Origin of the sequence: Dokdonella fugitiva (genome assembly GCF_014138265.1) — a bacterium.
In the GTDB taxonomy this organism is placed as follows: Bacteria; Pseudomonadota; Gammaproteobacteria; order Xanthomonadales; family Rhodanobacteraceae; genus Dokdonella_A; species Dokdonella_A fugitiva_A.
Map to the genome: position 1 here is coordinate 57409 of NZ_JACGXL010000001.1, position 55988 is coordinate 113396.

The following is a 55988-nucleotide window of genomic DNA, read 5'->3' on the forward strand; positions in this document are numbered from 1 at the left end:
TTTGCTCCATTCGGCGGCACGGACGCCGTCGGCGGCCTCGGTCTGGCGCAGGTCCACGACACCGTGCGGCGCATCGGCGGCCGCGCCGACTTCGAGTCGCGCACCGGCGAGGTGTCCGGCTTGCGCCTCGTGCTGCCGCTCGCGGCGTCCGCGCAGGTCGCCTGAGCCGTCAGTCGGCCTTGTCGTCCTCGGGGCCGCTGCCGACGACGTCGTCGCCGATCAGGCCTTGTTCGCGATAGCGCAGCAGGCGGTTGTAGATCGTCTTGGTCGTGATGCCGAGCGCGCGCGCGGCGCGGCGCTTGTTGTTGCTGCTCGCGGCGAGCGTCTTCAGCAGCATCTCGCGCTCGACGTCGTCGAAGCTCATGCCGACCGCGAAACGGATCGAACCGTCGCTTTCCGCGACCGCGCGCGGCGTCGCGTCTTCCGCGATCGCGACCGTGTCCTGGTCGGCGAGGATGTACGCACGCTGCACGGCGTGGCGCAGTTCGCGCACGTTGCCGGGCCAGTTGCGGTCGCCGAGCCGGCGCAGGCTGTCCGCGTCGAACACGCGCGCGGTGCCGTAGCGGCGGTTGAGGCGATCGAGGAAATGCCGCGCGAGCAATGGGATGTCCTCGCGCCGCGCGCGCAGCGGCGGGATCGTCAGCGGGAACTCGCCGAGCCGGTAGTACAGGTCGGGGCGCAGGTGGCCGTTCGCGACCGCGAGTTGCGGATCGCGGTTCGACGCTGCGACGATGCGCACGTCGACCGGGATCTCGCGCGCGCCGCCGACGCGCGTGAGCGTGCGCGTCTCGATCACGCGCAGCAGGTACACCTGCAGCACGAGCGGCATCTCGGTCACTTCGTCGAGGAACAGCGTGCCGCCCTGGGCCTGTTCGAAGAATCCATTGTGCGCCTGCGCCGCGCCGGTGAACGCGCCGCGCTCGTGGCCGAACAACTGGCTGCTGAGCAGGTCCGGCGCGATCGCGCCGCAGTTGACCGCGATGAAGCGTCCGCCGCGTCCGCCGAGCTCGTGCAGGGCCTGCGCGACGAGTTCCTTGCCGGTGCCGCTTTCGCCGTGCACGAACACGGCGACGTCGAGCGGCGCGACGCGGCGGATCTGTTCGAACAGCGCGCGCATCGGCGCGCTCTGGCCGACCATGCCACCGACCGGGGTGGCCGCGCGCGGCAGGCGGGTCGCGGCGCGCTCGCGCGCGTCGCGCATGAGCCGCGAGAGCGCATCGATCGGCACCGGCTTGACGAGGTATTCGACGACCGGCTTGCGCACCGCGCGCACCGCGCTCTCGATCGACGGGAAGCCGGTGGCGATCGCGATGCGGCCCTGTTCAGCGAGGTCGATCTCGTCGACGAGGTCGAGGCCGTTGCCGTCGGGCAGCGACAGGTCGACCAGCAGCAGGTCGAAGCGCTGCTCGTCGACGCAGCGGCGCGCGTCCGCGAGCGTCGCCGCCTGCGTCAGCGTGCAGCCCTCGAGCTGCGAGACCTCGGCGACGATGCCGCGGAAGGCGTCGTTGTCGTCGACGACGAGGACGCGCGCGGCGTTCGGCTGATCCATCGGTGATCCTCTGCGAGACGATACGTCGCGTCGTGGCGCGCCCCCCGTCGAACATACCGCATTCCGCCGCGGCGACGCGCATGGGTGTCCGCGCGATTCATGTTTCGTTGGCAAAAAAAAGACTGCCCGGAGGCAGTCTCGAAAGGACCGAGGTTCGGATGCGGGGCGCGCGCGGGAAGGGCGGGTCCAGGCATCAGGGGGGAGGGGAACCTCGGGTGCTCCAAAAGCGTGGATGGATGGTTCAGGCGGCGGCCGCGTGCGCGTCGAATGCGTCGACGGACGCGACGTCGGGTTCGTGCTCGAGCGCGCTCCAGCGGTTCACGTTGCAGGCGGGGTAATGCCACCAGCGCGTCGCGAACTCGCCGTGCCGGTACTGGCCGCGCAGCGGCACGCGACGCTCGCGAATCGTGAACTGGACGGCTTCATCCTCGCCCGGCAGGCCTTGCGCGGTCGTGGTCCAGATCCCCATGTCCCTCTCCGTTGGACGGATGAAGCCGCCCTCGTGCGAGGTGAAGCACGCGCCGTGCCAGTCGCGCGTACGCAGCGCGTGATGCATCAATTGCGCGTGCGCCGCGCCTCCGCGGAACGCGGGGTGGTGCGTTCATGCACGATCGGAAGTGGGAAATTTCTACACACTGCGCGAACCTTTTTTCGCGATGTGCGCGACGCCGCGAATGAGTAAGCTAGGGGAGCCCTCATGCCGCGCGCGCGCCTGCGCGCGTCGCGCGAGGGCCATTCATCGGCGCGCGCATTCAGGGGGTTCGCATGGCGACTCGACGCAAGGCGGCAGCCGCGGTGGCGGCCGTGCCGGTCACGCCCGAAGGCGACGAGGCGGCACTGCCGCCGGCGCCGACCGGCTCCGGCGACATGCTGCGCGAACTGTTGCGCGTGATGCAGGCGGTGCGCGACGGCAACTTCGGCGTGACGATGCCGGGCGACTGGTCGGGCATCGAAGGCAAGCTCGCCGACACGCTCAACGAGATCGTCATGAACAACCGCCGCATGGCCGACGAGCTCGAGCGCGTCGGCGCTGCGGTCGGCAAGCGCGGTCGCACCAGCGAACGCGTCGTCGGCGCGAGCCGGCGCGGCGCGTGGCAGGCGATGGAGCGTTCGGTCAACACGCTCATCGACGACCTGCTCTGGCCGACCGAGCGCATGACGCTGGCGATCTCCGGCGTCGCGCGCGGCGACCTCACGCGCTTGATCGACCTGCAGGTCGACGGCCGCGCGCTCGAGGGCGAGTTCCTGCGTTCGGCGACGATCGTCAACACGATGATCGAGCAGCTCAGCGTGTTCAGCGCGGAGGTGACGCGCGTCGCGCTCGAAGTCGGCACCGCGGGCCGCCTCGGCGGCCAGGCGCAGGTCAAGGGCGTGTACGGCGTCTGGAAGGATCTGACCGACTCGGTCAACCAGATGGCGTCGAACCTCACCGCGCAGGTGCGCAACATCGCCGAGGTCACGATCGCGGTCGCGAGCGGCGACCTGTCGCGCAAGATCACCGTCGACGTGCGCGGCGAGATCCTCCAGCTCAAGGAGGCGATCAACACGATGGTCGACCAGCTGCGCGGCTTCGCCTCGGAGGTCACGCGCGTCGCGCGCGAGGTCGGCACCGACGGCAAGCTCGGCGGCCAGGCGATCGTGCCGGGCGTCGCGGGCACCTGGAAGGACCTGACCGACTCGGTCAACGCGATGGCGACGAACCTCACCTCGCAGGTGCGCAACATCGCCGAGGTGACGACCGCGGTCGCGCGCGGCGACCTCTCGCGCAAGATCACCGTCGACGTCAAGGGCGAGATCCTCGAGCTCAAGGACACCATCAACACGATGGTCGACCAGCTCAACGGCTTCGCCGCGGAAGTCACGCGCGTCGCGCGCGAGGTCGGCACCGAAGGCAAGCTCGGCGGCCAGGCCGCGGTGCCCGGCGTCGCGGGTACCTGGAAGGACCTCACCGACAACGTCAACTCGATGGCGTCGAACCTGACCGGCCAGGTGCGCAACATCGCCGAGGTCGCGACCGCGATCGCGAACGGCGACCTGTCGCGCAAGATCACCGTCGACGTTCGCGGCGAGATGCTCGACCTCAAGGAAACGCTGAACACGATGATCGAGCAGTTGCGCTCGTTCGCGTCGGAGGTGACGCGCGTCGCGCGCGAGGTCGGCACCGAAGGCAAGCTCGGCGGCCAGGCGCAGGTGCCCGGCGTCGCCGGCACCTGGAAGGACCTCACCGACAACGTCAACTCGATGGCGTCGAACCTCACCGCGCAGGTGCGCAACATCGCCGAGGTGACCACCGCGGTCGCGCGCGGCGACCTGTCGCGCAAGATCACCGTCGACGTGCGCGGCGAGATCCTCGAGCTCAAGGTCACGATCAACACGATGGTCGACCAGCTCAACGGCTTCGCCGCGGAAGTCACGCGCGTCGCGCGCGAAGTGGGCACCGATGGCAACCTCGGTGGCCAGGCGATCGTGCCCGGCGTCGCCGGCACCTGGAAGGACCTCACCGACTCGGTCAACGCGATGGCGACGAACCTGACCGTGCAGGTGCGCAACATCGCCGAAGTGACCACTGCGGTCGCCCTCGGCGACCTCTCGCGCAAGATCGTCGTCGACGTCAAGGGCGAGATCCTCGAGCTGAAGAACACCATGAACACGATGGTCGACCAGCTCAACGGCTTCGCCGCTGAGGTCACGCGCGTCGCGCGCGAGGTCGGCACCGAAGGCAACCTCGGTGGCCAGGCGCAGGTGGAGGGTGTGTCCGGCGTCTGGAAGGACCTCACCGACAACGTCAACTCGATGGCATCCAACCTGACGACGCAGGTGCGCAACATCGCCGAGGTGACCACCGCGGTCGCACGCGGTGACCTGTCGCGCAAGATCGCGGTCGACGTGCGCGGCGAGATCCTCGAGCTGAAGAACACGATCAACACGATGGTCGACCAGCTCAACGGCTTCGCCGCCGAAGTGACCCGCGTCGCGCGCGAGGTCGGCACCGAGGGCAAGCTCGGCGGCCAGGCGACCGTGCCCGGCGTCGCCGGTACCTGGAAGGACCTCACCGACAACGTCAACTCGATGGCGTCCAACCTGACGACGCAGGTGCGCAACATCGCCGAGGTCGCGACCGCGGTCGCGCGCGGCGATCTCTCGCGCAAGATCGCGGTGAATGCGCAGGGCGAGATCCTCGAGCTGAAGAACACGATCAACACGATGGTCGACCAGCTCAACGGCTTCGCCGCGGAAGTCACGCGCGTCGCGCGCGAGGTCGGCACCGAAGGCAAGCTCGGCGGGCAGGCGACCGTGCCCGGCGTCGCCGGCACCTGGAAGGACCTCACCGACAACGTCAACGTGATGGCCGCCAACCTGACCAACCAGGTGCGCGGCATCGTCAAGGTCGTGACCGCGGTCGCCAACGGCGACCTCGGCCAGAAGCTCACGGTGGAGGCGAAGGGCGAGGTCGCCGCGCTCGCCGACACGATCAACAGCATGACCGACACGCTCGCGATCTTCGCCGAGCAGGTGACGACGGTCGCGCGCGAGGTCGGCGTCGAAGGCCGCCTTGGCGGCCAGGCGAAAGTGCCCGGCACGGCGGGCACCTGGAAGGACCTCACCGCGAACGTGAACCTGCTCGCCGAGAACCTGACCAACCAGGTGCGCGCGATCGCCGAGGTCGCGACCGCGGTGACGCAGGGCAACCTCACGCGTTCGATCCAGGTGGAGGCGCGCGGCGAGGTGGCCGACCTCAAGGACAACATCAACGCGATGATCGGCAACCTGCGCGCGACGACCGAGCGCAACACCGAGCAGGACTGGCTGAAGACCAACCTCGCGCGTTTCAGCGGCATGATGCAGGGCCAGCGTGACCTGCTCGAGGTCGTGCGCACGCTGCTGTCGGAACTCGTGCCGCTGGTCGACGCCCACCAGGGCGTAATGTACGTGATGGAAGACGACGGCAGTGCGCTGTTCCTGCAGCAGATCTACGGCTACGCCGACGACCCGCCGGGCGGCGTCGCGCGGCGCTACCGGCTCGGCCAGGGCCTGGTCGGCGAGTGCGCGCAGCTGCGCCGCAGCCTGCTCCTGACCGAGATCGCCGACGAGCGCATTCGCATCGCCTCCGGCCTCGTCGAGGCGGCGCCGCGCAGCGTGATCGTGATCCCGGTGCTGTTCGAGAACGAGGTGAAGGCGGTGATCGAGCTGGCGAGCCTCGGCGAGTTCAAGCCGTCCCACCTCGCGTTCCTCGAGCAGCTCACCGGCAGCATCGGTATCGTGCTCAACACGATCGAGGCGACGATGCGCACCGAGGGCCTGTTGTCGCAGTCGCAGCAACTCGCCGGCGAACTGCAGGCGCAGCAGAAGGAACTGCAGCAGACCAACGACGAACTCGCGCTCAAGGCGAAGCTGCTGGCGCAGCAGAACGCCGAGGTCGAGCGCAAGAACCGCGAGATCGAACAGGCGCGCAGGGCGCTGGAGGAGAAGGCCGCCGAGCTCGCGCTCGCGTCGCGCTACAAGTCCGAGTTCCTCGCCAACATGTCGCACGAGCTGCGCACGCCGCTGAACAGCATCCTCATTCTCGGCCAGCAGCTCGCCGACAACGCCGAGGGCAACCTGAGCGGCAAGCAAGTCGAGTTCGCGCACACGATCCACGCCGCGGGCACCGACCTGCTCAACCTCATCAGCGACATCCTCAACCTGTCCAAGATCGAATCGGGCACGGTCACCGTCGACACCGAGGAGCTCGCGTTCGCGCAGCTGCGCGACATGATCGAGCGCAACTTCGCGCACGAGGCGGAACGCCGCAAGCTGCGGTTCGTCACCCATTTCGACGGCGCGCTCGGTGCGGCGATGGTCACCGACCCGAAGCGCCTGCTGCAGGTGCTGAAGAACCTGCTGTCGAACGCGTTCAAGTTCACCGACCACGGCACCGTGTCCTGCGACGTGCGCGTCGCCCACTCGGGGTGGACGCCGGACCACGCGGTACTGAGCACGGTGCCCGTGGTCGTCTCGTTCGCCGTGCGCGATTCGGGCATCGGCATCGCGGCGGAGAAGCAGCGCATCATCTTCGAGGCGTTCCAGCAGGCGGATGCGGGCACGTCGCGCAAGTACGGCGGCACCGGCCTCGGCCTCGCGATCAGCCGTGAACTCGCCAACCTGCTCGGCGGCGAGATCCAGCTGCGCAGCGTGGTCGGCGAGGGCAGCACGTTCACGCTGTACCTGCCGCTGCGCTACGTCGGCCCGACGGTCCCGCTCGACGGCATCTCCGTGGAACGGTCGGCGACGAGCGTGTCGCTGCCGCCGCAACTGCCGCCGCCGCGCAGCGAGGACGTCGACGACGACCGCACCGCGATCGTCGCCGGCGAGCCGGTGCTGCTGATCGTGGAAGACGACCCGCACTACGCGAAGGTGCTGCTCGACCTCGCGCGCGAGAACGGCTTCAAGGGCATCGTCGCGATGCGCGGCATCGAGGCGATCGCGCTCGCGCGCAAGTACCTGCCGACCGCGATCTCGCTCGACATCTTCCTGCCCGACGTGCTCGGCTGGACCGTGCTGAGCCGCCTCAAGCAGGACTCGGCGACGCGCCACATCCCGGTGCAGGTCGTCACGATCGAGGACGAGCGCCAGCAGGGACTCGAGCGCGGCGCGTTCTCGTTCATCAACAAGCCGGTCACGACCGAAGGCCTCAAGGCCGCGCTCACGCGCATCAAGGACTTCGTCGCGCCGCGGCCCAGGCGCCTGCTCGTGGTCGAGGACGACGACAACGAGCGCATGAGCATCGTCGAGCTGATCCGCCACGACGACGTCGAGATCGAGAGCGTGTCGAGCGGCACCGCCGCACTCGAGGCGATCCGCGCGGAACGCTTCGATTGCGTCGTGCTCGATCTTCGCCTGCCGGACATCTCCGGATTCGAGTTGCTCGAGCGCATCCACGCCGATCCCGTACTGCGCGACGTCCCGGTGGTCGTGTTCACCGGCAAGGAGCTCAGCGACGACGAAAGCGCGGCGCTCAAGCGCGTCGCCAAGAGCGTGGTCATCAAGGGCGTGCAGTCGCCGGAACGGCTGCTCGACGAGACCGCGCTGTTCCTCCATCGCGTGATCGCCGATCTGCCGCCGCGCCAGCAGCGCATGCTGCAGAGCCTGCACGAGACCGACGAAGTGCTCGCCGGCAAGCGCATGCTCGTCGTCGACGACGACGTCCGCAACATCTTCGCGCTATCGAGCGTGCTCGAGCGCCATGGCATGCGCGTCTCGACCGCGTCGACCGGGCAGGAAGCGATCGACCTGCTGCAGGCGACCCCCGACGTCGCGCTCGTGCTGATGGACATCATGATGCCGGAGATGGACGGCTACGAGACAACGCGCGCGATCCGCAGCGACGTGCGCTTCCGCTCGCTGCCGATCGTCGCGCTGACCGCGAAGGCGATGCGCGGCGACCGCGAGAAATGCCTCGAGGCGGGCGCGTCCGACTACCTCGCCAAACCCGTCAACACCGACCAGCTGCTGTCGGTCCTGCGGCAATGGCTGCACCGTTGACCACCATCGCCGACGCGCCGGCGGACCGCGCGCGCATCCTGCTCGTCGACGACCAGCCGGCGCGCCTGCTCACGTACGAGGCGATCCTCGCGCCACTCGGCGAGGAACTCGTCGCGGTGCAGTCGGGCGAGGAAGCGCTGCGCCGCCTCATGGAAACCGAGTTCGCGGTGATCCTGCTCGACGTGAGCATGCCGGGGCTCGACGGTTTCGAGACGGCCGGCCTCATCCACGCGCATCCACGCTTCGAGAACACGCCGATCATCTTCGTCACCGGCGTGCACGTCGGCGAGCTCGACCGCCTCGAAGGCTATCGCCTCGGCGCGATCGACTACGTGCAGATCCCGCTCGTCCCAGACATCCTGCGCAGCAAAGTCGCGGTGCTGGTCGAGCTGTACCGGCGTCGCCGCGAACTGCGCGCTCTCGCGCAGAGCCTTGCCGGCGAGAACGCGAGCCTCGCGCAGGCGAACCTCGCGTTGCAGACCGAACGTGCGCGCGAGTACCAGGCGCTGTCGGAGACGCTCGCCGCCGCGAATGCGAAGCTGTCCGAGACGAACAGCGCGCTCGAGACCGAGGTGGCGGAACGCCGCCACGCCGAGCAGGTCTCGCTGCAGCTCGCGACGAGCCTGCGCAAGCTCGACCGCCGCAAGGACGAATTCCTCGCGACGCTCGCGCACGAGTTGCGCAATCCGCTCGCGCCGATCCGCAACGCGGTGGCCGTGCTGCGCGGCGGGCAGGCCGGCGAAGCCACGGTCGCGCACACGCTCGAAGTCGTCGATCGCCAGGTACGCCAGCTCGTGCGGCTCGTCGACGACCTGCTCGACGTGTCGCGCATCAGTTACGACCGCATCGAGCTCAAGTGCGAGCGCGTGGAGGTCGGCGCCGTGCTCGCCGCCGCGCGCGACATGATCGCGCCGTCGATCGAGCAACGACGCCAGGTGCTCACGCTCGACCCGCCGCCCGAACCGCTGTACGTGCACGGCGACCCCCATCGCCTGACCCAGGTCGTCGGCAACCTGCTCAACAATGCGAGCAAGTACACGCCACCTGGGGGCAGCATCGGCCTCGCCGCGCGCCGGGACGGCGAGCGCGCGCTCGTCGCCGTCGTCGACGACGGCATCGGCCTCGCCGCGGAGGACTTGCGCAACGTGTTCGACCTGTTCGTGCAGGTCGATTCGGCGCGCGAGCACGCGCAAGGCGGGCTCGGCATCGGCCTGACGCTGGTCAAGCGGCTGGTCGAGATGCACGGCGGCAGCGTCGTCGCCGAAAGCGAGGGACGTGGCCGCGGCGCGCGCTTCACGGTGAACCTGCCGGCCCTCGCGGAGCAGCCGCAAACGGCCGAGTCGCAGGCCGCGGCGCCGTCGCCCGGCGCGCCGCGCAGGGTCGTGGTCATCGACGACAACCGCGATGCGGCGGACATGCTCGCGCTGACCTTGCAGATGCTCGGACACGAGACGCGGAGCGTCTACGACCCGTTGCTCGCGCTCGACGTGATCACGGGGTTCGCGCCGCACGTCGCCTTCGTCGACCTCGGCATGCCGCGACTCGGTGGCATCGAACTGGCCGGGATGATCCGCGCGCGCTTCGGCGGCGCGATCCGCCTCGTCGCGTTGACCGGCTGGGGCCAGCCCGCCGATCGCGAGCGCACGCGCGAAGCCGGCTTCGACTTCCACTTCGTGAAGCCGATCGACCTCGCCCAGGTGGAGAAACTCTGCGCCTGCGAATGAGCGCCGGCGTCAGCCGCCGGCGACGAGGCGTCGGTACTGCGCCATGTGGCGGATCGCTTCGCGCGGCTGGTCGAGCTCCTCGCACAGGAGCGCGAGGTTGTAGTGCGCGTCGGCCATCCGCGGGTCGAGGCTGAGTGCCGCTTCGTAGGCCTTCTGCGCCTGTGGCTTGCGATCGAGGTCGTCGAGCAGCACACCGAGGTTGTAGTGGAGCAGGGCATCGTGCACGCCGCTATGAAGCGCATCGAGGTAGGTGCGTACGGCTTCCTCGTAGCGGCCGAGCTCGTGCAGCAGGCGGCCCTTGTTGATGCGCGCGTCGACGCGCAACGGGTCCGCCGCGATCGCCGCATCGTAGGCGCGCAGCGCCGCGCTGCTGTCGCGACGTTCGAGCGCATCGTCGTCGACCGTTTCGTCGCGCGCCGCGGCATGCGCAGGCGCAGGTTCGATCACGCGCAGCGAACCCGCGTCGGGATCGCCTTCGAACGCGAGCAGGTACTGGCCCGACTCGGCGGCCCAGCGCGTGCCGCCTTCGCGCACGACGACCTCGTCGGCGACCGCGCCGATGCTGAGTCCGGACAGCGGCATCTCCTCGGGCAGGCGGCCGCGCAGGTCCTTCAGTGCGCGCACGATGCGCCGCTGCGGGATGTTCGCGGCCGCGAGTGCCTGCGCCGTGCGCAGCACGATGAGATCCTGGAACGAGAACTGCCAGGCGTTGCGCGATCCGCGTGCTGGCGTGACGAAGCCCGCGGCGATGAGCGCACGGATCGTGCTGCGAGGCAGGCGTAGTAGTTTCTCGACGTCGCTGACGCCGTACGAATGCATCGCGTCCTACTTCGCCTTGCGTGCGGCCTTGCGCTTGGGAGCGGTTTCCTCGGCGGCTTCCGCGCGCTTGGCCGGCTTGCGCGCGGGTTTCGCCGCAGCCTTGGCCGCGGTGCCCTTCGAAGGCGCCGCGCCGCCCTTGCGTTCGAGGCTCGCGCGCAGCGCTTCCATGAGGTCGATGATCTGTGCGCCGCCCTGTTCGGGTTCCTCGGCGAGCGTGATCTGGTGCCCCTCGACCTTCTGCTGCACGGCCGCCTCGATGCGCTGGCCGACTTCGTCCTTGTACTCGCGCGGGTTCCACGTGCTCGAGCTCTGCTGGTCGATGAGCTGCTGCGCGAGCTTGAGTTCGGCGTCCTTGACGTCGGTCGTCGCGATGTCGATCTCGCTGATCGGGCGTACTTCGTTGGCGTACAGCAACTGCTGCATGACGAGGCCGTCCTCGACCGGGCGGATCATCACGATGTACTGCTTGCCGCGCGTCGCCCAGCGCCCGATCGCGCAGCGCTTGGACGCGCGCAGCGCCTTGGCGAACAGCGCGTACGGTTTGGCGCCGCCCTTGTCAGGCGCGAGGTAGTACGCCTTGTCGAAGTAGACCGGATCGACCGCGGAGATCGGTACGAACTCGGCGATGTCGGCGGCGTGGCTGCCGGCCTCCTCCAGCGCCTTCAGTTCGTCCGGGGTGAACTCGACGTACTGGTCCTTGGCGAACTCGTAGCCCTTGACCATGTCCTCGCGCGCGACCGGCACGCCTTCGAGCGCGCAGATCATCTGCTGCTTCAGGCGCGAACCGCAGCCCTTGTGCAGCAGGTTGAAGGAAATCTTCTGGCTCGCCTCGGTGGCGGAATAGAGCTTCACCGGAATCGAAACGAGACCGAACGAGATGCTCAGCGACGCGATGGATCGTGCAGCCATGATGATCTCCGTTTCCCAGCGCCTGACCCGTCCCGCAGGCCGGGACCGGTCGTGTCGATCGTGCACGCAAATGCGTGTCCGGAAGCTTACCGGTGGGTGCGAGCGAGGTGACGGAAACCGCCTCAGTCGTGTTTCGAGCCGAGTGCGCGCTCCAGATCCTGCTTGCGTTCGAGTACGTCCGCCCAGCGATCTCCCTTTTGAATCAATGTCTTTACCACACTTGTTAGGGTAAAGTCGAGGGGGTGGGCCTTTTCCAGTTCAGCCCAGCTCAGCGGCATCGACACGGGCGCGCCGGCCACGCCGCGTGGCGAATAGGCGGAATTGAGCGTCTTGCCGCGCACGTTCATGTTGTGGTCCATGAAGATCTTGCCGGTGCGCTTCTGCACGCTCCACTCCATCGTGATGTCCTTCGGCCGGCGCTTGAGCAGGTGCCGGCTCACGAGTTCGGACACGCGGCGCGCGTCGTCGAAGTCGAGCGTGCGCTCGATCGGCACGAACACGTGCAGGCCGGTCTTGCCGGACGTCTTCACGATCGGCTCGAGCTTCATTTCGCCGAGCAGCTCGCGCAGCGCGAACGCGACTTCCTTGCCTTTCTCGAAGGCGACGGTGTTGAGCTCGGGCTCGGCGCCCTTCGCTTCCTTGCCCGAGTAGATGTACGGGTCGATGTCGAACACGACGTAGTCGGGATAGTTCAGCACCGACGCTTCGAGCGCCTCGAGCGAACTCGAGAAGTCGGTCGACTTCGACAGCGAATCGGCACCGACCTTCGCGCGCGAATGCCAGACGTGGAATTCGAGCGTGCCCGATTGCGCGAGCCAGAGCAGGGTCGGCAGGTCGTTGCACAGCAGGTAGTCGTGGCGTTCGTCCTTGTGCTCGGAGAACACCGTGATCGTGCGCGTGAACGCGGGCCGCGCCTGGTCCCAGTGCTTCTGGAAGAAGCGCTGGCCGCCGATGCCGTCCGGCATGCGGATCATCGTCAGCGGCCGGTCGGCAAGGTGCGGCAGGATCAGTGGCGACACCTGCGCGAAGTAGCGCAGGAGGTCGCGCTTGGTCAGCGCGGGCTGCTTGAGTGCCGGGTCGGCCGGCCAGTAGACGCGATCGAGGTGGGTGAGGCGGATGCGCTCCGCGCCGACCGCGAGTTCGAGCGTGTTCTTCGGCTGCTCGAGCTGGACGAGCACGTCGGCGATGCGCGGATCGTCCGGCGTCGCCGCGGCACCACGGGTCGCGCGCGCTTTCGCGCGCGGCTCGGCCGGTCCGCCCCGCGCGCGTTTGGCCGTTGCGGGCGACGCCTTCGCCTCGCGTACAGGCGCGCGCGGGGCGTCCGCTGGCGACTGCGGCTCGCTGCGCCGTACCGTCCGCGGATCGATGTCGTCGCGCAGGCGCAGGAAGATCGGTGCGCGCAGGGAGCCGTCTTCGGTCCAGCGCTGGTATTCCACTTCGGCGACGAGTTCCGGCTTGACCCAGGTGGCCGGCCCGTTGGTCACGGGTTTCGTCGCGAACGGACAGGTGCGCGTGCGCAGCGGCTGCACGCGGGCTTCGAGTTCGGCGAGCGAGCGGTCGTCGAGGCCGGAGCCGACGTGCGAAGCGAAGCGCAGTTCGTCGCCGTCGTGATAGCCGATCAGCAGCGAACCGAGCGATTCGCGCGAGCCCTTGCCGCGCGTGTAGCCTCCGATCACGAACTCCGCGCTCTGCACGGGCTTCACCTTGAGCCACGCAGGCACGCGCTTGCCGGCTTCGTAGCGGCTGTCCTTGCGCTTGCCGATCACACCTTCGAAACCACTCGCGAGCGCGGCCTGTTCGAGCGTCGGCCCGTCCTCGTCCGCGTGCACGAGCTGCACGAGCGGCGAGGGCAGCAGGCACTGCGCGAGATGGCGGCGGCGGTCGGCGTACGGCATGCGGCGCAGATCGATGCCTGCGAAATGGAGCAGGTCGAAGGCGAAGAACAGCGTCGGCGCCCCCTTGTCCGCGGCGGCGATCTCGCGTTCGCCCTTCAGCTGGAAGCGGTTCTGCAACGCGTTGAACGACGGCCGGCCGTCGGCGTCGAAAGCGACGAGCTCGCCGTCGAGGACGAGGTCCTGCGGGCCCTGCTGCAACAGCTCGGCGGCGAGGCGCGGGAAGGCCGGCGCGAGTTCGAGGCCGCGCCGCGAGCGCATGCGCACGCCGCGCTGGTCGACGTAGACGAGCACGCGGTAGCCGTCGAGCTTGGGTTCCCACAGCCAGCCCGGATCGCGGAACGCCATGGTGCCTGTCTCGGCCTGCATCGGCGCGAATGGCGCCGGCATCGCGGCCAGCGCACCGCCGGGCACGAGGCGCGACGCCGGCATGCGCCGCACCGGGACCACCTTGAGGTCCTTCGCCTCGACGCCGGAGAGCACCGAGCGCGACTGTGCCTCGAGATCGTGCGAGCCGGCGAAGCGGTCCTTGTGCTTGATCAGCAGCCAGGTCTTCGCATCCTTCGTGCGCACGAGCGCGAACGACCCCTTGAGCTTCTCGCCGCGCAGCTGGATGCTCAGCTTGCCGGCTGCGAGGCCTTCGCGCACGCGACGCTGTGCCTCGACGCGATCGCCGAACGCGGTGCCGCCCTCGTCGGGGCTGTACACGCCGCAGTCCCACACGATCACTTCGCCCGCGCCGTACTGGCCCGGCGGGATCACGCCTTCGAACGAGCCGTAATCGTACGGGTGGTCCTCGACGAACACGGCGAGGCGCTTGTCGTTCGGGTCGAGCGACGGGCCGCGCGGCACCGCCCACGACAGCAGCACGCCGTCGCACTCGAGGCGGAAGTCGTAGTGCAGTTGGCGCGCCGAATGCTGCTGCACGACGAACAGCAGCGGACCGCCGGCGCCGTCGCGCACCTCGGGTTTCGGCTCGGGGGTGGTTTCGAAGCGGCGCTTCGCGGAATATTCGCCGAGTTTCGCCATGTCTCTATCGTGTCGAACGAGGACCGGACCATGACAGCACGACTGTGGGCGGGGGCGAGCGGCTACTCGTTCAAGGAGTGGAAGGGGAGCTTCTACCCCGAAACGATGAAGCCCGACGGCATGCTGGCCTGGTACGCGGAACGCCTGCCCACGGTCGAGATCAACAATACCTTCTACCAGATGCCGAAGGCCGCAGTGCTGGAAACCTGGGCCGCGACGACGCCCGCCGCGTTCCGCTTCGCGATCAAGGCGCCGCGGCGCATCACCCACGACGCGCGCCTCAAGGCGGACGCGGCGGCCGATTCGCTCGCCTACCTGTACCGCACGCTCGAATCGCTCGGCGCGAAGCGCGGTCCGGTGCTGTTCCAGTTGCCGCCGTTCATCCGCAAGGACCTCGTGCGGCTCGGCGAATTCCTCGCGCTGTTGCCGCCCGATCATCGCGCCGCCTTCGAGTTCCGCCACGACAGCTGGTTCGACGACGACGTGTATTCGCTGCTGAGCGGTGCCGGCGCCGCACTGTGCCTGTCAGAGCGCGAGGACGATGCGCCGCCGCCGCTCGTCGAAACCACCTCGTGGGGCTACGTGCGCCTGCGCCTGGAGGTCTACTCGGACGACGATCTCGCGCAGTGGGCGCAACGCCTGCGCGCAACCGCGTGGACGGACGCGTACGCGTACTTCATGCACGAACCGACCGCGCCCGCGTATGCGGCGGCACTGTTGCGCGGCGTGGACGCGTCGAATGGCTGAGCCAGGCGCAAAGGTGAAGGGGAAGGCCGGCGACGCGGGCAATGCGAGCCTGGCAGGCGCCGGCGACGCCGTCGCGCTGTCGATCGAAACCGCTGCAGGGGCGGTGTCCGGGCTCGCGTACGCGCCGGCCGATGCGCGCGCGGCTTATGTGTTAGCGCACGGTGCCGGTGCGGGCATGGCGCATCCGTTCATGGCGGCAGTCGCGCGCGGCCTCGCCGAACGCGGCATCGCGAGCCTGCGCTACCAGTTCCCGTACATGGAGCGCGGTTCGAAGCGGCCCGACACGCCGAAGGTCGCCCATGCGACCGTGCGCGCGGCGGTCGCGGAAGCGGTGCGACGATGGCCGCGCCTGCCGCTGTTCGCGGGCGGCAAGTCGTTCGGCGGACGCATGACGTCCCAGGCACAGGCGCTCGAGCCGCTCACCGGCGTGCGCGGGCTCGTGTTCTTCGGGTTTCCGTTGCATCCGGCCGGCAAACCGTCGGACGAACGCGCGGCGCACCTGCACGACGTGCGCGTGCCGATGCTGTTCCTGCAGGGCACGCGCGACGAACTCGCAGCGCCCGAACTTCTGCGGCCGCTGGTCGAGCGTCTCGGTGATCGCGCGACGCTGCATGACCTCGTGCAGGCCGACCACTCGTTCCACGCCGTCGCGCGCAGCGGCCGTTCCGACGACGAGGTCAGGCACGAACTGCTCGAGACGTCGGCTGCCTGGATGAAGGCCTGGTCGCGCTGATCGATCAGGTTCCCGCTGCGCCCGGCCCTGGTCCGATCGAGGGACCGTCGTAGAAATAGACGGCGCCCTGTTGCACGTTGCTGCCGATCTTCTTGGTGTACGCGCCGACGACCGCGGTCGTGCCGTCGATCGCGCCGTAGTAGCCGAACACGTCGTTCGGAACACCGTCGCTGGCGGTGAGGCGCTGCGTCTGCACGAACGTACCGGACTTCAGCTTGAACACGTAGGCGGCGCCGCGATAGTCCTTCTCGGCATACGCTCCGATCAGCGCCCAATCACCCGCGAAACTCACCGAGGCACCGAACAATGCGCGCGGTACGGCGTCGTCCGGGGTGAACTTCTGCACGAGTACCCACCCCGTGTCCTGCAACTCGTAGCGGTAGACCGCACCCTGGTTGCCATTGACGACAGCGCCCTGCGAGCCGATCAGTGCGGTGTAGCCCTGCAGTGCGATCGAGACGCCGAAGTTGTCGCGAGCGGCACCGCTGGGATCGGAGATCTTGCCGGCAGGCACCCACGTTCCATTGTCCAGGCGATACGGATAGACGATGCCTTGCCCGACGTTTCCGCCGAGCGTCGCCGAACGCGCGCCGACGAGCAGCAGGTCAGGCGACGCCGCGAGCGCGGCGCCGAAGGAATTGGTGACGTCCGCAGGCGCCGGATTGTCGAGGATCTGGGTCTGGACCCAGGTGTCGCCGGTGCGGTTCGAGCGACGGAACACGTAGACCTTGCGCGGCAGGTATTCGCCGTGACTGTTCGCCCCGCCGGCGCCGACGAACGCGTACTCGCCGTGGAAGGCGACGGCCGTTCCGAATGTGCCGAAACGTACCCCGTCGCTCGCGATGAGCAATTGCGTCTCGACCCAGGCCCGGGCACCCGCCCTGCGCACGAAGACGTGCACGGCGCCTTGCCAGAGGTTGCCGTCGATCGTCGCGTTCGGTGCGGCCACCAGCGCTAGGTCGCCGTGCAGCGCGACGGCCGCTCCGAATGCGTCGCCGGCGATGCTGTTCTTGCCGACAAGCTTTTGCCGTTGATGCCAGCTGCCGGCGGACCGGTCGAACACGTAGACCGCGCCCTGCGACGGATGTCCGTCGACATTCGCGTTCTTCGCACTGGCGAAGGCCGTCGATCCGGAGATCGCCACCCACGAGCCCAGCCACGCCAGGGGCGTGCCGTCGGAAGCGGTGGCCTTCTGTTCGGCCCAGGGAGCTGCAGCTTGCGGAGAGTTGGGCATGGTGCACTTTTTGCGGCAATTGCCGTTGCACGGCGGAACCGGAAGCCTAGGCGACACCTCCGGTGCTGGCAAGCGCGCGCGCCGTGCCCGCACGGGCGCTGGAATGAAACAAGGCCCCGCGATCGCGGGGCCTCTTGGTGCGGTGCGGCGCGGACGCGGATCAGGCGACGTTCGGTTCGCTGAACGCCTCGATCTCGCCCTTGAACGCCTCGACCGGGATGCAGGCGCACATGACGTTCTTGTCGCCGTAGACGTTGTCGACGCGTGCGACCGGCGGCCAGTACTTCTGCTGCTTGAGCACGGGCAACGGGAACGCGGCGAGTTCGCGCGGGTAGGCGTGCGTCCATTCCGACGCCGACACCTGCGTCGCGGTGTGCGGCGCGTGCTTGAGCGGGTTGTCTTCGCGGTCGAGGCGGCCGTCCTCGATCGCGCGGATTTCCTCGCGGATCTCGATCATCGCGTCGATGAAGCGGTCGAGTTCGTGCATCGATTCGCTCTCGGTCGGCTCCACCATCAAGGTGCCGGCGACCGGGAAGCTCAGGGTCGGCGCGTGGAAGCCGAAGTCGATGAGGCGCTTGGCGACGTCCTCGGCGCTGATGCCGGTAGCGTCCTTGATCGGGCGCAGGTCGAGGATGCACTCGTGCGCGACGAGCCCGTTGCGTCCGGTGTAGAGCGTCTCGTAGTGCGGGGCGAGGCGCCTGGCGATGTAGTTCGCGTTGAGCAGTGCGACCTGGGTCGCCTTGCGCAAACCCTGCGCGCCCATCAGGGTCACGTACATCCAGCTGATCGGCAGGATCGAAGCGGAGCCGAAGTTCGCCGCCGACACCATGCCGACATCGCCTTCGCCGCCGAGCGTCCGCGGCAGGAACGGTGCGAGGTGCGACTTCACCGCGCACGGGCCCACGCCGGGACCGCCGCCGCCGTGCGGGATGCAGAACGTCTTGTGCAGGTTGAGGTGCGAGACGTCCGAGCCCCACTTGCCGGGCTTGGCGACGCCGACCAGTGCATTCATGTTGGCGCCGTCGGTGTACACCTGGCCACCATGCTCGTGGACGATGCGGCAGATCTCGACGACGTCCTCCTCGAACACGCCGTGCGTGGACGGGTAGGTCATCATGATCGCGGCGAGTCGGTCGCTGTACTTCTCGGCCGCGCGGCGGATGTCGGCGACGTCGACGTTGCCGTTCGCATCGCACTTCGTCACGACCACCTGCATGCCGCACATCTGCGCCGAGGCGGGATTGGTGCCGTGCGCGGATTCGGGGATGAGGCAGATGTCGCGCTTGTCGTCGCCGCGCGAGCGGTGGTAAGCGCGGATCGCGAGCAGGCCCGCGTATTCGCCCTGCGCGCCGGAGTTCGGTTGCAGGCTCACCGCGTCGTAGCCGGTGCACTCGACCAGCATCGCCTCGAGGCCGTCGACGAGCTCCTTGTAACCCTGCGTCTGCGCCGCCGGCGCGAGCGGGTGGATGCGGCCGAATTCGGGCCAGGTGACCGGGATCATCTCGGCGGTCGCGTTGAGCTTCATCGTGCAGGAGCCGAGCGGGATCATCGTGCGATCCATCGCGAGGTCCTTGTCGGCGAGCGCGCGCATGTAGCGCAGCAGTTCGTGCTCGCTGTGGTGCGTGTTGAACACCGGATGGGCGAGGAACGCGGATTCGCGCTCGAGCGCGACCGGCAGCGCATCGGGTGTCGCCGCGTCGAGTGCGTCGATGTCGTCGATGCGCGCGCCGAACAGCGTCGCGAGCTGCACGACGTCCTCGCGCGTGGTGGTTTCGTCGAGGCTGAGTGCGAGGCTGCCGGCGTCGAGCGGGCGCAGGTTCATGCGCGCGGCTTGCGCCTTCGCGTGCACCGCGGCGGCGTCGATGCCGCTCACGTGCAGCGTGTCGAAGTGGTCGCCGCCGACGGTCGCGCCGGCGTTGCGCAGTGCCGCGGCGAGGATCGCCGCGAAGCGATGCACGCGGCGCGCGATGCGCACGAGGCCTTCGGGGCCGTGGTAGACCGCGTACATGCTCGCCATCACCGCGAGCAGCACCTGCGCGGTGCAGATGTTCGAGGTCGCCTTTTCGCGGCGGATGTGCTGCTCGCGCGTCTGCAGGGTGAGGCGATAGGCGGGTTTGCCCTCGGCGTCGACCGACACGCCGATGAGGCGGCCCGGCATCGAGCGCTTGTAGGCGTCGCGGCAGGCCATGAACGCCGCGTGCGGGCCGCCGTAGCCGAACGGTACGCCGAAGCGCTGCGAGTTGCCGACGACGATGTCCGCGCCCCATTCGCCGGGTGCGGCGAGCAGGGTCAGCGCGAGCAGGTCGGTCGCGACCGCGACGAGGCCGCCGCGCGCGTGCACCGCGTCGGCGACCGCCTTGTAGTCGCCCACGTGGCCGAACGTGTCCGGGTATTGCAGCAGCACGCCGAACGCGTCGGTGCCGGCCGCGTCCTCGTCCTTGCCGACGACGACCTCGATGCCCAGCGGCTCTGCGCGCGTGCGCACGACCTCGATCGATTGCGGATGCACGCCGGCCGAGACGAAGAAGCGGTTCGACTTCGACTTGCACGAGCGCTTGGCGAGCGTCATCGCCTCGGCGCAGGCGGTCGCCTCGTCGAGCAGCGACGCGTTGGCGATCTCCATGCCGGTGAGGTCGGCGCACATCGTCTGGAAATTGATCAGCGCTTCCATGCGGCCCTGCGAGATCTCGGCCTGGTACGGCGTGTAGGCCGTGTACCAGGCGGGGTTCTCGAGGATGTTGCGCAGAATGACGTTCGGCGTGTGGGTGCCGTAGTAGCCCTGGCCGATCCACGACTTGAACACCAGGTTGCGGTCCGCGATCGCACGGATCTTCGCGATCGCCTCGACTTCGGTGAGCGGCGACGGCAGCGCGAGCGGGCCGGACGCCTTGATCGAGGCGGGCACGATCGCGTCGGTCATCGCGTCGAGCGAGGCGTGGCCGATCGTGCGCAGCATGTGCGCGATCTCGGCGTCGTTCGGGCCGATGTGGCGCTCGATGAACGCGGCGTGGTGCTCCAGCTCGCGCAGGGACGTCTTGGGTGTCTGGGTCATGGCAAAAGGGGTCCGCTAGGTCGCGTGCGAGGCCGCACGCCGGGCGCCCCTCTGTCCTTTTGCCTGAGAGTTTGGAAACCGGCTCGCGCGAGGCGGCGGCTTCGTGCCCCTTCGGCGCCGGCTCCGTCCCCGCAGGGCGGCCGGTCTCTCCAGAGTGTCCGTGCGCGGTGGTACAGGGCCTGAGCGATTACGGGCGTTTGCGCCTTCGGCAGCGGCGCCATGCGCCGCTTCTCCCACCGCGAACCGTGGACGCGCGAAGTATAGCGGGTTCCGCTCCCGCAATCGCGTCCGCGGGGGCCGGGGGCGGCGTTCTCCTTCGTCAGGGTGCGCGCCGGTAGACGATGAAGCCGGAGCGCTCGGCGACGTGGTCGTACAGGCGCCGGGCGACCGCGTTGGCCTCGTGCGTCTGCCAGTACACGCGTGCGCAGCCGGCGCGGCGGGCGAAGCCGCAGACGGCGTCGATGAGTGCGCTCGCGACGCCGCCGCCGCGCGCAGCCTGCAGCGTGTAGAGGTCCTGCAGGTAGCACGAAGAGGCGGTCGAGATCGTGCTCGCGTGGAGCACGCAATGGGCGAGGCCGAGCAGGTCGCGTTCGCGCTCGGCGACGAACGCATGCACGGGTTCGGCGGGATCGAGGAAACGTGACCACGTAGCCTGCGTCGTCGTCTCGTCGAGCGCGGTCTCGCCGCTGCGGCCGTAGAACGCGTTGTAGGCGTCCCAGAGCGGGCGCCAGCCGTCGTAGTCGTCGGCACGTACGGCGCGGAGGATCAGTTCGGGCATGCTGGCTCGGGATTTTCCGCCGTGGAACAAGCGGTTCGAGCACGACGTTCGCGTGGATCGCGAGGTTGGACAAGATCCAGTCCGCGCCAAACCATGGGCACCGCGGGCCGGGCGCCCGCTTGAAACCCGTGCCGCCACCCCCACGCTCCAAGGCAAGGAGGGGCCTACCATGTACGCCCGCATCAACCGCAGCAAGGTCGAAGCCGCGTCCGCGTGCTTCCCCGGCTGCCGGCCCGGCGCCGCGACATCGATCGCGTCGCCCATCGCCCGCGTCGCCACGACGCATGGCCGTCGCTGCCGCGACGGCGAACCCGGCAAACCCATCTAGCCGCCGAACCTAGCGCAGCGCCGCGCATCGGTCGATGCGCCGTGCGCGCTGCGCAGCCCGGATCCGTCCGCGCGGCCGTCGTGGCCACGCGTCCGGTGCGCGGCGCGATCGTCGCCGCGATCTCCCAAGGAGTACTTCCATGATGCAATTGGATGTCACGCTGATGCAGGGCCTCGCCGCCGCGGCGATCCTGCTCGGCCTGCTGCTGCTCTACTCGAGCATCGTGTACGTGCCGAACAATCGCGTCGGCGTGCTGGAACGGCTGTGGTCCACGCGCGGTTCGGTCGAGCAGGGCATCGTCGCGCTGAAGGGCGAAGCCGGTTACATGCCGGACCTGCTGCGCGGCGGCTTCCACGTGCTGTTCCCGTTCCAGTATCGCGTGCACAAGATCGACCTCGTGGTCGTGCCGCAGGGCGAGATCGGCTACGTGTTCGCGCGCGACGGCAAGCCGCTCGAGCCGGGCCAGTCGCTCGCCGGCAACGCGACCGCGGCCGAATTCGAGGACGTACGCGCGTTCCTCGCGCAAGGCGGCCAGAAGGGCCCGCAGCGCAAGGTGCTGCGCGAAGGCGTCTACGCGATCAACGCGACGCAGTTCGTCGTGCTCACGCGCGCGGTGACGTACGCGCTCGAACTCGCGCGCAGCGACGCCGACACGATCGTGGCGATGCGCACGCAGATCGAATCGCGCGACGGCTTCCATCCGATCGTGATATCCGACGCGAAGGACGTGCTCGGCGTCATGACCGTGCACGACGGCCCGGGCCTGCCGCCGGGCGAACTCATCGCGCCCGCGGTCGGCCAGGATCGCCGCGACGTCGCGCGCTACCAGAACCACTTCCAGGACGCCGACCGCTTCCTCGCCGCGGGCGGCTACCGCGGCCGCCAGTACCAGGTACTCGTCGACGGCACGTACTACGTGAACCGCCTGTTCGCGAGCGTCGAGTTCATCGAGAAGACGATGATCCCGATGGGCATGGTCGGCGTCGTCGTCAGCTTCACCGGCCGTCGCGGCGAGGATCGCAGCGGCGCCGAATACCAGCACGGCGAGCTCGTCGCGGAAGGCGAACGCGGCGTGTGGGAAGCGCCGATGATGCCGGGCAAGTACCCGTTCAACCGCTACGCGGGTTCGATCGTCAAGGTGCCGACGACGAACTTCATCCTGAAATGGGAGTCGGGCCAGTCCGGTTCCGATTTCGACCGCAACCTCAAGGAGATCTCGCTGATCACGCGCGACGCGTTCGAGCCGACCCTGCCGCTGTCGGTGGTCGTGCACATCGACTACAAGAAGGCCGCGCGCGTGATCCAGCGCTTCGGCGACGTGCAGAAGCTCGTCGAGCAGACGCTCGACCCGATGGTGTCGGCCTACTTCAAGAACACCGCGCAGACCAAGACGCTGATCGAGCTGCTGCAGCAGCGCGCGGACATCCAGGGACAGGCGCTCGCCGACATGAAGGAGAAGTTCGCGACCTACAACCTCGAGCTGCAGGAAGTGCTCATCGGCACGCCGCGTTCGGCTGCGGGCAACAACGACCAGATCGAGAACATCCTCGTGCAGCTGCGCGACCGCCAGGTCGCGCGCGAGCAGGTCGAGACCTACGCGCGCCAGGAGGAAGCCGCGATCAAGGAGCGCACCTTGCGCGAAGCGGAAGCGGTCGCCGAGCAGCAGAAGGGACTCACGCAGTCGCGCATCGCGATCGAGGTTGCCGAGAACAAGGGTCTCGCCGAAGTGAAGACGCAGACGCGGCAGGGCGAGGCCGACGCGGCGAAGATCCGCAGCGTCGCGGTCGCCGACGCCGAACGCATCCGTGCGATCGGTGCGGCCAACGCGAACCGCATCCAGCTCGAAGGCGAGGCGACCGCGCATGCGGCGCAGAAGCAAGTGGAAGCCTACGGCGGCCCGGAGATCCGCCTCGCGCAGGAAATCACCGCGCAGATCACCCGCGCGATCGCCGAGGCGAAGCTCGCGGTCGTGCCGCAGGTGCTCGTCGGCGGCGGTGACGGCCGCAACGCCAATGCGATCGAGGCGATCACCGCGATGGTGATGGCCGCGGGACAGGAGCTGCGCAAGCGCTCCAACGGCGAGGCGCCGCGCAGCGCCGCGTGAGTGCGTGGCGCGGCAGGTGGCGGCGCCGGTGCAATCCGGCGCCGCCGTCAGCGCGCGACGTGGTCGCGGAAGAAGTCGATGAAGTGGCGCACCTTTGCGGGCGGCTGGCGCGTCGCCGGGTAGACGAGGTGGATGCCGCCGCTCGGCAGCTGCCAGTCGGCGAGCACGCGCTGCAGCGTTCCGGCGGCGACGTCGGACTCGGTGGCGAAATCGGTGATCACGGACACGCCGCCGCCGCCGCGCAGCAGGCCGAGCAGCGCCTGCGGCGAGTTCGCCTGCGCGGTCGCGCGCACGCGCACCGTCGCGCTGCGGCCGCCTGCCTTGGCGAAGCGCCAGGTGAGCGGGCTGCGCAGCAGGCGCAGCGCGATCCAGCGGTGCGCGGCGAGCTGGTTGGGGCGTCGCGGCGTGCCCGCCTCGGCGAAGTACGCCGGTGAACCGACCACCCATTGCGCGAATTCGCCGAGCCGCACCGCGCGCATCGACGAATCGCGCAGCCAGCCGAAACGAACCGCGAGGTCGATGCGTTCGCCGACGAGGTCGAGCACGTCGTCGCTCGCGACGAGTTCGACGACGAGTCGCGGATGCGCGCGCTGGAATGCGGCGAGCGCCGGGCCGACGACGCTCGCCGCGTAGTCGGTCGGCGCGGTGATGCGCAGCGTGCCGCTCGGCTGCGACGCGGCTTCGTCGACGCCGCCGAGCGCACCGTCGAGGTCGCGCAGCAGCGGCGCGATCGTGTCGTACAGCCGGCGCCCCGCGTCGGTGAGTTCGACGCGGCGCGTCGTGCGCGTGAACAGCGCGCCGCCGAGTTCGCGCTCGAGCCGCGCGACGTGATGGCTGAGCTGGGTCTTGCCGGTCGCGAGGCGGTCGGCTGCGAGCGTGAAACCGCCGGCTTCGGCGACGGCGACGAACCAGCGCAGGCGATCGAGCGACGGCGGCTTCGAGCGATGCATCGGCGGCGGGCATTGTCCAATACGGATGCACAGATAATCACGTTTGTCCGGGTTTATCCAGCGTCGGGCGCGCTCCACACTGTGCGCCACCATCAACCGACGGAGATCACCATGAAGACCGTACTCATCGGCGCGACCGGCTACGTCGGCGGCGCCTTGCTCAAGGAACTGCTCGACCGCGGCCACAGCGTCGGCGCGATCGTTCGCGACGCCGCGCGCCTGCCGCCGCCGCAGCCGCGCCTGGCCGTGCTGAAGGCCGACCCGTTCGATCCGGCATCGATCGCGGCCGCGGTCGCCGGCCACGACGCGGTGATCAGCGCGTACAGCCCGGGCCTCGCCGATCCGCACCTGTACGAACACCATGTCGCCGCGATGACGGCGATCGTCGACGGCGTTGCGCGGTCGGGCGTCGAACGCCTGCTCGTCGTCGGCGGCGCCGGCACGCTCGAAGCGGCGCCGGGATTGCAGCTCGTCGATACGCCGGAGTTTCCGGCGCAGTGGAAGGCGACCGCACTCGCGACGCGCGAGAGCCTCGCCGTGCTGCGGCGGAGCGCGCTTCGCTGGAGTTTCCTCGCGCCGGCCGCGCACCTCGAGCCGGGCGAGCGGACCGGCCGCTTCCGCCTCGGCGACGGCGCGCTGCTCGTCGATGCCGACGGGCAGAGCCGGATCAGCCTGCAGGATTACGCGGTCGCGATGATCGACGAACTCGAGATGCCACGGCACGAGCGTCGCCTGTTCAATGTCGCGTACTGATCCGTTCCCCGGGGAGCCACCGCCGTGAAACTGCCGACCATCCGCCATCGCCACGTCGACGTCGACGGCGTGCGCGTGTTCTACCGCGAAGCCGGCCCGGCCGACGCGACGACGCTGTTGCTGCTGCACGGGTTCCCTTCCTCGTCGCAGCAGTTCCGGCGCCTCATCGATGCGCTCGGCACGCGCTGGCGCGTCGTCGCGCCGGACTACCCGGGCTTCGGACACAGCGACGCGCCGACACCCGCGTCGGCCGGTGGATCGTTCGCCTACACGTTCGATCGCCTCGCCGAAGTCATCGACGCGTTCTGCGCACGGCTCGGGCTCGGACGCTGCTTCCTCTACCTGTTCGATTTCGGCGGCCCGGTCGGCATGCGCCTCGCCGAGGCGCATCCGGAGCGCGTCGCCGGGCTGATCGTGCAGAACGCGAACACGTACGAAGAGGGGCTGAGCCCGATCGCGCGCGAGCTCGTCGCGATGCGCGCGGGCGTCGACGGCGCCGAGGACAAGCTCGCGGGCATCCTGACCGTGGCGATGACGCGGGCGCAGTACGAAGGCGGCGCCGCCGACATCGAGCACGTCGCCCCCGACGGCTGGCTGCTCGACCAGCATTTCCTCGACCGGGCCGGGCGCGCGCGCATCCAGATCGATCTCGCGCTCGACTATCACCGCAACGTCGAGCGCTATCCGGCCTGGCAGGCCTGGTTGCGCACGCATCGCCCGCCGATGCTGGTCGTCTGGGGGCGCAATGACGCGTTCTTCCTCGAACCCGGTGCGCGCGCCTATCTTCGCGACGTGCCCGATGCGGAACTGCACCTGTTCGACACCGGCCATTTCGCCCTCGAGGAGGAAGCGCCGCGCATCGCCGAACTCGTCGACGCGTTCCTCGAGCGCCATGCGGGATGAGCGGCCACGGGCCGTCGCGAGAACGCGTGGCGGTCGTGCCGGCCGTCGGCCAATCGCGCAACCGATGTAACGCCGGTTCGTGCAGACTGCGGACGCATGAGCATCTCGATACCGCTGAGGAAACCCGTCATGTCCGCGATTCCCGCTACGCTGCAACGCCCGATCGACTGGTTGCAGGTCTTCTTCGGTGGCCTGCTGATCGCCGCCGGCGACGCCGCGTTCGCGACGACCGTCTGGTTCAGCTGGGATGCGAGCGGCTTCACCAAGGTGTTCCAGTCGATCGCGGTCGGCGTGCTCGGCAAGGCGAGCTACGACGGCGGCGTGCCGACCGCGCTGCTCGGCGCCGCACTGCATCTGTTCATGGCGACGACGTTCGTGGCGATCTATACGCTCGTCGCGCGGCGCGTGCCGGGGTTGCTGCGCGGCATCGCGCTCAAGGGGCCGTTGTACGGCGTGGTGCTCTACATCGGCATGAATTTCGTCGTGATGCCGCTGTCGCGCGTGGGTCGCTCACCCTCGTTCACGCACCTCGACTGGATCTCGATGAGCGTGATCGCGCACATGGTGTTCGGTACGATCTGCGTGCTGTTCGCGCGCCGCGCATTGCGCTGGAACGGCTGAGCACGCGTCGCGCGATCGCCGCCGACGCCGTCGGCGGCGATCGATGCCGCGATCATTCACGGCTGCGGATCATTCGTCCTGTTCCCGCTGCGGCTTCTTCGAACCCGGATTCCGGTCGGTGCGGTTCGGTTGCTGCTCCTTCGCCTGCGAGTGGCGATGCTTGTCGTCCTGCTGGCCCGGCATCTTCTGGTGACCCGCCTGCGGATTCGACGGATTCGACTGCGGGTTGTACTGCTGACCCATGGTGGTGTCTCCTGCTTCAGGGGGACGACGACCCGATGGTCGCCGGCAGCGAGCTGCCCGACCGATCCTCCGCCCGCATGTCCGACTCGCGCATGAACCCCGCGCGTGCATTCATGTTGGTGTGAAAGACGTGTTTGCAGCGCGTGAAGACGATGTCGATTTCCGCGATCGCCGTTCGTCGTACCTGCATCGACGGCGAAATCCGACCGTCGGCGACCCGACCACGACCCGAGGAATCCACCATGCTCCGCATCGCGATCCGCAACACCCTGCTGCTGGCCGTACTGACCGCGACGAACACCGCGTTCGCTGCGCCGGCGACCTACACGCTCGATCCCGCGCACACGTTCCCGAGCTTCGAAGCCGACCACATGGGCATCTCCTACTGGCGTGGCAAGCTCGACGCGAATGCGGGCAAGGTCGTGCTCGATCGCGAGGCGAAGACCGGCAGCGTCGAGGTCACGATCGACCTCGCGAGCATCGACTTCGGCCTCGACAAGCTCGACGAGTGGGCGCGCGGCAAGGAGTTCTTCGACACCGCGAAATACCCGAAGGCGACGTACAAGGGCCGCCTCGGGCATTTCGTCGACGGCAAGCCGACCGAAATCGTCGGCACGCTCGACCTGCACGGCGTGCAGAAGCCGCTCACGCTCGCGATCGGCCGCTTCAAGTGCATTCCGCACCCGATCTACAAGCGCGAGCTGTGCGGCGCCGACGCGAGCGGATCGTTCGACCGCGCCGCGTTCGGGCTCGACGCGGGCAAGGACTACGGTTTCGACATGACGGTCGCGCTGCGCATCCAGGTCGAAGCGCTGCGCGACGAATGACACCGGTGCGCGCGGCGGATCGCCGCGCGCGTTCAACGCGCGGGAGCGGCGACCTTCACGCCGTCGTGGACCGGCTGCACTTCGACCGTTCCGGCGCCGCGCCGGAACACGCAGAGCACGAGCATGTCCTTCTTCGCGCCGGGCTTGCGGCCGCGCACGAGCAGGGCGGTGCCGATCTCGTCGGAGAACACCATGAGATCGCCTTCGGCGCGCGCGCGGCGCAGGCCGCTCGCCGCGAGGCAGTCGTGCACCACGCTGCGGTAGTGCTCGTCCCATGCCGCGGGAGCGCTCGCATCGGCGCTCGCCGCCCACGGCAACGCACCGAGAACCACCGCGAGGCGAAGGCGCGTCATCGCCGCGCGCCGTCGATCCACGCGGCGTAGCCGCGCAGGAAATCGCCGAGCTGCCGGCTGATTGCTTCGTCGCGGATCGCGCCGTTCTCGTCGAACACCTGCGTCGCGCGCGACACCATGAGCGTGCCGCCGGACCAGTGGCGCGCACCGAGCTTGCGCAGCACGGACAACCACGCGTTCTGCGAGAGGATCGTGCCGAAGCCGCCCTGCGACGCGCCGACCAGCGCGAACGGGCGATCGCCGAACACGCGCGCGATGTCCGCGGACGGGCGCGACAACCAGTCGATCGCGTTCTTGAACACGCCGGGGATACCGCTGTTGTACTCGGGTGTGACGAGCAGCACGCCGTCGCTCTCGACGATGCGCTGTTTGAGCTCCGTCACGGCCGCCGGCAAGCCTTCGCGCTGCTCCACGTCGCCGTCGTAGAGCGGGATGCCGTGCAGGGTCGCCGCGTCGAGCGTGACGTCGGGCACCGCGAGCGCCTGCGCGGCGCGCAGCAGCGCGGTGTTGTACGAATGGGCGCGCAGGCTGCCCGAAATACCGAGGATCTTCGTCATGCGACCTCCCTGTGGCGAGGCCGCCAGCATAGCGGCCGCGCGCCTCCCGGCACAGGCACGCGGTGGCGTAGACTGGCGCCGAGGAGGGGTGCGCCACCGATGAGGCATCCGGCAACCGGTCGGCACGACACGGGTGGGCCCGCCACACGCGGCCATCGCCAGGGCGCGCGTGGCGAACGCGCGACCCTGACCGAGATCCTCGCCGAAGTCTCCGCCGAAGCGCTGCAGGGCGAGACGCTCGAGGAGGTCCTGCAGCGCATAGTCGACTGCATCACGCGGCACCTGCCGGTCGCGATCGCGAGCATCATCCTGCTCAACGAGGAAGGTACGCACTTCGTGCAGGAAGTATGGGCCGGCAAGCTCGAGCTCGACCTGCCGTTCGGCATGCCGTGGCCGGTCGAACGCGGCGCGGCCGGACGCTGCGTGCGCGCCGGCGAAGCGCAGCTGATCGCCGACGTCGAATGCGACCCGGACTACGTTCCCGGCAACCCGCACGTGCGCTCGGAATACATCCTGCCGATCCGCCATCGCGCGCGCCTGCACGGCGTCCTCAACCTCGAGGCGACGCAGGCGGACTTCTTCGCGCTCGAGGTGCGTGCGATGTTCGACGCGGTCGCCTCGCAGATCGCCGGTACGATCCATCTCGCGCGCGTCGTGCGCGAACTCGAGCTCGCCAATCGCAAGCTCGAGCAGCTGTCGATGAGCGACGGCCTCACCGGCATCGCCAATCGCCGCTGCTTCGACCAGCGACTCGCCGAGGAATGGAGGCGTCATCTGCGCGACGGCCGCCCGCTCGCGCTGCTGCTCGTCGACGTCGACTGCTTCAAGCCGCTCAACGACGCCTGCGGCCACCTGTACGGCGACGAATGCCTGCGCGAGCTCGCGCGCCTGTCGAGCACGATGGTCGAGCGCGACGACGTGCTCGTCGCGCGCTACGGCGGCGAGGAACTCGCGCTGCTGCTGCCCGGCAGCGACCAGCGCGAAGCGCGGCGACGCGCCGAGCATCTGCGCCGGCGCGTCGAGAAGCTCGCGCTCGCGCATCCGACCTCGTCGGTCGCGCCGCACGTGACGGTCAGCGTCGGCGTCTGCGCGATGCGCCCGGGCGAAGCGCAATCGCCGGACGCGCTCATCGACGCGGCCGACCGCGCGCTGTACGCGGCGAAGGCGCGTGGGCGCAATCGCGTCGTCGTCGCACGCGCGCAGCCGCCGGTGACGACATGACGGTTGACGCGCGCCGTCGCCTGCGCGCGCCGCCGTTCGCCGGTATCCGCGCCCGTGCGCGGGTACCGGTGCCTGCGGCGATGCTCAGCCGTTGACCGCGGCCATGCCCGCCGCGGGGTAGCGCGTGCCTGCGACGACATGGCCGGCGAGCACGTCCTCGATCGTCCGCAGCTCCGCCGCGTCGAGGCGGATGAGTGCGGCGCCCGCGTTCTCGTCGAGGCGTTCGATGCGGCGCGTGCCGGGGATCGGCACGATATCTTCGCCGCGATGCAGCAGCCAAGCGAGCGCGAGCTGCGCGGGCGTGCAGCCGCGCGCCTGCGCGAGCGCGGTGACCGCGTTCACGAGGGCGAGGTTCCGGCCGAGGTTGGCGTCCTGGAACCGCGGGTTCTGCCGGCGCCAGTCGTTCGCGGCGAGCGCGCCGGTGTCCTGGATCGCGCCGGTGAGGAAGCCGCGGCCGAGTGGACTGTACGGCACGAAGCCGATACCGAGTTCGCGGCAGGTCGGCAGGATTTCCGCCTCGACGTCGCGCGTCCACAGCGAGTATTCGCTTTGCAGCGCGGCGATCGGATGCACCGCGGCGGCGCGGCGGATCGTCGCCGCGGAGGCTTCCGACAGGCCGAGATGGCGCACCTTGCCCGCTTCGACGAGGCGCGCCATCGCGCCGACCGTGTCCTCGATCGGCACGTTGCGGTCGACGCGGTGCTGGTAGTAGAGGTCGATGTGCTCGACGCCGAGGCGCTTCAGGCTCGCATCGCACGCGGCGGCGACGTATTCGGGACGGCCGTCGATACCGAGGTAGTCGCCGTTGGGCGCGCGCACGTTGCCGAACTTGGTCGCGAGCACGACCTCGTTGCGGCGGCGCTGCAGCACCTTCGCGAGCAGTTCCTCGTTGCGGCCGACGCCGTACATGTCGGCGGTGTCGAGGAAGTTCACGCCGATGTCGAGCGCGTGGTCGAGCACGGCGAGGTTGGTCGCTTCCTCGCTCGGTCCGTAGAAGTCGGACATGCCCATGCAGCCGAGGCCGATCGCGGATACGACGAGGCCTTGGCGGCCGAGGGTGCGGCGGGGGTAGTCGGGGGCGTTCATGGCGATCTCCACGGAAGGGAAGGGACGGCGCATACGCTAGTGCGGACGCCGTCCGGCGGCGTGCCGGATGCTCGCCGATTCTTGCCCGATCCTCCACGACTGCGACCTGCGCGCGTGCGCCCGCCGGCGCCGGCGGCATAATCGCCACCGTGTTCCCACTCCACGAATGCCCGATGAGCGACAAGTCCTCCAACGTCGTCGAAGCGCGCTCCGGGTTCGAGGCGCAGCAGGCCGAACTCGCCGACCGGATTGCCCGAAACACGGACGGCGACGGCGTGCACGACACCAAGGTCGCGGGCTTGAGTCTGGTCCGCGCGAGTTCGCCGTCGCAACCGATCGCCTGCGTCTACCACCCGAGCCTGTGCGTCGTCGTGCAGGGCCGCAAGCGTGCGCTGCTCGGCGACGAGATCTACGTCTACGACCCGCTGAACTACCTCGTCGTGTCGATGTCGATCCCGCTGGTGAGCCAGATCATCGAGGCGACACCGGCGCAGCCGTACCTGTGCCTGCGCATCGACGTCGAACCCAATCTCGTCAACGAGTTGCTCGTGCAGCTCGGCACCGCCGCGCCGGCGCGTGCGGGCGACGAGCGCGCGCTGTTCCTCGCGCGCACGAGCGCGCCGCTGCTCGATGCGGTGCTGCGCCTCGTGCGCCTGCTCGACGCGCCCGCGGAAGCGGCCGTGCTCGCGCCGCTCGCGCTGCGCGAGATCCACTACCGCGTGCTGCTCGGCGAACTCGGCCAGCGCCTGCGCAGCCTGTGCGAAGTCGACGGCCCTTCGCAGCGCGTCGCGCGCGCGATCGAACTGCTGAAGGTGCGCTACACCGAGCCGTTGCGCATCGAGGAACTCGCCGCGGCCGCGCACATGAGCGCGTCGTCGCTGCACCAGCGCTTCCGCGCGGCGACCGCGACGACGCCGTTGCAGTACCAGAAGCAGCTGCGCCTGCAGGAGGCGCGTCGGCTCATGCTCGTCGAGGGGCTCGAGGCGGCCGCGGCGGCGCACCGCGTCGGCTACGAGAGTCCGTCCCAGTTCAGCCGCGAATACCGGCGCCTGTTCGGTGCGCCGCCGCGGCGCGAGGTCGCGGCGAAGCGCGTCGCCGGCGAGTATTGAGATCCTGCCGTTGCAGTCGGCGACGGCACGCGCTGTGCGGGGGGCGAGCCGCTGGCGGCGAGTTCCGCCGACGCGGCGTCACGACCACGGTGCTCAGGCCACGCCGCCAGGCTGGCGCAGCAGGCGTTCGGCGCGATGCGGCACGCGCGTCGCCGCGAGATCGTGCGGCGTCGCGTTCTTCGCGCCGATGCCCTGCGCGAGTTCGATGCCCGCGCTCGCATAGCAGTGCTGCACGAACGCGGAGCAGTACAGCGAGCCCTCGCGTGCGAGCAGGTTAGCGCGCGAGCGCAGGCCAGGTCGCGCCAGCGATAGTGCGGTACCGATGATCTCGCGCAGCGAATAGCGCGTCGCGTCGGCGAGCAGGTCGAGCGCGGTGGCGAGCACGCGCCCGGTCCGTCCGGCGTCGAGGCCGAAGTCGAGCACGGCGAGGTTCGGCCATTCGTCGGCGTCGTAGAACTTCGCGAGGCGGTTTTCCTGCGCACCGAGGCGCACTTGCTTGTGGCGCAGGTCGAGGTCCGATTCGAGGACCCACCAGTGGCCGTCGCTGCGCCGTTCGCCGATCAGGAACGCGTGCGACCACGCACTGCCGGCCGCGTCCGCGGCGAGGCCGCGCTGCGCCTTGCGGATCGTGCGGTCGATCGGATGGTTGCCGCCGGCGAGGCCGATGCGCGCCGGGGCGGCGTGGCGGAGCAGGAATTCGGCGTTGCCGGGGCTCGCGGCGGAAGCGGTCGGTGGCATGCGGGGCAGTCGTGCGCGGAGCGCGCATTCTATGCGCCCGGCGCGTGGTTTCGCTTGGCGTCGGGCGGTCGCCAGCGCGCACGCCGCCGGCTATGCTTCGCGTTCGCGTGCAGGCCCGTCGCGAGGGGCCTGCACGCCCGCACGGATTTCGAGGTGAACCTGATGACCGATACGCTGCCCGACCGCTTGTGCGTCAATCCGAAGAGCCCCCATTACGACGAAACGCTGCTGACGCGCGGCATCGGCATCCGCTTCAACGGCAGGCAGCGCATGGACGTCGAGGAGTACTGCGTCAGCGAAGGCTGGATCCGCGTCGCCGCGGGACGCGCGCGCGATCGGCACGGCAACCCGATGACGATCAAGCTGAAAGGCGAGGTCGAGCCGTTCTTCCTCGAAGCCCAGGAGGCACCGTGAAGTTCCTCATGCTCGTGTACACCGACGATGCGATGTTGCAGGAATTGCCGGAAGGCGAATACGACCGCCTCATGCACGGCTGCATCACGCACGCCGACGAACTCAAGGGTGAGGGCAAGCTGCTCGAATCGCAGCAGCTCGAAGCGGGCAACACGGCGAAATCGCTGCGCGTGCGCAATGGCCGTGCGAGCGTCGTCGACGGCCCGTTCGCCGAAACCAAGGAGATCCTCGGCGGCTTCAACCTCATCGAGGCGGCCGACATCGACGAAGCCGTGCGCATGGCGATGGAGTTTCCGTGGGCGCGCTTCGGTTGCATCGAGCTGCGCCCAGTGCGCGACTTCGACCAGGTGCGCGAGCGCGTCGGCGCCTGAGCTTCAGACGTCGCGGCGCATGCCCGGTTGCGACAGCGCGACGTCGACGCCGTAGCGGCGGGTGAGCTCGGACGCGAGCACGCCGCGTGCAGGATCTTCCCCGTGCACGAGTACGACCGGCGGTCGCGAGGCACCGGCGGCGTACCAGGCGAGCAGGCCGTGCTGGTCGGCATGCGCGGACAAGCCGCCGACCGTATGGATGCGCGCGCGCACCTCGATCTCCTCGCCGAACAGGCGGACGCGCTTGACGCCGTCGACGAGCAGGCGGCCGAGCGTGCCGCGCGCCTGGTAGCCGACGAAGATCACGTGCGCGCCACGCTGCGCGAGGTTGTTGGCGAGGTGGTGGCGCACGCGGCCGCCGTTGGCCATGCCCGAGCCGGCGATGATGATCGCGCCACCGCGCAGGCGGTTGATCGCCTTGCTGTCGTCGACGCTTTCGGCGACGTGCAGGTTCGGCAGCGCGAACGGGCGGATGCGGCCGCGCCAGACCTTCGCCGCTTCCGCGTCGAACAGTTCCTCGTGCCGGTCGTACACGGCCATCACCTTCGCCGCCATCGGGCTGTCGAGGAAGACGCGCCAGTGCGCGAGGTTCCAGTCCTCGTAGTGCGCGGCGAACCAGTACAACAGTTCCTGGCTGCGCCCGACCGCGAATGCGGGGATCACGACGTTGCCGCCGTCGTCGTGCGCCTCGGCGAAGATGCGCCCGAGTTCGGCGACGGTGGCGAGGCGTTCCTTGTGGTTGCGGTCGCCGTAGGTCGATTCCATCAGCAGCAGGTCCGCGCGCGGCGGCGGCTCCGGATCGCGCAGGATCGGCGTGGCCGTCATGCCGATGTCGCCGGAGAACACCAGCGTGCGCGGCGCAGCGCCTTCTTCGCGCAGTTCGACGATGCTCGAACCGAGGATGTGGCCAGCGTCGTGCAGGCGGACGCCGACGCCGGGCAGGATCTCGTGCAGCTCGTGGTAAGGCAGGGGGCGCAGGCGCTTGCGCGCGGCTTCGACGTCCTCGCGCGTGTAGAGCGGCTCGACCTCGGGCTCGCCGTCCGCGCGGTCGCGGTTCGCGCGTTCGGCGCTCTGTTCGGCCAGCGAGGCGGCATCGAGCAGCATGACCGGCAGCAGGTCGCAGGTCGCCTGCTGCGCCCAGATCGATCCGCGGAAACCGCGCTTGACGAGCAGCGGTACGCGCCCGATATGGTCGATATGGGCATGGCTCAGCACGAGCGCATCGATCGCGGCCGCGTCGAAATCGAACGGCGCGAGGTTGCGCGCCTCCGCTTCGCGGCTGCCCTGGATCATGCCGCAGTCGAGCAGCACGCGCCGGCCCGCGATTTCGACGAGATGGCACGATCCGGTGACTTCGCCGCCTGCGGCACCGTGGAACTGGATCTGCATGCGCGGCTCCGGCGTGAATGCGTCGCGACAGTAGCAGCAGCGCCGAAGGCTGCGCCAGCCGGACCTGCGTTACGCTGCGGCCGCGTCATCGCGGATGCGAGCGAGGCGAGTGCATGACGCCAGGCGACGACCCGCGGCCGCGGCGGCCGCCCGAGCCCGATCCCGCCGACTGCTGCGGCGGCGGCTGCGTGCGCTGCATCTACGACGTGCACGAGGACGCGCTCGAGCGCTACGAGAGGGCGCTCGCCGAATGGCTCGCGCGCCACCCGGATCCGCGGGACGAAGCCGACACCTGAACCGCGCGTCGTGCGCGCGGACGCCGTCCGGGTCGATCCGCAGCAGCAGTCGTGGCAAAGCGCAAGGGTGTGTAAAGTCATGGGTCGCGTGGGCGCGTCCTTTGCTAGGATCGAACGGTTATCCGTACGGAGTTTCCCCATGAAGAAGACCCTTGCGTGCGCGATCGCGCTCGCCCTGCCGGTGCTCGCCGCTGCGGCCGATGCGCCCCGATTCGATCCCAAGCGCCTGTCGGACGAGGTCAAGGTATTGTCCTCGGATGCGTTCGAGGGTCGCGGTCCCGCCACGGCGGGCGAGACGAAGACGGTCGAGTACGTCGTCGCGCAGATGAAGGCCGCAGGTCTTTCGCCCGGCGGCGACCTCAAGGACGGCCAGCGCGGGTGGACGCAGGCGGTGCCGCTGCTGCGCGCCGAGATCAGCGGCCAGCCGAAGCTGTCGGTCAGCCACGGCGGCAAGGCGCAGGCGCTCGCGCAGGGCACCGAGATCGCGGTGCGCGCGCCGCTCAACGGCGCCAAGTCGGTATCGATCAAGGACGCGCCGCTCGTGTTCGCCGGCTACGGCGTGAAGGCGCCGGAGCGCAACTGGGATGACTTCAAGGGACTCGACCTCAAGGGCAAGGTCGCGGTCGTGCTCATCAACGATCCCGATTTCGAAAGCGGCAAGGGCGACTTCGGCGGCAAGGCGATGACGTACTACGGTCGCTGGACCTACAAGTACGAGGAAGCCGCGCGCCGCGGCGCCGCGGGCCTGCTGATCGTGCATGAGACCGATCCGGCGTCGTACGGTTGGGCGACGGTGAAGAACTCGAACACGAACACGATGTTCGACATCGTGCGCGACCATCCGGAAAGCGAACACGTGCCGGTCGAAGGCTGGATCACGCGCGAGTTCGCGGTCGACCTGTTCAAGCGCAGCGGCCTCGATTTCGCCACGCTGAAGAAGCAGGCGCAGACGCGCGACTTCAGGCCGGTCGAACTCAAGGGCTCGACGTTCTCGGCCGACTACGCGGTCGACAGCAAGGTGATCACCTCGCAGAACATCGTCGGCCGCATCGAAGGCGCGACGCGTCCGGACGAAACCGTGATCTACAGCGCGCACTGGGACCATCTCGGCGTCGGCGAGCCGGACGCGAAGGGCGACCGCATCTACAACGGTGCGGTCGACAACGCGACCGGCACGGCCGCGCTCATCGAGATGGGCCGAGCGTTCGCGAGCGGCCCGAAGCCGCAGCGTTCGGTCGTGTTCCTCAACGTGACCGCGGAGGAGAAGGGCCTGCTCGGCTCCGAATACTATTCGGCGAAGCCGCTGTACCCGCTCGCGAAGACGGTCGCCGTCATCAATACCGACGCCCTCGGTCCGGAAGGCGTCGCGCGTAACTTCTCGACCTCGGGCAGCGCGAAGTCGGACCTGCTGGACGAACTCGTCTCGGACGCCAAGGGCTTCGACCTTTCCTACGTCACCGACCAGCATCCGGAAGCCGGGCATTTCTTCCGTTCCGATCACTTCCCGTTCGCCAAGCGCGGCGTGCCGGCGCTCTCGTACGAATCCGGCAACGACCTCGTCGTCGGCGGCATCCAAGCGGGCGAGGCGTCGGGCAAGGACTACGTGGAGAACCGCTACCACCAGCCCGCCGACGAATGGCAGGCGAAGTGGACGTTCGCGGGGATGGCGCACGACCTGCCGCTGCTCTACAAGCTCGGCAACGACCTCGCGAACTCGACGCGCTGGCCGAACTGGGCGCAGGACTCCGAGTTCCGTGGCACGCGTGACGCGAGCGCAGCGGAGCGCAAGTAGCCCGTACGATCGCGATCGACGTTCGAAGCAGACGGCCACCGCGAGGTGGCCGTCCTGTTTCCGGCTCCGCACGGAAGCGGCAGGCATCTGCGCGCAGACGAGCGGATGGAAGCGAAGCACCTGTCGAGGGCACGCATTCCCTGCGCGCAAAAGCAGACGGCCGCCTTTCGGCGGCCGTCTGCTTCATTGGTGGAGGCGGGGAGAATCGAACTCCCGTCCGAAGGCGCTCCGCGCCCGGCGCTACATGCTTGTCACGCTGTTTGATCTCGTCCGACGGCAACACAACGTGCGAGGCGCACCGCCGGACCAGCCTCTTGGATTTGACCCGTAACCGAAAGGCGCCGGCACGAGCGATCCCGTGATGATGACCCTACATCCACGAGCACAGGCACAAGTGGGTTCGGGGCTAGGCCTTAAGCGGCCAGAGCGTAGACGTCGTCGTTCGCGTCTAGGATTTTGCCACCGGATTAACGAGGAAGATGACGCCCTCGGCATGCTCCAGACTACTTCACGTCCCCCGTCGAAACCATGTCGCCCCCGGGGGAAGGGGATAGTGGCGGTGGGGGCGCCAGAAAGCAAGGGAACCATCAAGGGACGCCGTCGGGGGAAATCGGCGTCCAGCTGCTAGCATTCGCGGTTTCCGTTCACCGAATCCGTGTCCATGGGCAATATCGTCTGGCTCGCGTCGTACCCGAAATCCGGCAACACCTGGGTGCGCGCGTTCCTCGCCAACCTCGTCGCCAACCGCCCCGATCCGGTGCCGCTCGACGAGCTGTCGCGCTACGCCGAGGACGAAGCCGATCCCGACCTGTTCTCCGCGCTCGCGGGCAAGCCGAGCGCCGGGCTCGACCTCGGCGAGATCGCGGCGTTGCGCCCGCAGGTGCACGCGGCGATCGCGCAGCGCGCGCAAGGCACGCGCTTCGTCAAGACGCACAACATGGCCGGCAGCTTCGACGGTCATCCGCTGCACAATTGGCAGGTGAGTGCGGGCGCGATCGTCGTCGTGCGCAACCCGCTCGACGTCGCGGTCAGCATGACGCACCACTTCGGCATCGGTCTCGACGAGGCGATCGAGCGCCTCGCCGACCCGAACGTCGCGACCGGCAACGACGCGTTGTTCGTTAGCCAGATCCTCGGTTCGTGGTCGCTGCACGTGCAGGGCTGGGCGGACATGGCGAACGATCGCGTGCTCGTGCTGCGCTACGAGGACCTCATCGACAAGCCCGTGAAGGCATTCGCGAAGGTCGCCCGCCTCGTCGGTCTCGGCCAGGACCGCACGCGCATCGAACGGGCGATCCGGCACGCGGGTTTCCAGAGCCTCGCCTCGATGGAGAAGAAACACGGCTTCGTCGAAGCGTCCGGCAAGGGCGCGCGCTTCTTCCGCAAGGGGCGCGTCAACGAATGGCGCGAAGCGTTGAGCCGCGAACAGGTGCAGCGCGTGCTCGCCGCGCATCGCGAGCAGATGCAGCGGTTCGGCTACGTGCCGGCGGGGTACGCCTAGGCCTACCAGAGCGGTTCGTCGAAGTCGTTGGCGAAAAGGCGATCCGGCAACGTCGGCGCGAATGCGGCGAGGCCTCCCCGCGGCATTCCGCCGGCGTGCTCGAAACTTCCGGCCGCGTAGATCGATCCGGAGGTCGAGGCTTCGACGTAGACCGGACCCTCGTACGATCCCAACGGATTCCAATCCACGTCGATCAAGCCGTTTTGGCCGTTCAGCCTCGCAAGACCGCGTTCGTTCGTGAAAGGAAACGGGTTCGCGCAAAAGAACCCGCTGGCGTAGAGGTTGCCATTGCTGTCTATCGCCAAGCCCCAAACGGCGTAGTAGAGCATGTTGGGAATAGGGCCGCCGCAGAAATTCGAGTGCCAACCGGGGATGTTTTCTCCTGACCCGTCGGCACGCAGTTTCACCAGGAGCGGGTGCCGCTCTCCATTGACGGGTGCCAGCTGGCCTCCCGCATACAGTGCGCCGGCGTGATCGAGCGCGATGGCATGAACATGGGAGCCCGCCATATCGGGGGCCCATTGGGAATCGACCGTGGCGCTTTCTGCGGAAAGCTTGGCGAGCCCACCGCGGGCAGCACCGTCGACCGACGTGAACGTTCCTCCCACGAACACATCGTCACCCTCGCCGGATTCGATCGCCTCGACCGAACAACAGTCCAGATGCGCATCCCACGCGGGAAGGGGAACTCCGCTTTTCGCGTCGATCTTCGCCAGCGCCTGTCGTGAAAGACCGCCGATCGTCGAGAACGCGCCACCAGCGAAAAGCGATCCGTCGGACGCGACGTCCAGCACTTCGATCCAACTATCCGCGGCCGTCGACCAGCCCGCGTCGAGGTGGCCGTTGCCATCGATGCGAGCGAGCCGGGACGCCTGCAGGACGTCGTGTGCGTCTCCGACCCAACGATTCATCGCCGCATAGATGGTCCCGTCGTGGGCTGCAGCAAGCACCCAGGGCATCGACGGCAGCGAGGGATTCCACGCGTCGTCGAGCACGCCGTTCGCGTCGAGTCGAAGGATGTTCCGGTGCGCCGACGCGCCGGCGCGATGGAACGAACCGCCGACGATCATGCCGCCATCGTCCTGCGCGGCGAGTACGAAAGCCTTGGCGGGCGCCTCGACGTCATTGCGCGCGGGAGACAACGTCGTGTCCGCGAGCAATCGCCCGAGGCCGACGCGCTGTTCTTCGTCGATCGATTGGAATCCTCCGGCGATGTCGACGTTGCCATCGCCATCGACGCTGATGGGACCAACGCTTCCATCGGCCGAAGGCGTCCACCCGGGCGAAGGCAGGCCCGTTGTGGCCGACAGGCGCGCAAGGTGGGCGCGCGGTTGTCCGTGGATCGATTCGAAGCTGCCGCCGACGAAGAGATGGCCTGCCGTGTCGGCAGCGATCGCCGCGATTCTCGCGGACGGTGCATTCCACCCGGCCACGTCCTCGCCCGTCGCCCTGGAGAACTTGCGCAAGCCGAAGCTGCCGCCGACGTAGACGGCATCGCCATCGACGAGCAGCGCGTCCAGCGAGGAATCCATGGGACCAGTCAGGTCTGCGGACCATTGGCCGTCGAGTTCGCCCGTCGACGCAACGCGCCTGGTGATCGTCGCGCGAAACGTCGGGTCCGGGTAGTGGGAATCGAATTGGCGAGCGGCCGCGTAGAGGGCGCCTTGACCGTCGAGCGCGAGATAGTCCGCTTGCTCGAACGCAGCAGCCCAGGGAAGCACCGTTCCGTCGACAGCGGACAGCTTTACGATCGACCCGCTGGAGGATTGGAACGGAACCGCGAACACCGAACCATCGGCGTCGACGGCGATGGAGATCGCGCCGCCGATCACGGGTACCCACGCATCGACCGACCCCGCGGCGCCGTCGAGTCGGGCGAGGCCGGGACGCTCCAGGCTTCCGATGTGGTTGAAGTAACCGCCGACGTAGATGCCGCCGCCGGGTGCTTGGGCGAGCGCCGCGACGGCGCTGTCGGGCGAGGGGTCCCAGGCCGTGTCGAGCGTGCGGTCGGGGAGCAGGCGCGCGAGATTGCGTCGCGGCACTCCGTTGATGGATTGGAACTCGCCGCCGACGATCAGGCTGCCGTCCGCTTGCCGCAGCATCGCCGTTACCCTGCCGTTGCCGATCAGGTCGAGATCCGGGTCAGGCAGCGGCACTTGTGCGGAAGCACCGAACCCCGTGAACCCGGCGACGAGGGCGAACACGCCGAGCCACCGGTGTCGCACGAACGGTCTTGCGGCTTGCACGTCGATATCCTCCGAACGCGCGACGACGAGGATCGCGGCAGGCGAATCACGCCTGCTTGTTCTTCGCCCGCATCACGCGCTGCTTCTCGCGATTCCAGTCGCGTTCCTTCTCGGTGTCGCGCTTGTCGTGTTCCTGCTTGCCGCGCGCGAGGCCGAGGTCGAGCTTGGCGCGGTTGTTCTTCCAGTACATCGCGAGCGGGATCAGCGTGTAGCCCTTGCGCTCGATCGCGCCGATCAGCTTGTCGATTTCCTCGCGATGCAGCAGCAGCTTGCGCGTGCGGCGGTCCTCGGCGACGACGTGGGTCGAGGCCGAGATGAGCGGCACGATCGACGCGCCGAACAGGAAGATCTCGCCGCCCTTGACGATCGCGTAGGCGTCGCCGAGGTTGGCGCGGCCCGCGCGCAGGCTCTTCACTTCCCAGCCCTGCAATGCGATGCCGGCCTCGAAATGCTGGTCGATGTGGTACTCGTGGCGCGCGCGCTTGTTCAGCGCGATCGTCGAGTCGCCCTTCTTGTCGTTGGATTTCTGCTTTGCCATGTCCGCTACAATTCCGCGTGATGATATCGATCCGCCGCCACGCCCTGGTCCGACAGACGCCCGAACGGATGTTCGATCTCGTCAACGACGTCGAAGCATACCCGAGCCGCTTCCCCTGGTGCGCCGGTGCGCGCGTGCTCGAACGCGACGGCGATGCCGTGCTCGTCGCGCGCCTCGAGCTGCGCTTCGCCGGCATCACGCAGGGCTTCACCACGCGCAACACGCTCGAGCGGCCGCACCGACTGCGCATGCAACTCGTCGACGGTCCGCTGCGCGCGCTCGAAGGCGAATGGACCTTCGCCGCGCTCGGCGACGACGGCTGCAGGATCGCGCTCGCGCTCGATTTCGACTATTCGGGCCGCCTCACCGGGAGCGCGCTGCGGCTCGGTTTCCAGGGGCTCGCCAACCGCATGGTCGACGACTTCTGCGCGGCCGCGGCGAAACCCCGTGCCTGAGCCGCGCATCGCGGTCGAAGTCGCGTACGCCGAACCGTCGCGGCAGTTCCTGCGTCGCATCGAACTCGACGCAGGTGCGACGGTCGCCGAAGCGATCGTCGCCTCCGGCGTCGCCGCGGCCTGCGCGATCGATCCGGCGCTGCTCGCCAGCGGGATCTGGTCGAAACCGGCGTCGCGCACCACGGTGCTGCGCGACGGCGATCGCGTCGAACTCTACCGTCCGCTCAAGGCGGATCCGAAGGAATCGCGCCGGCGACGCGCCGAACGCGCGCGACCGGCGAGGCGCTGAACCGCGGTCGTTGCTTCAGCCCTGGCCCTGGTCGCCGCCGCGACGCTTCTTCTTCTTGTCCTCGTCGGAGCGCTTCTCGTCCGGGTACTCGCGCTTGTACTTGCGCGCATCCTTGATGAGCACGTCCGGGTCTTCCGGGAAGTAGTCGCCGTCGATCTTCGCGAGCTGGTCGTTCTCGAAGTAGAGCGTGAGATCCTTGCTCGCCATCTTGTGGCGACCGCGACGGATCGTCGAGACGTAGTCCCAGCGGTTCTGGTCGAACGGGCTGATCACCGACGGCGAACCCATGACGAGCAGCACCTGGCGCTTGCTCATGCCGGGCTTGAGCGACTCGACGGTCGCCTTGTCGAACAGGTTGCCCTGCTGGGCGTCGACCTTGTAGATCAGGCCGCAGCCGGTCAGTGGAGCGAGGGCGAGCAGGGCGAGCCAGCGAAGACGCATGCGCGGTGGATCCGGAAGCCGTGTAAGGCGCCGATGATACACTAGCGACCTGAATCGCAAGGACCATCGACAGGGAAGGGCACCGGAGGCATGAACATGGAATCGACCGAACTGCGCAAGGCAGGCCTCAAGGTCACCCATCCGCGCATGCGGATCCTCGAGATCCTCGACAGCCACGACGGCAAGCACTTCACGGCCGAGGACATCTATCGGCAGCTGCTCGAACACCATGACGACATCGGCCTTGCGACCGTCTATCGCGTGCTGACCCAGTTCGAGGCGGCGGGCATGGTGCTCAAGCACAACTTCGAGGGCGGCCAGGCCGTCTACGAGCTCGACCGCGGCAAGCACCACGACCACATGGTCGACGTCGAATCGGGCAAGGTGATCGAGTTCACCAGCGAGGAAATCGAGCGCCTGCAGCACGAAATCGCCGCCAAGCACGGCTATGCGATCGAGGACCACAGCCTCGTCCTGTACGTGCGGCCGCTCAAGAAGAAGTAGGAGCGGCTCCAGCCGCGAGCGGCTCCCGGGCCGGCCTGCAACGCCGTGTCAGCCGCGCTTGCCGAGCATCTGCTTCGCATGCGCGAGCGTCTCGCGCGTGATCTCGATGCCGCCGAGCATGCGCGCGACTTCCTCCTGGCGCGGCTTGCCGTCGAGCGCGTCGATGCGCGTCTCGGTCGATGCGCCGTCGCTCGACTTGCTCACGCGCAGGTGGCGGTCGCCTTGCGCGGCGACCTGCGGCAGGTGCGTCACGCAGAGCACCTGCGCGCGCGCGCCGAGCGCGTGGAGCTTCTGGCCGACGACTTCGGCGACGGCGCCGCCGATGCCGGAGTCGACCTCGTCGAACACCATCGTGCCGATCGTATCGCTGCCGAGCGCGGCGACTTCGATCGCGAGGCTGATGCGCGACAACTCGCCGCCCGAAGCGACCTTGCGCAGCGCGCGCGGCGGCTGGCCGGGGTTGGCGCTGACGAGGAATTCGCAGCGCTCGGCGCCTTGCGGGTCCGGATCGTCCTCGCCGTTCGTTTCGAGCTGCACCTCGAAGCGGCCGCCGCGCATGCCGAGTTCGGCCATCAGCGACGACACCGCGCCGGACAACGTCTTCGCCGCCGCGGCGCGCCGCGTGCCGAGTGCCTTCGCGGCCGCGTCCCAGGCTTTGCGCTGGCGCTGCTGCTGCTCGCGCAGTGAAGCGATGCTCGCGCCTGCGCCGCGCAGCGTTTCCAGCTCGTCGCGCAGGCCGTCCGCGTGCGCCTTGAGGTCGGGCATGCGCACGCGGTGCTTGCGCGCGAGTTCGTGCAGCTTGCCGAGCTGCGCTTCGGCCTCGGCGAGGCTGTCCGGATCGAGGTCGAGTGCGCTCTGGTAGCGCGCGAGCGCATCGTTCACTTCCGACAACTGGATCTGCGCGGTGTCGACGAGCTCGCCGACCGGCGCGAGGCGCTCGTCGAGTGTCGCGAGCTGGGCGATCTCGTGCTGCACGCGTGCGACCATGCGCAGCAGCGCGTACTCGCCGTCGCCGTCGAGGCGCTCGGCGAGCGTGGCGCAGCCCTGCAGCAGCTGGCCGGAATTGGCGAGGCGGCGATGCCGTTCCTCGAGCGCCGCGAGGTCGTCGGGCGCGAGCGCGTGGCGATCGAGTTCCTCGACCTGGTGGCCGAGCCATTCGACGCGTTCGGCGTGGTCCTCGCCGCGCGAGAGCTCGGCGATGCGGGCGCCGGTGTCGCGCCAAGCACGTGCCGTGCGCGCGACCTCGGCCGCTTCCGCCTCGTGCGCGCCGAACGCGTCGAGCAGGGCGAGTTGCTGCGCGCGGTCGAGCAGGGCCTGGTGCTCGTGCTGGCCGTGGATTTCGATGAGTCCGGCCGCGAGGGTCTTGAGCTGGGTGAGGGTGACCGGCCGGCCGTTGATCCACGCGCGCGAGCTGCCTTCGCTGCGCACGACGCGGCGCAGCTGGCAGGCGCCGTCCTCGTCGAGGTCCTCGGCGGCGAGCCAGGCGCGCAGGTCGCCGCGGCCGGCGAGGTCGAACGTGGCGGAGAGTTCGGCGCGCTCGCAGCCATGGCGCACCATCGCCGCGTCGGCGCGGCCGCCCGCGAGCAGCAGCAGCGCGTCGACGAGCAGCGACTTGCCGGCGCCGGTTTCACCGGTGACGACGGTCATTCCGGGTCCGAACACGATCTCGGCCTCGCCGACGATCGCGAAATCCTTGACGTAGAGACTTTCCAGCATGGGCGCGCAAGCAGTCCTCGAAACCGCCGAACGCTAGCATGCGCACATGCCGCGGCCAAGGCGACGGCGCGATCGTCCGCGCGCGTCGTCGCACGGCCAGAGACGGCCGTCGCTTCCGCCGCGCCGGCGCGCTGGAAAACCACCCGGTGCGCGCCCATGTCGGAGCAGCGGGAGCGCCGGCGCACCGGCTCCCGCGCCAGCGGGGCCGGTGCACGCTCGGTCCCGCCGCGCCGGATCCGCCAACGGCGCGGCGACGGCCCGCGATCGGGGCGCCTGCCGGGGCGCCGCTATTGATCGGCCCGGAGGCGCTTGTTAGCGTGCGTCGATCAGCGGCGCGAACGCGCCACCGGAACACGATGAACAGCCCGTCCCAGCACCTCGATGCCCGTGCCCGCCAACTGCTGCGCACGCTGATCGCGCGCTACATCGCCGAAGGCCAGCCGGTGGGGTCGCGCACGCTCGCGAAGGCGTCCGGGCTGGACGTGAGCCCGGCGACGATCCGCAACATCATGTCCGACCTCGAGGAATTCGGCCTCGTCGCCGCGCCGCACACGTCGGCCGGGCGCGTGCCGACCTCGCAGGGCTATCGCGTGTTCGTCGACAGCCTGCTCGAGATGCGCCCGCTCGGCGAGCCAGAGGTCGACCAACTGCGGCGCGAGCTGCCGACCGATGCGGCGACGCCGGACCTGCTCGGCAGCGCGACCTCGCTGCTGTCGGAGATGACCCATTTCGTGGGCGTCGTCAGCGTGCCGCGGCGCGAGGAATTCCCGTTCCGCCACGTCGATTTCATCCAGCTCGACGGCGGCCGCGTGCTCGTCATCCTCGTCTTCACCGACGGCCAGGTGCAGAACCGCGTGATCGCGCCGCAGCGCGCGTACTCGCCGTCGGAACTCGAGCAGGTCGCGAACTACCTCAACGCGAACTACGCCGGGATGCGCATCGACGAGATTCGTGCGCGCCTGCTGCGCGAAATGCAGGACGAGGGTGCGCACCTCAACCGCCTGCTGAGCGCCGCGGTCGAGGTGGCCCAGGCCGCGTTCCAGGACAGCGCCGGCAACGACATGCTCGTCGCCGGCCAGACCAACCTCATGGGGCGGCAGGACGGCACCGACGTCGACCGGCTGCGCGAGCTGTTCGAGGCGTTCCAGCGCAAGCGCGACCTGCTGCAGCTGCTCGAGCGCTGCTCGCGCGCCGAGGGCGTGCGCCTGTTCATCGGCGAGGAATCGGGTTTCGCCGCGCTCGACAGTTACAGTCTCGTCACCGCGCCATACGGCGTCGGCAGCCGCGTGCTCGGCGTGCTCGGTGTGATCGGCCCGACGCGGATGGCCTACGAACGGGTGATTCCCGTGGTTCAGGCGACCGCGCAGATCATCTCCGGTGCCTTGAAGCGGGGCCAGCAGCCCCTATAGTGCGGACCGGAGCGGGGGCTCGCGGCGCCTCGCGGCGCGCCGGCACGGCCGGCCCAGCACAGCATCGACGGCTTCCGCCGAACGGCGGACGGCCTTGTTTTGACGTGGAGGAAGTATGCAAAGCACGGATCCGAACGCGACGCCCCAGGCGTCCACGGGCAACGACCAGGCGATCGACGGCGAGCTGGAAACACTGTCGCGCCAGCTCGGCGAGGCCGAGACCAAGCTCGCGGAGATGCGCGAAACCGTGCTGCGCGAGCGCGCGGAACTCGACAACCAGCGCAAGCGCCTGCAGCGCGACCTCGAGCAGGCGCGCCGCTTCGCCAACGAGAAACTGCTGGCCGACCTGCTGCCGGTGCTCGACAATCTTGAACGGGGACTCGCGGTGGAGGGGGCCGATGCGGCCGCGCTGCGAGGCGGCGTCGAATTGACCTTGCGCGAGCTCGGTCGCCTCGTCGATGCGAACGGGCTCAAGGTCGTCGGTGCGGTCGGCGAGGCGTTCGATCCCGAGCGCCACCAGGCGATGTCGATGGTCGACGCTGCCGGCATGGGATCGGGCAAGGTCGTCGCGGTGATGCAGAAGGGCTACGTGCTGAACGATCGCCTGCTGCGGCCGGCGCTGGTATCGGTTTCCAAGTAGTACGGATGCGCGCAATTCCTTGAAACACGGGCGCGCAGCCCCAGATTTCGCGCCAGCCGCGGCCATCGGCAGCCGAGGTTCCGGAAAGCGGAACCGGGGCGCCGCCGCCGCAAACACAGCAGACAAATTCAGAGCGGGAGAGTACAGAAATGGGCAAGATCATCGGCATCGATCTCGGCACGACCAATTCGTGCGTGGCGGTCATGGAAGGCAACTCGGCACGCGTGATCGAGAACTCCGAAGGCGACCGCACGACGCCGTCCGTGGTCGCGTTCAAGGACAACGAAGTCGTGGTCGGCGCGACCGCGAAGCGCCAGTCCGTCACCAACCCGAAGAACACCTTCTACGCGGTGAAGCGCCTCATCGGCCGCAAGTTCACCGATGCCGAAGTGCAGAAGGACGTCGGCATGGTGCCGTACAAGATCGTCGCGCACGACAACGGCGACGCCTGGGTCGAGACGTCGGACGGCAAGAAGATGCCGCCGCCGGAAATCTCGGCCAAGGTGCTCATGAAGATGAAGAAGACGGCCGAGGACTTCCTCGGCGAACCGGTCACCGAAGCGGTGATCACGGTGCCCGCGTACTTCAACGACTCGCAGCGCCAGGCGACCAAGGATGCTGGCCGCATCGCCGGTCTCGAGGTCAAGCGCATCATCAACGAGCCGACCGCGGCCGCGCTCGCGTACGGGCTCGACAAGAAGGGCGGCGACCGCAAGATCGCCGTGTACGACCTCGGCGGCGGCACGTTCGACATCTCGATCATCGAGATCGCGGAAGTCGACGGCGAGAAGCAGTTCGAAGTGCTGGCGACGAACGGCGACACATTCCTCGGCGGCGAGGACTTCGACAAGCGCGTCATCGACTACCTCGTCGAGGAATTCAAGAAGGACCAGGGCGTCGACCTGAAGAACGATCCGCTCGCGCTGCAGCGCCTGAAGGACGCTGCCGAGCGCGCGAAGATCGAGCTCAGCTCCTCGCACCAGACCGAAGTGAACCTGCCGTACATCACGGCGGATTCGTCCGGCCCGAAGCACCTCAACCTCAAGCTCACGCGCGCCAAGCTCGAGGCGCTGGTCGGCGACCTCGTCGAGAAGACGATCGCGCCGTGCCGCACCGCGCTCAACGATGCGGGCCTGAAGGTGTCCGACGTCAGCGAGGTCATCCTCGTCGGCGGCCAGACGCGCATGCCGAAGGTGCAGGAAGCGGTGAAGGACTTCTTCGGCAAGGAGCCGCGCAAGGACGTCAACCCGGACGAGGCCGTCGCCGTCGGCGCGGCGATCCAGGGCGGCGTGTTGTCCGGTTCGGTCAAGGACGTGCTGCTGCTCGACGTGACCCCGCTGTCGCTCGGCATCGAGACGCTCGGTGGCGTGTTCACCAAGCTGATCGAGAAGAACACGACGATCCCGACCAAGGCCTCGCAGGTGTTCTCGACCGCAGAGGACAACCAGAACGCGGTCACCGTGCACGTGCTGCAGGGCGAACGCGAGCAGGCGCGCTACAACAAGTCGCTCGGCAAGTTCGACCTGCAGGGCATCCAGCCGGCGCCGCGCGGCATGCCGCAGATCGAGGTCACGTTCGACATCGACGCGAACGGCATCCTGCACGTCGGCGCGAAGGACAAGAACACCGGCAAGGAACAGCGCATCGAGATCAAGGGCAGCTCCGGCCTGTCCGAGGACGAGATCCAGCGCATGGTGCGCGATGCCGAGGCGAACAAGGAAGACGACAAGAAGTTCCACGAGCTCGTCGGCGTGCGCAACAAGGCCGACCAGCTCGTGCACGCGACGCGCGACGCGATCAAGGAGCACGGCGGCAAGGTCGCGGGCGAGATCGGCCGCATCGAGGAAGCGCTGTCCGAGCTCGAGAAGGTCATGAAGGGCGAGGACAAGGCGCAGATCGAAGCGCGCACGACCACGCTCGAGCAGGTCGCGCAGCCGCTGTTCGCGGCAGCCCAGCAGACCCCGCCCAGCGGTGACGCCGGCGCGCAGGCGGGTGGTGGTTCGGCGAAGAACGACGACGTCGTCGACGCCGAGTTCACCGAAGTCAAGGAAGACAAGAAGTAAGTCGCCCACGAACCGCGCGCCGCCATCGGCGCGCGGTTCAAGCGCGAAGGGGAGTGGGCGATGGAGAAGGGGCGCCTCGAAGCATTCACCGACGGCGTGATGGCGATCATCATCACGATCATGGTGCTCGAATTGAAGCCGCCGCACGAGGCGAACTGGCACGCGCTCGCCGCGGAGTGGCCGGTGTTCCTCGCCTATGCCCTGAGCTTCGTCTACGTCGGCATCTACTGGAACAACCATCACCACATGCTGCACTCGGTCGAGCGCGTCAACGGCCGCGTGATGTGGGCGAACCTGTTCTTCCTGTTCTGGCTCTCCCTGTTCCCGTTCACGACCGCGTGGCTGAGCGAGGTCGAGCCCGTGCCGGCCTCGGTGCCGACCGCGGCCTACGGCATCGTGTTGCTGATGACGGCGCTGTCGTGGGTGCCGCTCAGCCGCAGCCTGATCGCCGTCAACGGCGGCCGCGACAGCCGCCTCGCGCGCGCGATCGGCGGTCCGTGGGGCGACTGGAAGGCGACCGTCTCGCCGATCCTCTACGCGACCGGCATTGCGTTCGCGTTTTTCATGCCCATAGTTTCGTGCATCCTGTACGCCGCCGTCGCGGCGCTGTGGTTCATCCCCGATCGCCGTATCGAAAAACAGAACGACATGACTTCCCCATGAGCAAGCGCTGCTACTACGAGGTGCTCAGCGTCGAGCGCACCGTCAACGACGAGCAACTCAAGAAATCGTTCCGTCGCCTCGCGATGAAATTCCATCCCGACCGGTGCCCGGACGATCCTGCCGCGCAGGAGAAGTTCAAGGAGGCCAAGGAGGCCTACGAAGTCCTGTCCGACGCGCAGAAGCGCGCGATGTACGACCAGCACGGTCATGCCGCGTTCGAGCACGGCATGGGGGGCGGCCGCGGCGCCGGCGGCTTCAACGGCGACGTCGGCGACATCTTCGGCGACATCTTCTCCGACATCTTCGGCATGGGTGGCGGCGGCCGAGGTCGCGCGCGGCGCGGCTCGGACCTGCGCTACCTCATCGAGCTCGACCTCGAGGAAGCGGTGTTCGGCGTCGACAAGCAGATCGAAGTGCCGACCCTGGTCGAATGCGGCTCGTGCACCGGCAGCGGCTCCGCCGACGGCAAGACCTCGACCTGCTCGACCTGCAAGGGCCACGGTCGCGTGCGCATGCAGAACGGCATCTTCTCGATCCAGCAGGCGTGCCCGCACTGCGCCGGCAGCGGCAAGGTGATCACCAACCCGTGCAAGGAGTGCCACGGCGAAGGCCGCGTGCACGACGAGCGCACCTTGTCGATCAAGATTCCCGCGGGTGTCGACAACGGCGATCGCATCCGCCTCGCCGGACAGGGCGAAGCGGGGCCGGGCGGTACCGTGCCCGGCGACCTCTACGTCGAAGTGCGCGTGCGCGAGCACGCGATCTTCCAGCGCGACGGCGACGACCTCCATTGCGAGATCCCCCTGCGCTTCGGCCAGGCCGCGCTCGGTGCCGAGATCAAGGTGCCCACGCTCGACGGCGAAGCCGAGATCCGCATTCCCGCCGAGACGCAGGGCGGCAAGGTATTCCGCCTGCGCGGCAAGGGCGTGAAGTCCGTGCGCAGCGGTCGCATGGGCGACCTCATCTGCCGCGTGGTCGTCGAGACGCCCGTGCGCCTCACGTCCGCGCAGCGCGACCTGCTGCAGCAGTTCGAGGCGACCTTCGCCGGCACCGACGCCGCCACGCATTCGCCGCGCGACAGCAACTGGCTCGACGGCGTGAAGCGCTTCTGGGACCGCGTCACGTCCTGAGGTCTTCCGGCCGCGGTTCGTGCGGCGCGACCCTGTGGGAAAGCCGCGATGCTTTGACGCGCGGCGGCGCAGCCATGGTTTGTAAGAGCGGCTTCAACCGCGATTGCGTCGCGTTCGACGAGGCGAAGCATCGCGGCTTCCGCCGCTCCCACAGGGGCGCGTCTCGCGTGATCGCGGCTGAAGCCGCTCCTGCGAGGGGGCGGCGTTCTACAATCGACGCCCTCTCGACATGGGAACGCGAGCATGCGGGCGACGACGATCCACGTGGCGGTATACGGCGCCGCCGGGCGCATGGGCCAGGCGATCCTGCGCGCCGTGTCTGCCGAGCCGCGCCTGCACGTTTCCGCGGCGCTCGTGCGCGCGGGTTCCGAACTCGCGGGACGCACGCTGCGCGAAGTCCATGGTGCGGCAGCGCCCGATCTCGAGTTCGCCGACGCGCTCGATCCCGATACGCCCGTCGACGTGCTCGTCGACTTCAGCGGCGCGCACGCGTTCGACGGCGCGCTCGCGCTCGCGCTCGAACGTCGCGCCGCGTTCGTGAGCGGCACGACCGGCCTCGCCGAGGCGCAGCGGCGCGCACTCGATCGCGCCGCCGCGGACATCGCGGTGCTGTGGGCATCCAACTTCAGCCTCGGCGTCGCGCTGCTCATGCGCCTCGCGCGCAGCGCCGCGCAGGCGTTGCCGTCGTGGGACTGCGAGATCGTCGAGATGCACCACCGACGCAAGCTCGACGCGCCGTCCGGCACCGCGCTCTCGCTCGGCGAAGCGGTCGCCGACGGACGCGGCATCGCGCTCGGTGCCTGCGCCGTGCACGGCCGCAGCGGCCGCACGGGCGAGCGTCCGGAAGGCGAGATCGGCTTCCACGCCTTGCGCGGCGGCGACGTCGTCGGCGAGCACATGCTCGTGTTCGCCGGTCCCGGCGAACGCCTCGAACTCGCGCATCGCGCGACCGACCGCGAGGTGTTCGCGCGCGGCGCGGTGGTCGCCGCGCGCTGGATCGCGGGGCAGGCGCCCGGCGCCTACTCGATCGACCGCATCCTCGGCGAGGCGTGAAGCCGTTCGCCGGACGCGCCGCGTGCGGCCGGCGAAGCCATCGCGATTTGCGAGGACGTGCCGGCCGATCTTCCGGTCGTCCGGCCTACGGATGCTTCCGCCGCCTCAGGCGCGGAGGCAGCGACACTCTCCGGTCCTCAGCCAAAAAACGAAGTAGGTGCTGGCGAAAGGGCAGGCCGGGCTTCGTCGTCTACGGGACATGGGCGGCTGCGAGCGCAGCGGCGATGGACGCCGATGGTGCTTCTGGCTTCGCGACCACATCAATCACAACGCTGGGCTTGGCGTCTCTGAGCTTCGCGATCTCATCCTCAAGAGCGCCGCTCGAGACAGCCTTGCCATCCAGCACATAGCCGCCGTCATTTGCGACGATGAGTTCGGCTCGTTCTGTGATATCGGTTTGAGCGGCAGATTTCTGCTCGGGGGCCGGAACGTCTATGCGTGAGAGGACGCCGTTGTTCTGACGCCAAACGAGTGCAGAGATAGCGACAACGATGGCGAGAACCGCGCCGACTTTTCCACTCCATCTCATTGCGCATCCCCTGGCTCGCGGACGCACAAAATATACGCCATTTCGTCAAGTACGTAGTTCCGGAAAAAAAAAGGGGCGCTTGCGCGCCCCGAGGAGAGTGTAACCGAGGAGGGTACCGCGAATCAGAACATGATCTGCGCGCGCATTTCGAACACGCGCGGATCGACGTCGGCTTCACCGTTGATCGGTGCGCCGTAGCGCTTGGTGCTGTTCGCGAAGATGTAGTTCGCCTGCAGCTTGAAGTGCTGGCCGAGGTACCAGTTGGCGCCGATGGTCCAGTCGTCCTGCTTGCCGCCGTAGACCGGACCGTCGTTGAGGTCGACCGTGCTGTAACGCACCGCGACTTCGAACGCGCCGTAGTCGTGCGTCGGGCGCACGTTGCCGATCGTACCCTTGCTGTACGGACGGCTTTCGCCGGTCAGCACCCACGAACCCTGCACGTAGTAGCCGTCGCCGCTGAAGCTCGGCTTGCCCTGCGGGTCCGCGTCGACGGTGAGGTACTCGCCCTGCACGAGCAGCGGACCGTGGATCCACGCCGCTTCGAGGCCGAGGCGCTTGATCGTCCCCGGGAACGCGAGGTTGCCGGTGTCGACGAGACGCGTACCGATCAGGCCCGCCTCGGGCTTCGCGCGGAAGCGTGCGGCCGGGTTCGACAGCACGCCGCGGCCGTCGGTGGTCGCGTCGCGGTCTTCGGTCGAGTAAGCGAGGCCGAGGTGGAGCACGTTGCTCTCCTCGCGCGAGCCGGCGCCCGGCTGGCGGTTGAACGGGTTCCACACGACGCGCGCGGCCGGGCCGTCACCGTCGTTGTCGCCGTTGAGGTCGCCGCCCTTGAAGTAGGCGAGGTAGAGCAGCCAGTTCGGGATGCCCGTGTAGGTCCAGTCCGCACCGATGCGGCGACCCATGTTGGTGGCCTGCACCGGCAGCGCGCGTTCGAGGAACGTCGTCGCGCTCGAGCTGACCGTTTCTTCCCAGCCGACCGGCGTCTTGAACTGGCCGATGCGGAAGTCGCCCGCCTGCTTGTTGCTGTAACGGACGAAGTTGTCGATCCACTGGCCGTGCACGCCGGCGCCCGAGGGCGTCGTCTTGAAGCCGCTCACGGTGAAGTCGTAGCCGATGTTGAAGTCCCAGCCGCCCGGCAGCTTGCCGTAGAAGTTGAACTCCTTGCGGCGCCATGCATTCGCGTCGGAGAGGATCTCCGCGCCGTTCGTCGGGTTGGTCGTGTCGCCCGAGAAACTGTTGTAGTCGTACTGGTACAGGCCCTTGAAGCCGAACTCGTAGCCGTCGGCCGGCTTGATCTTGGTCGGCCAGTCGTTGAGCAGGTCGTAGGCCAGCGCGTTGGTGCCGTAGCCGCACAGCAGCGCGACGGCGATTGCATGTCGCAATTTCATGGGGGTCCTCGGGAGGGCGTCAAAACTGGCGCGAAGCATGGCCAGTCCTTGTTACGCTCCGATGACACGGGAACGCCGATTTAACGCGGGCACCACGAAAAATTGCCGGAATCAGGCCCCGCTCGTGACTGTCTTGTGACGGTAGGCGCACAAGTCGTTGATTGCGCACACCGGGCAATCAGGCTTGCGCGCCTTGCACACGTAGCGTCCGTGCAGGATCAGCCAGTGGTGCGCGTCCTTGCGGAACTCGTCGGGGACGACCTTGTCGAGCTTGTCCTCGACCGCGCGCACGGTCTCGCCCGGCGCGAGCCCGGTGCGGTTGGCGACGCGGAAGATGTGCGTGTCGACCGCGATCGTCGGCTCGCCGAACGCGGTGTTGAGCACGACGTTGGCGGTCTTGCGGCCGACGCCCGGCAATGCTTCCAGCGCCTCGCGCGAACGCGGCACGTCGCCGCCGTGCCGTTCGACGAGGATGCGGCAGGTCGCGATCACGTTCTTCACCTTCGCGTTGTACAGGCCGATCGTGCTGATGTAGCGCTTGAGCCCGTCCTCGCCGAGGTCGAGGATCGCTTGCGGCGTGTTCGCGACCGGGTACAGCTTCTTCGTCGCCTTGTTGACGCCGACGTCGGTCGCCTGCGCCGACAGGATCACCGCGACGAGCAACTCGAACGGCGTCGAGTAGTCGAGTTCGGTGGTCGGGTGCGGGTTCAGCTCGCGCAAACGGCGAAAGAGTTCGATGACCTTGTCGCGCTTCATGACCCGTCCGTGTCCTTTGCGCGGCGCGCCTTGCCGCGCGCGATCGCCGCGAGCACCGCGGCGCGGTCGATCGGGCGCGCGCCTGCGGTCGTGGGAGCGGCTTCAGTCGCGATGGCCGCGTCGCCAGCGATCGCGGCGGCCGGAGCAGCGTTTGTGGGAGCGGCGGAAGCCGCGATGCTTTCCTCCCGTGATGACGATGCTGCCATGGCGAAGAGCATCGCGGCTTCCGCCGCTCCCACAGTGTTCCTCGTGCAGGTACGCGCCGTGCGCGCCTCGAAGCGCTCGCGCGCTGCCGCCGCGCGCTCGAGCACGCCCGCGCGCGACAACGGCATCGCCGCGACCGGCACGAGCGCGATGCAATCGACCGGGCAGGGCGGCAGGCAGAGCTCGCAGCCGGTGCATTCGTCGGCGATCACGGTGTGCATGCGCTTGGCCGCACCGACGATCGCGTCGACCGGGCAAGCCTGGATGCACTTCGTGCAGCCGATGCAGACGTCCTCGTCGATGACCGCGACGATCGGCGGCGCCTCGACGCCGTAGGCGGGATCGAGCGGCTTCGCCGCGATGCCGAGCAGGTTCGCGAGCGCGACGACACCGTCGGCGCCGCCCGGCGGGCAGCGGTCGATGTCGGCCTCGCCGGTCGCGATCGCGTCGGCGTAGGCGCGGCAGGTCGGGAAACCGCAGCGCGTGCATTGCGTCTGCGGCAGCAAGGCATCGATGCGCGCAGCAAGCAGCGCGGAATCCTCTGCATTCACGGCGCGGCTTCGCCCTTCGCGGCAACGTCGGCGCTCGTCGCTGCGTCCACTTCGCGTGCCATCGCCGCGAACGACGGTCGGGATGCACGCCAACGTGTCGCGCACTGCGGACAGACGTAGCGGCCCCTGAGGTAGTGCGTGAAGAGGACCGCCATGATCGGTGCGGCGATGACGCTGCCGACCAGGACCATCGCGACCATCATGCCGGTGACGCCCGTCGACAGCATGTAGCCGATCGTGAAGAGGACGTCGGACGCGATGAGCAGCGCGAACACGACGCGACGGGGCATCGGATCGTCTTGCCCCGGCGCGGCGCACCGTGGACACGTCGGGCACTCGACCACGTCGTCGGCGATGGCTAGCGCTCCCGCGCGGTACTCGCCGACGAGGTCGGCCGTGCGCGCGGCATCCTCGTCGGGCACCATCACGCGGTAGCCGCCGAACATCAGCGTCTTGAACCAGTCCTGGCGCACGAGCAGTGCATCGAACACCCACGCCTGCACGCCGTGCGCGCGCAGCATCGCCTCGACGACGTGCGCCTCGGCGAAATCCGCGGACCAGTACGCGCGCCGCAAGCCGCCTCCGTCACTTCACCGTCGCGCCGGGCTGCGCGCCGGCGTCGGCATCGAGCAGGAACAGATCGTCGCCGCCGGTGCCGGCGGAGAGGATCATGCCCTCCGACACACCGAAGCGCATCTTGCGCGGCGCGAGGTTCGCGATGAACACGACGCTGCGACCGACCAGCTTTTCCGGTTCGCCATAGGCGGCGCGGATGCCCGAGAAGATCTGTCGCTTGCCGAGTTCGCCGGCGTCGAGTTCGAAGCGCAGCAGCTTGTCCGAGCCGTCGACGAACTCGCAGGCGAGCACCT

The 55988-nt window shown here is 68.8% G+C and carries 51 protein-coding genes, 1 other RNA gene and 2 riboswitches (2 of these 54 only partly in view); of the genes, 26 read left to right on the forward strand and 26 right to left on the reverse strand.

What is annotated here, in order from left to right:
- Window positions 1-165: the final stretch of a HAMP domain-containing histidine kinase gene (locus tag FHW12_RS00240; protein WP_182528986.1), read on the forward strand. It extends 513 nt beyond the left edge of the window; 165 of the gene's 678 nt are visible here — the last part of the coding sequence; the start codon falls outside the window, past its left edge; the stop codon is at window positions 163-165.
- 4 nt (window positions 166-169) lie between these two features.
- On the opposite strand, the gene FHW12_RS00245 is transcribed toward FHW12_RS00240, so the two are convergent.
- Window positions 170-1549 carry a sigma-54-dependent transcriptional regulator gene (locus FHW12_RS00245; RefSeq protein ID WP_182528987.1) on the reverse strand — a complete coding sequence of 460 codons (1380 nt, stop codon included), beginning with the start codon at window positions 1547-1549 and terminating at the stop codon, window positions 170-172.
- 241 nt (window positions 1550-1790) lie between these two features.
- Window positions 1791-2018 carry a hypothetical protein gene (locus FHW12_RS00250; protein ID WP_182528988.1) on the reverse strand — a complete coding sequence of 76 codons (228 nt, stop codon included), beginning with the start codon at window positions 2016-2018 and terminating at the stop codon, window positions 1791-1793.
- Window positions 2019-2314: 296 nt separating this feature from the next.
- Between FHW12_RS00250 and FHW12_RS00255 the strand changes: the two genes are divergently transcribed.
- Together FHW12_RS00255 and FHW12_RS00260 are read left to right on the forward strand one after the other, a co-directional pair.
- Window positions 2315-8071 (forward strand): HAMP domain-containing protein, encoded by a 5757-nt coding sequence (locus FHW12_RS00255; RefSeq protein WP_182528989.1) that lies wholly within the window; start codon window positions 2315-2317, stop codon window positions 8069-8071.
- A complete protein-coding gene (locus FHW12_RS00260; RefSeq protein ID WP_182528990.1) occupies window positions 8068-9795 on the forward strand; it encodes an ATP-binding response regulator in 1728 nt (575 codons plus the stop codon). The genes FHW12_RS00255 and FHW12_RS00260 overlap by 4 nt, the downstream gene beginning before the upstream one ends.
- Before the next feature lie 9 nt (window positions 9796-9804).
- On the opposite strand, the gene FHW12_RS00265 is transcribed toward FHW12_RS00260, so the two are convergent.
- From FHW12_RS00265 to ligD, 3 genes are all read right to left on the reverse strand, one after another.
- The gene (locus FHW12_RS00265) at window positions 9805-10614 is read right to left on the reverse strand and encodes a tetratricopeptide repeat protein (protein ID WP_182528991.1); all 810 of its coding nucleotides are present in this window, start codon (window positions 10612-10614) and stop codon (window positions 9805-9807) included.
- A 6-nt stretch (window positions 10615-10620) separates the two neighbouring features.
- Window positions 10621-11523, reverse strand: a complete 903-nt coding sequence (locus FHW12_RS00270) for a Ku protein (protein WP_182528992.1) — start codon at window positions 11521-11523, stop codon at window positions 10621-10623.
- Window positions 11524-11645: 122 nt separating this feature from the next.
- Window positions 11646-14444 (reverse strand): non-homologous end-joining DNA ligase, encoded by a 2799-nt coding sequence (gene ligD / locus FHW12_RS00275; RefSeq protein ID WP_182528993.1) that lies wholly within the window; start codon window positions 14442-14444, stop codon window positions 11646-11648.
- Window positions 14445-14474: 30 nt separating this feature from the next.
- On the opposite strand from ligD, the gene FHW12_RS00280 reads away from it, so the two are divergent.
- Both FHW12_RS00280 and FHW12_RS00285 read left to right on the forward strand, forming a co-directional pair.
- A complete protein-coding gene (locus FHW12_RS00280; RefSeq protein ID WP_182528994.1) occupies window positions 14475-15191 on the forward strand; it encodes a DUF72 domain-containing protein in 717 nt (238 codons plus the stop codon).
- A 13-nt stretch (window positions 15192-15204) separates the two neighbouring features.
- Complete coding sequence (locus FHW12_RS00285; RefSeq protein ID WP_220484270.1) at window positions 15205-15924, forward strand: alpha/beta hydrolase family protein; 720 nt, start codon at window positions 15205-15207, stop codon at window positions 15922-15924.
- A 4-nt stretch (window positions 15925-15928) separates the two neighbouring features.
- On the opposite strand, the gene FHW12_RS00290 is transcribed toward FHW12_RS00285, so the two are convergent.
- The 3 genes from FHW12_RS00290 to FHW12_RS00300 form a co-directional block, all read right to left on the reverse strand.
- Entirely contained in the window at window positions 15929-17158 is a 1230-nt protein-coding gene (locus FHW12_RS00290; RefSeq protein WP_182528995.1) for a hypothetical protein, read from the reverse strand.
- A 160-nt stretch (window positions 17159-17318) separates the two neighbouring features.
- Entirely contained in the window at window positions 17319-20210 is a 2892-nt protein-coding gene (gcvP, locus tag FHW12_RS00295) for an aminomethyl-transferring glycine dehydrogenase (protein WP_182528996.1), read from the reverse strand.
- A 49-nt stretch (window positions 20211-20259) separates the two neighbouring features.
- Window positions 20260-20365, reverse strand: a riboswitch (glycine riboswitch).
- A 3-nt stretch (window positions 20366-20368) separates the two neighbouring features.
- Window positions 20369-20456: riboswitch (glycine riboswitch) on the reverse strand.
- A 73-nt stretch (window positions 20457-20529) separates the two neighbouring features.
- Window positions 20530-20988, reverse strand: a complete 459-nt coding sequence (locus FHW12_RS00300) for a GNAT family N-acetyltransferase (protein ID WP_182528997.1) — start codon at window positions 20986-20988, stop codon at window positions 20530-20532.
- 467 nt (window positions 20989-21455) lie between these two features.
- Here FHW12_RS00300 and FHW12_RS00305 point away from each other — a divergent pair, with 467 nt between their 5' ends.
- Window positions 21456-23420: an SPFH domain-containing protein gene (locus FHW12_RS00305; RefSeq protein ID WP_182528998.1), complete on the forward strand. Its 1965-nt coding sequence runs from the start codon at window positions 21456-21458 to the stop codon at window positions 23418-23420.
- A gap of 47 nt (window positions 23421-23467) precedes the next feature.
- Here FHW12_RS00305 and FHW12_RS00310 read toward each other — a convergent pair whose 3' ends face one another.
- Entirely contained in the window at window positions 23468-24370 is a 903-nt protein-coding gene (locus FHW12_RS00310) for a LysR family transcriptional regulator (protein ID WP_182528999.1), read from the reverse strand.
- A gap of 111 nt (window positions 24371-24481) precedes the next feature.
- On the opposite strand from FHW12_RS00310, the gene FHW12_RS00315 reads away from it, so the two are divergent.
- From FHW12_RS00315 to FHW12_RS00325, 3 genes are all read left to right on the forward strand, one after another.
- Complete coding sequence (locus tag FHW12_RS00315; protein ID WP_182529000.1) at window positions 24482-25123, forward strand: NAD(P)-dependent oxidoreductase; 642 nt, start codon at window positions 24482-24484, stop codon at window positions 25121-25123.
- A gap of 24 nt (window positions 25124-25147) precedes the next feature.
- Entirely contained in the window at window positions 25148-26026 is an 879-nt protein-coding gene (locus FHW12_RS00320; protein WP_182529001.1) for an alpha/beta fold hydrolase, read from the forward strand.
- 129 nt (window positions 26027-26155) lie between these two features.
- Window positions 26156-26647, forward strand: coding sequence for a hypothetical protein (locus FHW12_RS00325; RefSeq protein WP_182529002.1), 492 nt, complete (start codon window positions 26156-26158; stop codon window positions 26645-26647).
- Window positions 26648-26716: 69 nt separating this feature from the next.
- Here the strand turns inward: FHW12_RS00325 and FHW12_RS00330 are convergent, their stop codons facing one another.
- Window positions 26717-26890 (reverse strand): hypothetical protein, encoded by a 174-nt coding sequence (locus FHW12_RS00330; RefSeq protein WP_182529003.1) that lies wholly within the window; start codon window positions 26888-26890, stop codon window positions 26717-26719.
- Window positions 26891-27132: 242 nt separating this feature from the next.
- Between FHW12_RS00330 and FHW12_RS00340 the strand changes: the two genes are divergently transcribed.
- Window positions 27133-27717: a YceI family protein gene (locus tag FHW12_RS00340; RefSeq protein ID WP_182529005.1), complete on the forward strand. Its 585-nt coding sequence runs from the start codon at window positions 27133-27135 to the stop codon at window positions 27715-27717.
- Between the two features lie 32 nt (window positions 27718-27749).
- Here FHW12_RS00340 and FHW12_RS00345 read toward each other — a convergent pair whose 3' ends face one another.
- Together FHW12_RS00345 and FHW12_RS00350 are read right to left on the reverse strand one after the other, a co-directional pair.
- Window positions 27750-28070: a hypothetical protein gene (locus tag FHW12_RS00345; protein WP_182529006.1), complete on the reverse strand. Its 321-nt coding sequence runs from the start codon at window positions 28068-28070 to the stop codon at window positions 27750-27752.
- On the reverse strand, window positions 28067-28627 hold the full coding sequence (locus tag FHW12_RS00350) for an NADPH-dependent FMN reductase (protein WP_182529007.1): 561 nt from the start codon (window positions 28625-28627) through the stop codon (window positions 28067-28069). Before FHW12_RS00350 ends, FHW12_RS00345 begins: the two co-directional genes overlap by 4 nt.
- A 99-nt stretch (window positions 28628-28726) precedes the next feature.
- Between FHW12_RS00350 and FHW12_RS00355 the strand changes: the two genes are divergently transcribed.
- Window positions 28727-29848: a sensor domain-containing diguanylate cyclase gene (locus FHW12_RS00355; protein WP_182529008.1), complete on the forward strand. Its 1122-nt coding sequence runs from the start codon at window positions 28727-28729 to the stop codon at window positions 29846-29848.
- Between the two features lie 84 nt (window positions 29849-29932).
- On the opposite strand, the gene FHW12_RS00360 is transcribed toward FHW12_RS00355, so the two are convergent.
- The gene (locus tag FHW12_RS00360) at window positions 29933-30934 is read right to left on the reverse strand and encodes an aldo/keto reductase (protein WP_220484271.1); all 1002 of its coding nucleotides are present in this window, start codon (window positions 30932-30934) and stop codon (window positions 29933-29935) included.
- 173 nt (window positions 30935-31107) lie between these two features.
- Between FHW12_RS00360 and FHW12_RS00365 the strand changes: the two genes are divergently transcribed.
- Window positions 31108-32043 carry an AraC family transcriptional regulator gene (locus FHW12_RS00365; RefSeq protein ID WP_182529009.1) on the forward strand — a complete coding sequence of 312 codons (936 nt, stop codon included), beginning with the start codon at window positions 31108-31110 and terminating at the stop codon, window positions 32041-32043.
- Between the two features lie 93 nt (window positions 32044-32136).
- Here the strand turns inward: FHW12_RS00365 and FHW12_RS00370 are convergent, their stop codons facing one another.
- Window positions 32137-32781 (reverse strand): hypothetical protein, encoded by a 645-nt coding sequence (locus FHW12_RS00370; protein WP_182529010.1) that lies wholly within the window; start codon window positions 32779-32781, stop codon window positions 32137-32139.
- Window positions 32782-32943: 162 nt separating this feature from the next.
- Here FHW12_RS00370 and FHW12_RS00375 point away from each other — a divergent pair, with 162 nt between their 5' ends.
- Together FHW12_RS00375 and FHW12_RS00380 are read left to right on the forward strand one after the other, a co-directional pair.
- A complete protein-coding gene (locus FHW12_RS00375) occupies window positions 32944-33195 on the forward strand; it encodes a DUF3297 family protein (RefSeq protein ID WP_182529011.1) in 252 nt (83 codons plus the stop codon).
- Entirely contained in the window at window positions 33192-33566 is a 375-nt protein-coding gene (locus FHW12_RS00380) for a YciI family protein (RefSeq protein WP_182529012.1), read from the forward strand. Before FHW12_RS00375 ends, FHW12_RS00380 begins: the two co-directional genes overlap by 4 nt.
- A 3-nt stretch (window positions 33567-33569) precedes the next feature.
- Here the strand turns inward: FHW12_RS00380 and FHW12_RS00385 are convergent, their stop codons facing one another.
- Window positions 33570-34955 (reverse strand): MBL fold metallo-hydrolase RNA specificity domain-containing protein, encoded by a 1386-nt coding sequence (locus FHW12_RS00385; protein ID WP_182529013.1) that lies wholly within the window; start codon window positions 34953-34955, stop codon window positions 33570-33572.
- Between the two features lie 113 nt (window positions 34956-35068).
- Here FHW12_RS00385 and FHW12_RS00390 point away from each other — a divergent pair, with 113 nt between their 5' ends.
- Both FHW12_RS00390 and FHW12_RS00395 read left to right on the forward strand, forming a co-directional pair.
- Complete coding sequence (locus FHW12_RS00390) at window positions 35069-35251, forward strand: oxidoreductase-like domain-containing protein (RefSeq protein ID WP_182529014.1); 183 nt, start codon at window positions 35069-35071, stop codon at window positions 35249-35251.
- Between the two features lie 139 nt (window positions 35252-35390).
- Window positions 35391-37043 carry a M28 family metallopeptidase gene (locus FHW12_RS00395; RefSeq protein ID WP_182529015.1) on the forward strand — a complete coding sequence of 551 codons (1653 nt, stop codon included), beginning with the start codon at window positions 35391-35393 and terminating at the stop codon, window positions 37041-37043.
- A gap of 187 nt (window positions 37044-37230) precedes the next feature.
- Here FHW12_RS00395 and ssrA read toward each other — a convergent pair.
- Window positions 37231-37582, reverse strand: a transfer-messenger RNA (tmRNA) gene (gene ssrA / locus FHW12_RS00400).
- A gap of 122 nt (window positions 37583-37704) precedes the next feature.
- Here ssrA and FHW12_RS00405 point away from each other — a divergent pair.
- Complete coding sequence (locus FHW12_RS00405) at window positions 37705-38544, forward strand: sulfotransferase domain-containing protein (RefSeq protein ID WP_182529016.1); 840 nt, start codon at window positions 37705-37707, stop codon at window positions 38542-38544.
- 2 nt (window positions 38545-38546) lie between these two features.
- Here FHW12_RS00405 and FHW12_RS00410 read toward each other — a convergent pair whose 3' ends face one another.
- Window positions 38547-40748 carry a delta-60 repeat domain-containing protein gene (locus FHW12_RS00410; RefSeq protein ID WP_182529017.1) on the reverse strand — a complete coding sequence of 734 codons (2202 nt, stop codon included), beginning with the start codon at window positions 40746-40748 and terminating at the stop codon, window positions 38547-38549.
- An 88-nt stretch (window positions 40749-40836) separates the two neighbouring features.
- Complete coding sequence (gene smpB / locus FHW12_RS00415; RefSeq protein ID WP_182529018.1) at window positions 40837-41328, reverse strand: SsrA-binding protein SmpB; 492 nt, start codon at window positions 41326-41328, stop codon at window positions 40837-40839.
- A 20-nt stretch (window positions 41329-41348) separates the two neighbouring features.
- Here smpB and FHW12_RS00420 point away from each other — a divergent pair, with 20 nt between their 5' ends.
- Complete coding sequence (locus tag FHW12_RS00420) at window positions 41349-41783, forward strand: type II toxin-antitoxin system RatA family toxin (RefSeq protein ID WP_182529019.1); 435 nt, start codon at window positions 41349-41351, stop codon at window positions 41781-41783.
- On the forward strand, window positions 41776-42072 hold the full coding sequence (locus FHW12_RS00425) for an RnfH family protein (RefSeq protein ID WP_182529020.1): 297 nt from the start codon (window positions 41776-41778) through the stop codon (window positions 42070-42072). The genes FHW12_RS00420 and FHW12_RS00425 overlap by 8 nt, the downstream gene beginning before the upstream one ends.
- Before the next feature lie 15 nt (window positions 42073-42087).
- On the opposite strand, the gene FHW12_RS00430 is transcribed toward FHW12_RS00425, so the two are convergent.
- Complete coding sequence (locus tag FHW12_RS00430; protein WP_182529021.1) at window positions 42088-42513, reverse strand: outer membrane protein assembly factor BamE; 426 nt, start codon at window positions 42511-42513, stop codon at window positions 42088-42090.
- A gap of 90 nt (window positions 42514-42603) precedes the next feature.
- Here FHW12_RS00430 and fur point away from each other — a divergent pair, with 90 nt between their 5' ends.
- The gene (fur, locus tag FHW12_RS00435; protein ID WP_259392789.1) at window positions 42604-43017 is read left to right on the forward strand and encodes a ferric iron uptake transcriptional regulator; all 414 of its coding nucleotides are present in this window, start codon (window positions 42604-42606) and stop codon (window positions 43015-43017) included.
- 48 nt (window positions 43018-43065) lie between these two features.
- Here the strand turns inward: fur and recN are convergent, their stop codons facing one another.
- The gene (gene recN, locus FHW12_RS00440; RefSeq protein WP_182529023.1) at window positions 43066-44733 is read right to left on the reverse strand and encodes a DNA repair protein RecN; all 1668 of its coding nucleotides are present in this window, start codon (window positions 44731-44733) and stop codon (window positions 43066-43068) included.
- A gap of 356 nt (window positions 44734-45089) precedes the next feature.
- Between recN and hrcA the strand changes: the two genes are divergently transcribed.
- The 6 genes from hrcA to dapB all read left to right on the forward strand — a co-directional run bounded on the left by hrcA (window position 45090) and on the right by dapB (window position 51691).
- On the forward strand, window positions 45090-46142 hold the full coding sequence (hrcA, locus tag FHW12_RS00445; RefSeq protein WP_182529024.1) for a heat-inducible transcriptional repressor HrcA: 1053 nt from the start codon (window positions 45090-45092) through the stop codon (window positions 46140-46142).
- Between the two features lie 115 nt (window positions 46143-46257).
- Window positions 46258-46782 carry a nucleotide exchange factor GrpE gene (gene grpE, locus FHW12_RS00450; protein WP_182529025.1) on the forward strand — a complete coding sequence of 175 codons (525 nt, stop codon included), beginning with the start codon at window positions 46258-46260 and terminating at the stop codon, window positions 46780-46782.
- A 149-nt stretch (window positions 46783-46931) separates the two neighbouring features.
- A complete protein-coding gene (dnaK, locus tag FHW12_RS00455; RefSeq protein WP_182529026.1) occupies window positions 46932-48845 on the forward strand; it encodes a molecular chaperone DnaK in 1914 nt (637 codons plus the stop codon).
- Window positions 48846-48905: 60 nt separating this feature from the next.
- On the forward strand, window positions 48906-49508 hold the full coding sequence (locus FHW12_RS00460) for a TMEM175 family protein (RefSeq protein ID WP_182529027.1): 603 nt from the start codon (window positions 48906-48908) through the stop codon (window positions 49506-49508).
- Complete coding sequence (gene dnaJ, locus FHW12_RS00465) at window positions 49505-50638, forward strand: molecular chaperone DnaJ (RefSeq protein WP_182529028.1); 1134 nt, start codon at window positions 49505-49507, stop codon at window positions 50636-50638. Before FHW12_RS00460 ends, dnaJ begins: the two co-directional genes overlap by 4 nt.
- 243 nt (window positions 50639-50881) lie before the next feature.
- Window positions 50882-51691: a 4-hydroxy-tetrahydrodipicolinate reductase gene (gene dapB, locus FHW12_RS00470; protein ID WP_182529029.1), complete on the forward strand. Its 810-nt coding sequence runs from the start codon at window positions 50882-50884 to the stop codon at window positions 51689-51691.
- A gap of 190 nt (window positions 51692-51881) precedes the next feature.
- On the opposite strand, the gene FHW12_RS00475 is transcribed toward dapB, so the two are convergent.
- The 6 genes from FHW12_RS00475 to metG all read right to left on the reverse strand — a co-directional run.
- The gene (locus FHW12_RS00475) at window positions 51882-52220 is read right to left on the reverse strand and encodes a biopolymer transporter ExbD (protein ID WP_182529030.1); all 339 of its coding nucleotides are present in this window, start codon (window positions 52218-52220) and stop codon (window positions 51882-51884) included.
- A 122-nt stretch (window positions 52221-52342) separates the two neighbouring features.
- Window positions 52343-53608, reverse strand: a complete 1266-nt coding sequence (locus FHW12_RS00480; RefSeq protein ID WP_182529031.1) for an OprO/OprP family phosphate-selective porin — start codon at window positions 53606-53608, stop codon at window positions 52343-52345.
- Between the two features lie 111 nt (window positions 53609-53719).
- Window positions 53720-54364 carry an endonuclease III gene (gene nth, locus FHW12_RS00485; protein WP_182529032.1) on the reverse strand — a complete coding sequence of 215 codons (645 nt, stop codon included), beginning with the start codon at window positions 54362-54364 and terminating at the stop codon, window positions 53720-53722.
- Window positions 54361-55119, reverse strand: a complete 759-nt coding sequence (locus FHW12_RS00490; RefSeq protein ID WP_310735103.1) for an RnfABCDGE type electron transport complex subunit B — start codon at window positions 55117-55119, stop codon at window positions 54361-54363. The genes nth and FHW12_RS00490 overlap by 4 nt, the downstream gene beginning before the upstream one ends.
- Window positions 55116-55694, reverse strand: coding sequence for a hypothetical protein (locus tag FHW12_RS00495; RefSeq protein ID WP_182529033.1), 579 nt, complete (start codon window positions 55692-55694; stop codon window positions 55116-55118). Before FHW12_RS00495 ends, FHW12_RS00490 begins: the two co-directional genes overlap by 4 nt.
- A 10-nt stretch (window positions 55695-55704) precedes the next feature.
- Window positions 55705-55988 carry the end of a methionine--tRNA ligase gene (gene metG / locus FHW12_RS00500; RefSeq protein WP_182529034.1) on the reverse strand. 1924 nt of this gene lie beyond the right edge of the window, so only the last 284 of its 2208 coding nucleotides appear in the window; its start codon lies beyond the right edge, outside the window; its stop codon occupies window positions 55705-55707.

What these genes read in the sequence shown, in the direction of transcription:
- FHW12_RS00420 (WP_182529019.1), top strand. Translation starts at nt 41,349, where the DNA reads ATGATATCGATCCGCCGCCACGCCCTGGTCCGACAGACGCCCGAACGG.
- dnaK (WP_182529026.1), top strand. Translation starts at nt 46,932, where the DNA reads ATGGGCAAGATCATCGGCATCGATCTCGGCACGACCAATTCGTGCGTG.
- FHW12_RS00375 (WP_182529011.1), top strand. Translation starts at nt 32,944, where the DNA reads ATGACCGATACGCTGCCCGACCGCTTGTGCGTCAATCCGAAGAGCCCC.
- FHW12_RS00395 (WP_182529015.1), top strand. Translation starts at nt 35,391, where the DNA reads ATGAAGAAGACCCTTGCGTGCGCGATCGCGCTCGCCCTGCCGGTGCTC.
- gcvP (WP_182528996.1), bottom strand. Translation starts at nt 20,210, where the DNA reads ATGACCCAGACACCCAAGACGTCCCTGCGCGAGCTGGAGCACCACGCC.
- FHW12_RS00460 (WP_182529027.1), top strand. Translation starts at nt 48,906, where the DNA reads ATGGAGAAGGGGCGCCTCGAAGCATTCACCGACGGCGTGATGGCGATC.
- dapB (WP_182529029.1), top strand. Translation starts at nt 50,882, where the DNA reads ATGCGGGCGACGACGATCCACGTGGCGGTATACGGCGCCGCCGGGCGC.
- FHW12_RS00475 (WP_182529030.1), bottom strand. Translation starts at nt 52,220, where the DNA reads ATGAGATGGAGTGGAAAAGTCGGCGCGGTTCTCGCCATCGTTGTCGCT.
- FHW12_RS00270 (WP_182528992.1), bottom strand. Translation starts at nt 11,523, where the DNA reads ATGGCTGCACGATCCATCGCGTCGCTGAGCATCTCGTTCGGTCTCGTT.
- FHW12_RS00310 (WP_182528999.1), bottom strand. Translation starts at nt 24,370, where the DNA reads ATGCATCGCTCGAAGCCGCCGTCGCTCGATCGCCTGCGCTGGTTCGTC.
- FHW12_RS00340 (WP_182529005.1), top strand. Translation starts at nt 27,133, where the DNA reads ATGCTCCGCATCGCGATCCGCAACACCCTGCTGCTGGCCGTACTGACC.
- FHW12_RS00290 (WP_182528995.1), bottom strand. Translation starts at nt 17,158, where the DNA reads ATGCCCAACTCTCCGCAAGCTGCAGCTCCCTGGGCCGAACAGAAGGCC.
- FHW12_RS00330 (WP_182529003.1), bottom strand. Translation starts at nt 26,890, where the DNA reads ATGGGTCAGCAGTACAACCCGCAGTCGAATCCGTCGAATCCGCAGGCG.
- smpB (WP_182529018.1), bottom strand. Translation starts at nt 41,328, where the DNA reads ATGGCAAAGCAGAAATCCAACGACAAGAAGGGCGACTCGACGATCGCG.
- FHW12_RS00350 (WP_182529007.1), bottom strand. Translation starts at nt 28,627, where the DNA reads ATGACGAAGATCCTCGGTATTTCGGGCAGCCTGCGCGCCCATTCGTAC.
- hrcA (WP_182529024.1), top strand. Translation starts at nt 45,090, where the DNA reads ATGAACAGCCCGTCCCAGCACCTCGATGCCCGTGCCCGCCAACTGCTG.
- FHW12_RS00480 (WP_182529031.1), bottom strand. Translation starts at nt 53,608, where the DNA reads ATGAAATTGCGACATGCAATCGCCGTCGCGCTGCTGTGCGGCTACGGC.
- FHW12_RS00305 (WP_182528998.1), top strand. Translation starts at nt 21,456, where the DNA reads ATGATGCAATTGGATGTCACGCTGATGCAGGGCCTCGCCGCCGCGGCG.
- FHW12_RS00345 (WP_182529006.1), bottom strand. Translation starts at nt 28,070, where the DNA reads ATGACGCGCCTTCGCCTCGCGGTGGTTCTCGGTGCGTTGCCGTGGGCG.
- FHW12_RS00315 (WP_182529000.1), top strand. Translation starts at nt 24,482, where the DNA reads ATGAAGACCGTACTCATCGGCGCGACCGGCTACGTCGGCGGCGCCTTG.
- FHW12_RS00325 (WP_182529002.1), top strand. Translation starts at nt 26,156, where the DNA reads ATGTCCGCGATTCCCGCTACGCTGCAACGCCCGATCGACTGGTTGCAG.
- grpE (WP_182529025.1), top strand. Translation starts at nt 46,258, where the DNA reads ATGCAAAGCACGGATCCGAACGCGACGCCCCAGGCGTCCACGGGCAAC.
- FHW12_RS00280 (WP_182528994.1), top strand. Translation starts at nt 14,475, where the DNA reads ATGACAGCACGACTGTGGGCGGGGGCGAGCGGCTACTCGTTCAAGGAG.
- FHW12_RS00385 (WP_182529013.1), bottom strand. Translation starts at nt 34,955, where the DNA reads ATGCAGATCCAGTTCCACGGTGCCGCAGGCGGCGAAGTCACCGGATCG.
- FHW12_RS00265 (WP_182528991.1), bottom strand. Translation starts at nt 10,614, where the DNA reads ATGCATTCGTACGGCGTCAGCGACGTCGAGAAACTACTACGCCTGCCT.
- FHW12_RS00300 (WP_182528997.1), bottom strand. Translation starts at nt 20,988, where the DNA reads ATGCCCGAACTGATCCTCCGCGCCGTACGTGCCGACGACTACGACGGC.
- FHW12_RS00360 (WP_220484271.1), bottom strand. Translation starts at nt 30,934, where the DNA reads ATGAACGCCCCCGACTACCCCCGCCGCACCCTCGGCCGCCAAGGCCTC.
- FHW12_RS00405 (WP_182529016.1), top strand. Translation starts at nt 37,705, where the DNA reads ATGGGCAATATCGTCTGGCTCGCGTCGTACCCGAAATCCGGCAACACC.
- FHW12_RS00255 (WP_182528989.1), top strand. Translation starts at nt 2,315, where the DNA reads ATGGCGACTCGACGCAAGGCGGCAGCCGCGGTGGCGGCCGTGCCGGTC.
- FHW12_RS00370 (WP_182529010.1), bottom strand. Translation starts at nt 32,781, where the DNA reads ATGCCACCGACCGCTTCCGCCGCGAGCCCCGGCAACGCCGAATTCCTG.
- FHW12_RS00430 (WP_182529021.1), bottom strand. Translation starts at nt 42,513, where the DNA reads ATGCGTCTTCGCTGGCTCGCCCTGCTCGCCCTCGCTCCACTGACCGGC.
- fur (WP_259392789.1), top strand. Translation starts at nt 42,604, where the DNA reads ATGAACATGGAATCGACCGAACTGCGCAAGGCAGGCCTCAAGGTCACC.
- FHW12_RS00355 (WP_182529008.1), top strand. Translation starts at nt 28,727, where the DNA reads ATGAGGCATCCGGCAACCGGTCGGCACGACACGGGTGGGCCCGCCACA.
- ligD (WP_182528993.1), bottom strand. Translation starts at nt 14,444, where the DNA reads ATGGCGAAACTCGGCGAATATTCCGCGAAGCGCCGCTTCGAAACCACC.
- nth (WP_182529032.1), bottom strand. Translation starts at nt 54,364, where the DNA reads ATGAAGCGCGACAAGGTCATCGAACTCTTTCGCCGTTTGCGCGAGCTG.
- recN (WP_182529023.1), bottom strand. Translation starts at nt 44,733, where the DNA reads ATGCTGGAAAGTCTCTACGTCAAGGATTTCGCGATCGTCGGCGAGGCC.
- FHW12_RS00250 (WP_182528988.1), bottom strand. Translation starts at nt 2,018, where the DNA reads ATGGGGATCTGGACCACGACCGCGCAAGGCCTGCCGGGCGAGGATGAA.
- FHW12_RS00245 (WP_182528987.1), bottom strand. Translation starts at nt 1,549, where the DNA reads ATGGATCAGCCGAACGCCGCGCGCGTCCTCGTCGTCGACGACAACGAC.
- FHW12_RS00365 (WP_182529009.1), top strand. Translation starts at nt 31,108, where the DNA reads ATGAGCGACAAGTCCTCCAACGTCGTCGAAGCGCGCTCCGGGTTCGAG.
- FHW12_RS00390 (WP_182529014.1), top strand. Translation starts at nt 35,069, where the DNA reads ATGACGCCAGGCGACGACCCGCGGCCGCGGCGGCCGCCCGAGCCCGAT.
- dnaJ (WP_182529028.1), top strand. Translation starts at nt 49,505, where the DNA reads ATGAGCAAGCGCTGCTACTACGAGGTGCTCAGCGTCGAGCGCACCGTC.